This window comes from Acidobacteriota bacterium, from assembly GCA_039028635.1.
In the GTDB taxonomy this organism is placed as follows: Bacteria; Acidobacteriota; Thermoanaerobaculia; order Multivoradales; family JBCCEF01; genus JBCCEF01.
The window spans coordinates 1-57,671 of record JBCCHV010000012.1 but is presented as its reverse complement, the minus strand read 5'-3'; the positions used below and the strand labels follow the sequence as shown (position 1 = coordinate 57,671).

The following is a 57,671-nucleotide window of genomic DNA, read 5'->3' as shown; positions in this document are numbered from 1 at the left end:
CGGACCCCGCGCCTGCTCGACGGTGATCGCCTGGCTTTGCAGATAGTTGTCGCGCAGGACGAGGTCGGCCACCTCCTCGGTCATGGCTTCGAGCAGGGCGTTGCGCTGCTCGCCGTCGAGGTCGCCGCGGGTGGCCACGTCGGCGAGTAGGATCTTGATGTTGACCTCGTGATCGGAGGTCCCGACGCCGGCGGAGTTGTCGATGGCGTCGGTGTTGAGGCGCACCCCGGCGGCACCGAGCTCGATGCGGGCGCGCTGCGTCAAGCCGAGGTTGGCACCCTCGCCGACCACCTGACAGCGAACCTCGGAAGCGTTGATTCGAAGGCCATCGTTGACCCGGTCGTCGGCCGCGCCGTGGGTCTCTCCCTGGGCCTTGACGTAGGTGCCGATCCCACCGAACCAGAGCAGGTCGGCGGCACAGCGGAGCAAGGCCTGGATGAGCTCGTCGGGAGTCACCGACGAACGTTCGAGTCCCACCAGGGAACGAATTTCCGGCGTCAGCTCGACGCTCTTGGCGGAGCGCTCGTAGATGGCGCCGCCGGGCGACAGCAAGGCCCGATCGTAGTCGCCCCAGGAGCTCCGCGGGAGGGCGAAGAGACGCTGACGCTCAGCAAACGAAGTCGCCGCATCGGGGGACGGGTCGACGAAGATGTGAAGGTGGTTGAAGGCTCCCTGAAGGCGGATGTGGCGCGACAGCAACATGCCGTTGCCGAAGACGTCGCCGGACATGTCCCCGACCCCGACGACGGTGAAGTCCTCGCTCTGAATATCCCGGCCGAGCTCGCGGAAATGGCGCTTGACGGACTCCCAAGCGCCGCGCGCGGTGATCCCCATCGCCTTGTGGTCGTAGCCTGCCGAGCCGCCCGAGGCGAAGGCATCGCCGAGCCAGAAGCCGCGCTCCAGGGCGATGCCGTTGGCGACGTCCGAAAAGCGCGCCGTGCCCTTGTCCGCCGCCACCACCAGGTAGGGATCATCGCCGTCGTGGCGCACCACCTGGGACGGCGGCACCACCTCTCCCTGGACCAAGTTGTCGGTGACGTCGAGCAGCGCCCGGATCATGGTGCGGTAGGCCTCGACACCGTCCTCCGGGGTCGGCTCGTTGGATCCCTTGACCACGAATCCACCCTTGGCGCCCACCGGCACGATCACCGCGTTCTTGACCAGCTGAGCCTTCACCAGGCCGAGGATCTCGGTGCGGAAGTCTTCCCGCCGATCGGACCAGCGCACGCCGCCGCGGGCCACCCGGCCACCACGCAGGTGCACCGCCTCGACGGACGGCGAGTAGACGAAGATCTCAAAGGCCGGCCGCGGCTCCTGGAGCTTGAGAACCGACCGCGAATCGAGCTTGAGGGCGAGGTAGTCCTTGGCCTCGCCGTCGTCGCCGAGCTGGAAGAAGTTGGTGCGCAGAGTCGACCGGATGAGGTTGACGAAGCGCCGCAGGATGCGATCTTGGTCGAGCACCGTCACCCGACCGAGGGCGCGCCGCAAGCGACCCCGCAGCTCCACCGCCTGCTCCTTGCCGAGGGCACCGCGAGCAGGATCGAAGCGGGCATGGAAGAGGTCCACCAGAAGCCGGGTGGGCTCCGGGTTGCGAACCAGCGTCTCCTCCATGTACTGCTGCGAGAAAGGAATGCGAATCTGTCGCAGGTACTTGCAATAGGCGCGCAACACGATGATGTCGCGCCAGCCGAGGCCGGCAGCGAGCACCAGGCGGTTGAAACCGTCGTTCTCGACCTCGCCGTTCCACAGGCGAGCGAAGGCTTCGCGGAAACGTCCGCCATCGGCCTCGAGGTCGACTTCGAAGCCATCGGCGGTGACGAGCTCGAAGTCGAGCAGCCAGACGGAGCTCTCTTCGCCGCTGAGGCGTATTTCGTAGGGTTCCTCGGCGACCACCTTGAGGCCCATGTTCTCGAACATCGGCAGGATGTCCGAGAGCAACCAGCGGCCGGCGGCGTAGATCTTGAACCGCATCTCGTTGGCCGCCATCGCGGGCAGGCGATAGAGGCTCATGCGCAACTCGCCGGAAGCCAGCACTTGCTCCAGGTGATCGAGGTCCTGGCGCGCCGTGTCGGCGTCGAAGCGATCGCGGTAGGCGGCCGGGAAGGAGCTTCCGCAGCGTGCGAAGAGGGTCAGGCCTTCCTCTTCGCCGTGGGTTTCGACGAGGTGGCTGCGCAGGCGGTCTTGCCATGTCAGAGAGGCCCCTTCGAGCTCCTTCTGCAGGGCCTCGACGTCGCATTCCGGCACCTTGCCGGGCTGGGTGCGAATGGTGAACAGCACGCGCGCCAGGGGCAGATCGCCACTGCGCACGTCGAAGGCCCGCAGACGGCCGTTGAAGGCACCCGCAAGGCACTGCGCCATCTCTTCCCGCAGCTCCGTGTTGTAGCGATCCCGCGGCACATAGACCAGGCACGACACGAAGCGCTCGAAGGGATCGCGGCGCACGAACAGGGCGAGGCGCTGGCGCTCCTGGAGATGGAGAATGCCGACGCTCAGCTCGTAGAGCTCGTCGTCGGTCATCTGGAACATCTCGTCCCGCGGCAAGGCCTCGAAGATGTGGTGCAGAACCCGCGAGTCGTGGCTCCCGGGACTGAAGCCGGCGCGCTCCGCCACCCGCGCCACGCGATGGCTCACCAGCGGGATGCGTCGCACCCCTTCGTCATAGACCTCGGAGGTGAACAGGCCGATGAAGCGGCGCTCGCGATAGACCCTTCCGGCCTCGTCGAAGCGCCGTACGCCGATGTAGTCCATGTGCACCTGGCGATGGACCTTCGAACGATTGTAGGTCTTGGTGAGGAACAGCGGCACGGGCTCGCGGGCATGTGCCGCAGCGTCCGGCGACAGGGGCCGTCGCGAGCGCTCGAGGGAGGCTTCGCTCACCGTCTTCAGGATGCCCAATCCACTTTCCAGGTCGAGCCGCTGGTAGGTCTCGCCGTCCTCCTCCACGAGGTCGTACTCGCGATAGCCGAGGAACAGGAAGTGCTGCTTCAACCAAGTGAGGAAACTGGTCGCCTCCTCGGCCTCCGAAGGGGAGAAGATCTGCGAGCTCTGCGCCAGCTCGATCAGGGCCTCGTCGACCTTGCCCGCCATGGCATCGAAATCGTCGACCGCCGAGCGCACATCGGCCAGCACGCGCTCGAGCTCACGGGCGATCTGGTCGAGGGTGGCGGCGTTGGTGAGCTGATCGAACTCGACGTGAATGTACGACTCGGCGAGCCCCTCCTCGGCATCGTCGTCGAACCACTCGATGCGCCGCCCCTGGTCATCCCGGCGGGTGCGAACGATCGGGTGGCCGACCAGGTGCAGGGCCCTCCCGCGCCGGTTGAGGGCGCCGGTCACCGACGACACCAGGAAGGGCATGTCGTCGTTGACGATCTCGACCACCGTGTGCTCGCTCTGCCAGCCGTGCTCGGCGAGCTCGGGATTGAAGACCCGGATCTTGGCCTCGCCGACCTGCCGCACCTTGCCGAAGCGCCAGAGTGAGGTGACCGAGGCGAGCTGGGCGTCCACCGCCACCGCCAGCACATCCTCCGGCGCCACGGACGCGAAGTAGCGCTCCACGAAGTGAGCCGCCTTGGTGGCCTCCGAGGCCGGCAAGCGTTGCTGCAAGAGCTCGATCAGCTCGCGAATTCGTTGTCCTTTACGATCCTTGGCTGGACTCATGGGGGACCCTCGGGAGGCGGGGAGGAAGCCTCGTGGTGGGAGGTGAGGTGGTAGGAAACGCCAGGAATTTCGCCGATTTCGATACCCGCGGCAAAGCGCCGCGCCAATCGGGACTGGATTCTAGACGAGGCCAGCGCGGGAGAGAACCCCCACGCCAGCAAACACCGACCGCGGCACCGGCTTGCCGTCCGGATCGAGGAGACCGCGACGGTTGAGCCACTGACGAGCGTCGTCGGCGTCACCCGCGAACCAGGCCGCCGTCGAACCCTCGCGGAAGCTGTAGCCCCAGGCGTCCATGTCGGCCATCAGGCGCTCCTCACCAACCTCCGGCAACCGGCCTGCGAGCAGCACCTGAAGCAGGCAGACGGCATCTTCCTCGGCATAGTCGCCCCCGGCATCGGTGTCGATCGGACCGCGGCCTTCGAGGGTGGCGAGCACCAGATGACAAGCCTCGTGAAGGGCCGAATGGACCGGCGTGTCGGCGCGCACGAAGACCTGCTCACCCCGAATACCCGCCTCCGGCGCGCCCCAAAAGCTGCCGGGAAGATCCGCACCCGCGGGCAATGTCACCAGCTCGAGCCCCCAAGGCGCGAGCACGGCGGCCAGCGAACCGGGGGCGAGATCACCGCACAGGAAGACACTCGAGGCACGGGTCGTCATGGACGGAGTTTTTCACAGAAGTAGTGGTCGGAGATGCCGCCGCCCCCACCTCTGCGACCGCTCCTCCGAGACAACGCCTCGGAGTCCCCAAACCCGACGATAGAGTAGTCATAGTTGCCGCCAGCACCGCCATGACCCAGTCCGCCCTCCGCCTCGCCGCCGTCGCCATCCTCGGCGTCCTGCTCGCCACTTGCGCTTCGAGCCGGGACCGCTGGGGACCGCCGCCGAACATCGTCTTGGTGCTGCTCGACGACCTTGGCTACGGCGACCTCGACGGCACCGCCATCGACACACCGCGGCTCCGCCGCTTCGCCGGCCAGGGCATGGCATTGAGCTCGTACTACGCCAACGCCGCCGTCTGCTCGCCGACCCGCGCCGCCCTGCTCACCGGTCGCTATCCCCAGCGCTACGGCTTGCTGCGGGTGATCGGCGCTCGCTCCCAGCGCGGCCTGCCGACCAGCCCTTCCTTGCCGCGGCTGCTCCGCCAGCGCGGCTACCGAACCGGCCATGTCGGCAAGTGGCATCTTGGCGACAGCCGACCGGAGTATCTGCCGGCGGCCTGGGGCTATGAGCGCAGCGCGCGGCTGCCGACCAACCCCGACGGTCACTTCGATCTGCCCCTGACCTGGGACGGCGCCGCCGAGGCGACTTCCCAGCGCGGCCACTCGAGCCAGGTGCTCACCGACGCCGCCACCGCGATGATCAACCGCTGGGTGGCGACCGACGAACGCTTCTTCCTCACTTTGTGGCACTACGCTCCCCACGAGCCCTGGGAGGCCGACGAGCCCTGGCTGGCGGCCTATCCCGACGATGCCGCCGGCCGCTACGGCGCCATGGTGAGCCAGCTCGACCACCAGCTCGGCCGCCTGCTCGACCATCTCGAGCGAGCCGGAATCGCCGACGACACGCTGGTGATGATCGCCAGCGACAACGGCGGCGCCGGCGGCGGCGCCCACCCGCAAGGCAACGGTCCGTTGACCGGCTTCAAAGGCCAGCTCTACGAAGGCGGCATCCGAGTCCCGTTCCTGGCCCGCTGGCCGGGGCGCATTCCCGCCGGCCGGGTCAACGACTCGGTGGTGCTGGCCTTCGACCTCCTGCCCACCCTCGACGACCTCACGGAGCCTGCCTCGGTGGCGACCGCTACCGGCGCTCCCACCAGCCCGGGGGACGGCCGGAGCTTCCTCGAGGTGCTGACCCGCGACCGCCACCGGGAGCGCCCCGAGGCCTTGTTCTGGACCGCCAAAGGACAGGGCAAACGCTGGCGGCCGGCAAGCGGCATCGAGGACCAGTTCGCGGTCCGCCAAGGCCGCTCGAAGCTGCTCTTCTTTGGTGATCGGGTGCAGTTCTTCGACCTCCGCCCGGACGCCCCCCAAGAGCGAACCGAGAACGATCTCGGCACCAGCGCCAAGGCCCGCGAGCTGTGGGATCGCTATTGGGCCTGGCATCGCCAGGTGGGGCGGATTCCCTGGCAGGTCGACTCGCTGACCGGTGACAGCGAGGCCACAGCGGGCGGTTTCGAGCTCACCGGCGGTGCCGTGGCGATCGCCGACCATCCGCAGCTCGACATCGCCGATGGCAGCTTCACTGCCCTGGTCACGGTGACGCCAGAGATCCTCGGCGAGGACCGGGTGCTGATGCAGCGTGGCGACGGTTGGGAGCTGACCCTCGAGGCCGATGGCCGCCTGCGCCTGCGGGTGAGGGACGAGCAGGACCGAGTCAGCGAGCTGTCCAGTCGACGGTCCTTGCAACCCGGGATCGCCGCGCGAGTGGCGGTGACCTTTCACGGCTGGTCGCAGTCGCCGACCAGCTACCGTCTCTACCTCGATGGTGAGTTGCAGGTGGAGAGCCACGACGGCGCCCGGCGAGTGCGCGCCAGCCGGTCCCGCCTCTACCTCGGCAACGACGCGCAGGGCGACCGGCCTTTCATCGGCCACCTCACCGGCCTCGAGCTTCACGCCCTCAGCCTGACCGCCGAAGAAATCGCCGGCGGCCAGCCGCCCTTCCCGGAGCCCTAGGAGCTGCGGAAGAAGATCCGTGCTCGAGCTAACGCCGAGAGCGACGGGCGCGGTGAGGACGGAGGAGAACCAGAGTGGCACCGGCCCCGCCGGCGGACGGCGGCGCCGAGCAGAAACAGACCACCCAGCGGCCGGCCGGAGCGGAGGTCAGCCACTCGACGACGGCCGATTTGAGCACTGGCTGGCCGTCCGAGTGACGGCCTCGCCCGTGAATGATCAAGGCGGTGCGCTCTTCGTGGTCGCGGGCGCGCTCGAGGGCCGCCAGCGTGGCCTGCCGCGCCGGCGCCTCGGACATGCCATGGAGGTCGACCCGCACCGACCCGGAGGAGGACCGCAGAATCCGCAAGCGACGGGAATCGACCCCCGGGGCGAGGCCTTCGACCTGTTCGCCGAAGGTGCGGACGTCGAACCGCGGCACCGGCCTCCGGTCACCCTCGGGCGAACGCTTGGGCTTCGCCGGTGTCACCCGATCTACCCCTTGCGGCAGCTTCTCGACACCGCGCATGGCGCGCAGGAAATCGTCATCCTTGGTCATGACGCCTCCTCGAGGGTCCGGGTTCTCCACCCAGACTGGCTCAAGGTCTCAGGCTAGCAGGTCGAGCTGAGGGCTTCACTTCAGCCGAACAGCAGCACCACTCCGGCCACGGCCACCACGGCGCCGAGCCAGCCGCCCAGGCGCACCCGCTCTCGACCGAGGAGCACCACCACCGGGATGATCAGAATCGGGGTGGTCGCCATCAGGCTGGCGGCGACGCCGGTGGTGGTGTAGCGAATCGCCACCAGGGAGAGGGAAACGCCGAGGAAGGGCCCGAAGAAGGCGCCGACGGAGGTGAAGGCGAGAGCTCGGCGATCACCCAGGGATCGACCGACCTGGCGCCAGCGACGCAGCAGGGTGAACAGCACGACATAACCGACGGTGCCTGCCAGCACCCGGATCTGGGTGGCGGCAAAAGGGTCGTAGTCGCCCATCCCGAGCTTGCTGAGCACCAAGCCGACGGCCTGGCCCAAGGCTCCGCCGAAGCCCAGGGCAACTCCCCAGAGGGTCGTTCTCGGAGCTTCCTTCGCCGCCGGGGTCGCGGCGCCGCGATCGAGAATCGCCCAGGCGACGCCGACCACCGTCAGGGTCATGCCGAGCAGATCCCGTCCCGACATGGTCTCGCCCAAAACCGACCAACCGACCACCACCGTCAAGGGCGGCGCGAGAGCCATCATCAGCGTCGACAGGCGCGGCCCCAGCACCACGAAGGCGCGAAACAGACAGAGGTCGCCGAAGGTGAAACCCACCAGCCCCGAGAGGGCAAGCCACCCCCAGGCGTGGGCGGTGGCGTCGAGGGGCAGCACCTGCCCGCGCAGCCACCAGGCGGCCAGCGCTCCCAGGGCGATGGCGATCAGCAAACGCAGCAGGTTGACCGTCAGAGAGCCGATCCGCCGCCCGGCGGCCTCGAAGGCCAGGGCCGTCGCCACCCAGCAAGAGGCGGTGGCGAGGGCGGCGAGCTCGCCGGCGTGGGCAATAGGCATCGGCGGAGTGTATCCGCCCGGCAGAGGGCACAGAACCCACCGGTGAGAGGCCGCCGCCAGCCATGGTGCGCGGTCTCACCGAAGCCCGCTCCTACTCCTTCGAGCTCGAGCAACCCTTCAACGTTCTGGAGATACGATCTTCATCCTTCTCAGAAATCGTCAGCGCATCGAGGAACAAGTGGGCCGACGGTCCGACTTCGCCATGGTTGTCCCTGGCGAATCGCTCGAGAGCCCGCCAGGAATTCCTCCGGCTTTTCTTGATGCAATCACTGCTGATCTGGGTACCCCAATAGAGCCACTCTGCACACTTCTTGAACCACTTCCTGTTGACATAGGAAACCGCACGGTTCATGTCACCTTGCTTGGTTTCATGCCAGCGCCTGGAACAAAGCGTCTCGCACGCTTTGGTTTCGGCATAGATCGGCGACCAAGATTCGCCCCGGCCCAAGTGAATGCCATCGGGCGGGCGGCCCGAAGCCGCCATGAAGGTCGTACACGCGAGGCACGAGGCCAACTTCGTCGTCTCATCTCCGACGGCGACCTCGATGGTGTCACCCTTGAAGCCATCGCAAGCGGCACTGTAGATGGCCTGGATCATTCCGTGGGTGTAACCCACCAGATCTTCGCTCTCTCCATCCGGCGCCAGCTCCTTCATTCCCGGAAGTGATCTCTGGCCACCGATAAGCCCCCAAGGCCTGGCCTCGGGATCACGGGGAATCCATCGATCAACCCGCGCAGGATCGATGTAGTGGCGGAAGGTACTGCCAACGTATCGGACGTCGAAGCCGTCGTCGGACCGATCACTTTCCAATGCATGGACACCCGTGTAGGCGCCTCGGCCTTTGTAGCCATCGGGAGATCCAGAGGTTTCGGGAGCATCCGCGACCTCGCTCCTGGTTTCACTCGCGATCGATCCGGACTTCCGGAGCAGGGAGAAGGGGAGCCCAGCGCCTCGATTTCGACCGGTGATGTATTCCTCTTTCTGCCAAGCGCGCAGGCTCTTGACCTTGATTGGAGGAATATTGCGCACTCCCGAGACTGCAAGCGTCGCATTGAGACCCTCGACGACACCCTTGAGGCCCTTGGGCCGCATGAGTTTCTCCAAGGCCCGGCGGCCCTTCTCCCCGTTCTTCCTGTGCTTCTCTCGCGTCTCCTTGTCAACCGGCTCGGCCTTGGCCGGATCGTAGCCGAGAATCAGCTCTCTCCGGCGCCCCACGTACTCCTGCCGGAACAATCCCAAAGCCATCGCCGTCACGATGCAATCGGAGTCCTTCTTGGGATCGGTCTTATCAGACAGAATTCCTTTCGTTCGCCGGAACATCAGTGCGTCCTCCTTTCGCCTTGTCAACTGGAATCGACCACTCGCGCTGGAAGGCAAAGATAGGAGGGTTGAACCTCACTGCCTATGGCGGGACCTCTTGAGATTGGCTGATCGAAACCGGACCCGGTGAAAAGCGACGATTCGGACGCCCCGCAAGCCTCCACCGGACTCGCAGTCTCAGGCCTCCAGGCCGTCGCTCCTCGAGCCATAGGCGGCGGTAGAATGAAGCCGATGGGGAGCCAAACACCGTCCGCAGCCGGGCTCTACGTCCACGTGCCCTTCTGCTCGGCCGTCTGCCCCTACTGCGATTTCGCCGTCACCACCGGCGGTGCGCCGAGCTATCGGCGCTTCGTCGACGCCCTCGAACGGGAGATTGCGCGGTACGCCGACGACGGCTGGCGCTTCGACACCGTCTACTTCGGCGGCGGCACTCCATCGGCCCTCGCCGCCGACGATCTGGCGCACCTCTTCGCCACCCTCCGTCGCAGCTTCGACCTGGCACCGAACGCCCGCTGGCACTTCGAGGCCAATCCTGAAGACGTCAACTCGCAGAGCCTGGCCGCCTGGCGCGACCTCGGGGTGGACTTCCTGAGCCTCGGCGTTCAGACCTTCGACAACGAGTACCTGACCTTCCTCGGCCGCAGGCATTCCCGCCAGGATGCCCGCCGGGCCCTCGCCCTCGCCCTCGGCAGCGGTTTCGATACGGTCTCCGCCGACCTCATCTTCGGCCTACCGGAGCAGACCCCAGAGCGCTTCGCGAGGGATCTCGACGAAATCGTGGCGCTGGCTCCGAGCCACGTCTCCTGCTATCAGCTCACCATCCACGAAGGCACTCCCTTCGCCCACCGCCAGCAGCGCGGCGAGCTCGAGGAGATGCCGGAGCCGGCCCAAGGAGAGCTCTTTCTGCTCACCCACCGGCGCCTGGCGGAGGCCGGCCTCGAAGCCTACGAGGTGTCGAACTTCGCCCGCGGCGAGGCCAGCCGGTCGGCCCACAACCAGAAGTACTGGAATCACACGCCCTACCTCGGCCTGGGGCCGTCGGCCCACTCCTTCGACGGTCGTCGCCGCTGGTGGAACCAACGCCGCCTCGGCCCCTGGAGGGCCCGCCTCGATCGCGGCGAGTCGCCGGTCGCCGAGCACGAAGACCTCGAACCGCGAGACCTCGCCCTTGAGGCCTTGATGCTCGGCCTACGGACCGTCGATGGAATGAGCTACGAGGCCTTTCGGCAGCGCTACGGCTTCGACTTCGAGCAGCCCAACACAGCCCGCATCGCCGCCTGGCAGGACCGCGGCTTGGTACAGCGCCGACCGGATGCCTTCTGCGCCACCCTCGAGGGTCTGGCGGTGGCCGACAGCTTGGTGCGCGAGCTCGATCTCACAGCACTGGAAGGCTGAGGTCGAGCTCGCCGTCCAGCGCCCTTCACTGGCGCGGATTGCGGGTCCAGCTGCCGTACATCGGATTGGGCATGATGAAGAAGCGATCCCCGAAGGCGGCAAAGGCCTCGTCGCCGGCGAAGCGGGATTCCTGGTCGAGGTCCGGGAAGTCGGTGATCGCATCCCCCACCCACACCAGGATCTCCGCCGGCGCCAGGCCGGGAGTGGCCGTTCCGGCCACCACCTGCTCCCAGCGCGGCTCCTTCTCGCCGGAATCGACGCGACACAAAATGACGTCGAAGGGAATCTGTTGCGCCACGAAGTTGGCGCGGGTGTCGGGGCAGTGCACCTCCCGCCGATTGGTGACGATGGCGATGCGCCCGCCGAGGCGCCGCACCGTCTGCAGAAACTCGAGGGCTCCCGGCAGCGGCGTGGCCTCCCGCCGGCGAACCCAGGCATCCCAAGCAGCGGGGCCATGGCCATCTGCGCCGATCTCTTTCTCGTACTGCGCGTTGCTGATCACCGACTCGTCGCCATCGAGCGCAACGGCCCAGGTGCCGGCATCCCGGCCGGCGGCGAGCTCTTCGACGCGCTCGAGGGCGAGGCGAAAGGTCTGCAGCACGAGGGCCCGGTACTCGGCCGAGTTGCGCACCCAGTGCACCGAGTCCTCGAGCGGCGGAAAGGGCTCGGCGGCCTCCTCGGATGCGGCTGGCTGAGACGCGGCCGGATCAGGCGCGGCCGGCTGAGGCGTGGCCGGATCAGGCGTGGCCGGCTGAGGCGCCGGCTCCTCGCCGGATTCCCCGGACACCGGTGCCGGCAAGGGCTCTGCAGGCGCCGTCTTGCCGCCCCCCAAGCCTGGAATGCTGGCACAACCCACCGAGAGAACGGTCAGAATCGCAGGAATCAAAAAGCGCATGCGTCGGAGTCTCCGGAGTGTTCGCGGGCGGGCTCGCGGCGGTTTCGAAATTCGCCGAAGGTGAATATCACAACCATCCCGCGGGATCCACCGCCAACGGCCGGCGCCCGACCTTAGAATCGCCCCATGGAAAGCTTCAACTCCGCCCTCGGACTACGCCCAGGGGACGACGGAACGTCGGTCGTCCTCGCCACCCGCCCGGAGCACCAGGTCGCTCCCGGCACCATCCACTTCGCCGTCCTCGCCACCCTCGCCGAAGTCTCGGCAGCCCAGGCCGTTGCCGCCGGCGTGGTGCCGGTCAACGTCAACCTCAGCCTGATGCGGCGCGCCGCTCCAGGCACCCTGGTGGGCCGCGGCAAGGTCCTCAAGCGAGGCCGCACCATGGCCTTCACCGAAGGCGAGGTCTATCAGGACGACAAGCTGGTCGCCAAGGCTGCGGTGACCTTCGCGGTGTTGAGCTGACGCACCCCGCTACGGGGTTCGAAGGCGGACCCGGCAAGCGCGCTCAGGGGGCTTTGATTCGCCTGGTCTTGCGCGCCATCTCGGCCTCGCGCCTGAGCCGCGTCGCCGGCGACTACCGGGCGCTGGTCGAGGCCATGCCGGCGGATCGGCTCGAGCGCATCGAGGCGACCTTTCTCCAGTCCGGTGAGACCCTCGGCAAGGCCAAGTACCTCACCAAACGGAATGCCTACCTGCGCCGCAGCCTGAGCCGCGCCATCGGCCTCGGCCTGCATCGCGGGCCACGGCGCCGCATTCTCGACCTCGGCAGCGGCGCCGGCTACTTCCTGAGGGTTTGCGAGCACTTCGGCCATCATGCCGTCGGCCTCGACCTGCCGCCGACGGCCGACGAGCCGGCCGAGGATCAGCGCACTCATCGCCTGTACGCGGAGCTCATCGCCGCCTTCGAGCTCGAGCGGGTATTCCACCGCATCCTGCCGCGCCAACCGCTCCCGGCAACCCTTGCCGGCCCCTACGACCTGATCACCGCCAACCAGGCCTCGTTCCACTACTTCCGCCTCGAGACCCCTTGGGGCTTTCGCGGCCTGGCGCGACTTCTTCGAGGATCTGCGGCCACGCTTGGCCGTCGGCGGCAGGCTGTCGATCCTGCTCAATCGCACTCCCGGTGAGGACCGGATTCTGCCGCCCCAGGTGATCCATCTGGTACGACGCCTCGGCGGCCGGGTGCGCTGGCAGTACGTCGACGTCCCGGCGCGGCGCAGCGACTGAGGCGCTTCAGCGCCGGCGCTTGGCCGGCAGCCTGGCGTGCTCTTCGGCCTTGCGCTTCTTGGTCGCCGCCCAGGAGCAAATCAAGCAGCCGTCGAGATCGTGAAAGCGCGCCGGGCAGTGCTCGCGGCCGAAGTAGATGATCTGCAGGTGAGCCCGGTTCCAGCTCTGCCGCGGGAAGGCTTTCTTGAGGTCTTCCTCGGTCTTGACGACGTTCTTGCCGTTGGACAACCCCCAGCGGGCCGCCAGACGATGGATGTGAGTGTCCACCGGAAAGGCGGGAACGCCGAAGGCCTGGGACATCACCACCGAGGCGGTCTTGTGGCCGACCCCGGGAAGAGCCTCCAGGGCCTCGAAGCTCTCGGGCACCTCGCCATCGTGCTCGGCGACCAGGATCTCGCTCAGTCGCCGAATATTCTTGGCCTTGTTGTTGGCCAGACCGATCTGCCGGATGAGGTGGTGGATCTCCTCCACCGGGACCGCCGCCATCACCGCCGGTGTCGCCGCCCGGGCGAAGAGATCGGGGGTCACCTCGTTGACCTTCTTGTCGGTGGTCTGGGCCGACAAAAGCACCGCGATCAGCAGCGTGTAGGAGTCCGTATGGTCGAGGGGAATCGGCACCTCGGGGTAGAGGTGATCGAGAATCGCGAGGATCTTGGCAGCTTTCTCTACGCGTCCCATGGCTGGTTTTCCCGGCGCTCAGTAGAGCCCTTTCGTCACCACCTCTTCACATCCGTCCTTGCGCCTGCCGGTGATATCATCTTTTCTCAATCGCAGTCCGCACGATTTCCTGGATCGCGCCTCCCGAGGCTCGATCCTCGCCTATCGTTACATACCGGTTACCGGATCTTGACCCCGAGTTGAGCCGCGCTCGGCATCCTCTCTCGGCATCCGCTCACCGCGGTAGAGATCCCGCAAACCATCGCTCGGAGGGAATGAAATGTTGCCAAGGACCCTGACTCACCGGGCCGGCCGGCTCTTCGCCGTCCTCGCCCTCGCCCTGCTGCTGCCATCGCTCGCCCTGGCGCAGCCGGTGATCAACGAAGTCGACGCCGATCAGGCGGGCACTGACATGGGTGAATTCGTCGAGCTCTTCGGCGATCCCAACGCGGTGCTCGATGGCTATGTGGTCGTTTTCTACAATGGCTCGAACGACACTTCCTACGCCGCCTACGACCTCGACGGCTTTACCCTCGACGGCGACGGCTTCTTCGTCCTCGGCAACGCCGCGGTGCCGAATGTCAGCATCGTCTTCGCCAGCAATGGCCTGCAGAACGGCGCCGATGCCGTCGCTCTCTACACCGGCGACGCCAGCGACTTCCCCAATGGCACCGCGGTGACCGCCACCAACCTGGTGGACGCCGTCGTCTACGACACCAACGATTCCGACGACACCGGCCTGCTGACCGTGCTCACCCCGGGCCAGGCGCAGCTCAACGAGGGCGGCAACGGCAACCAGACCGGCGACTCCAACTCGCGCTTGCCGGACGGTGGCACGCCCCTCGACACCTCGACCTACGTGCATCAAGCGCCGACCCCCGGCGTGAGCAACGTGCCGGGCCCGACAGCGGTGGTGATCAACGAGGTCGACGCCGACCAGGTGAGCACCGACATGGGTGAGTTCGTCGAGCTCTTCGGCGCCGGCGGGGCGCCCCTCGACGGCCTGGTGGTCGTGTTCTACAACGGCTCGAGCGACACCTCCTACGCCGCCTTCGACCTCGACGGCTTCTCCTTGAGCGCCGGCGGCTACTTCGTACTCGGCAACGCCGCCGTCGCCAACGTCGGCCTGGTGTTCGCGGACAACTCGCTGCAGAACGGCGCCGACGCCGTCGCCGTCTATGAAGGCGACGCCACTGACTTCCCGAACGGCACCGCGGTGACCGCCGCCAACCTGGTGGACGCCCTGGTTTACGACACCAACGACTCCGACGACGCCGGCCTATTGGCGGTGCTCACCCCCGGCCAGGCGCAGCTCAACGAGGGCGGCAACGGCGACCAGACCGGCGAGTCCAACTCGCGGGTGCCGGACGGCGGCGCACCCCTCGACACCTCCACCTACGTCCAGCAGGCGCCGACCCCGGGAGCCACCAACAACGGCCCGGTGGTGGCACCGGACGTGGTGATCAACGAAGTCGACGCCGACCAGTCGGGCACCGACATGGGTGAGTTCGTCGAGCTCTTCGGCACCGGCGGAGCCGCCCTCGACGGCCTGGTGGTGGTGTTCTACAACGGCTCCGGCGACGCCTCCTACAGCGCCTTCGACCTCGATGGCTTCAGCCTCGACGCCGACGGCTTCTTCGTCCTCGGCAACGCCGCCGTGCCCAACGTCGACATCGTCTTCGGCAGCAATGGACTGCAGAACGGCGCCGACGCGGTGGCGATCTACGTCGGCAATGCCAGCGACTTCCCCAACGGCACCGCGGTGACCGCCAGCAACTTGATCGACGCCGTGGTCTACGGTACCGGCGACGCCGACGATGCTGGCCTGCTGGCGGTACTCACGCCGGGCCAGGCACAGGTCGACGAGGGCGGCAACGGCAACCAGACCGGCGACTCCAACTCGCGCTTCCCGGATGGCGGCACGGCGCTCGACACTTCGACCTACGTGCAACAGGCACCGACCCCGGGAATCAGCAACGTGCCGGGCCCGACGGCAGTGGTGATCAACGAGGTCGATGCCGACCAGGTGAGCACCGACACGGGTGAGTTCGTCGAGCTCCTCGGACCGCCGAACGCGCCCCTCGATGGCCTGGTGGTGGTGTTCTTCAACGGTTCGAGCGACACCTCCTACAACGCCTTCGACCTCGACGGCCTGAGCACCAACGGCGCGGGCTTCTTCGTGCTCGGCAACGCCGCCGTCGCCAACGTCGGCCTGGTGTTCGCGAACAACTCGCTGCAGAACGGTGCCGACGCCGTCGCCGTCTACGAAGGCGACGCCAGCGACTTCCCGAATGGCACCGCGGTGACCGCCGCCAACTTGGTGGACGCCGTCGTCTACGACACCAACGACTCCGACGATACCGGCCTGCTGGCCGCGCTCACGCCGGGTCAGGCGCAGGTCAACGAAGGTGCCAACGGCAACCAGACCGGCGACTCCAACTCGCGGGTGCCGGACGGCGGAACGCCCTTCGACACCTCCACCTACGTCGCCCAGGCACCGACCCCGGGAGCCAGCAACGTGCCGCCCCAGATCCTCGAGATCTTCGAGATCCAGGGCAACGGCCTGGCCTCGCCCTTCGCCACCCAAACGGTGACGACGGTCGACAACGTGGTCACCGCCCTCGGCCTCGACGGCTTCTTCATCCAAACGCCGGAAGCGCGCGCCGATGCCGACGTCGAGACCTCGAACGGCATCTTCGTCTTCACTTCGGTGGCTCCGACGGTCGCCGTCGGCGATCTCGTCGACGTCACCGGCGAGGTGGTCGAGTTCTTCGACCTGACGGAGATCCGCCTACCGGTGGTCACCGTCACCAGCTCCGGCAACCCGCTGCCGGCCACGGTGGTACTCGACGGCGCGACGCCGTCGCCGGTGCCGCCGCAGGCGGTCACCGAGCTCGAGCGCTTCGAGGGCATGCTGGTGGAGGTCACCGGCGGTAGCGTCACCGGCCCGAACCAGAGCTTCGGCTCCGATCCGCTGGCGGAGGTCAATATCGTCGCCGGCCCGAACCGCGCCTTCCGCGAGCCGGGCATCACCTTCCCGGGTCTGCCGGGGCTGCCGGTGTTCGACGGCAACCCGGAGATCTTCGAGCTCGATCCGGACAAGCTCGGCCTGCCCAACCTGGCGATTCCCGCCGGCTCGACCTTCGATGCGGTCGGCGTGCTGGGCTTCGAGTTCGGCGGTTACGAGATCTGGCCGACTCAGCTCACCGTCAACGAAGCGATCGTTCCGCGCGCCGTCAGCCCGCGTCAGCCCGGCGAGATGACCATCGGCGCCCTCAACATGTTCCGGTTGTTCGACGACATCGACGATCCGGGCAGTGAGGACGACGGTACGGTGCTCGCCACCGTCGACTATGACCGCCGCCTCGGCAAGCTCGCCCTCTACATCGTGGACGTGCTCGACGCGCCGGACATCCTGGCCACCTCCGAGGTCGAGAAGCTCGGCGCTCTCGAGGATCTGGCGGCGGTGATCGCGACCAACGACCCGACGGTCAACTACACCTCGTTCCTGGTCGAAGGCAACGACGTCGGCGGTATCGACGTCGGCTTCATGGTGCGTGACTCGGTGACCGTCGATGCCATCATCCAGATGGGCGCCAGCGAAACCCTGTCGGTGGACGGCTCGCCGCTCCACGACCGGCCGCCGCTGCTCCTCGAGGGCAGCTATGTCGGCAGTGGCAGCCCGCTGCCGATCTCGGTGCTGGCGGTCCACTCGCGCTCCCTGTCGGGCATCGACGACACCGGCGCCAACGGCAACCGGGTGCGTCAGAAGCGCCTCGAGCAGGCCCAGTCCATCGCCCAGATGGTGCAGGACCTGCAGACCACCGATCCGGCCATCAACCTGGCGGTGGTGGGTGACTTCAACGCCTACGAGTTCACCGACGGCTACGTCGACGTGGTCGGCCAGATGGCCGGCGACTTCAACCCCGCCGACAATGAGCGTTCCGGTCCCGACCTGGTGAATCCGAACCTGGTCAAGGAGACCTTCACGGTGCCGGCGATGGATCGCTACTCCTTCATCTTCCGGGGGAGCGCCCAGGCCATCGACCACGCCTTGACCTCGCAGTCCCTGGCGGCGCGGGTGACCGGCATGGAATTCGGTCGCGGCAACGCCGATGCGGCGCGCATCTTGATCGACGACGGCACCACGGCACTGCGCTCGTCGGATCACGACGGCCTGGTGCTGTATGTCATGGCCGAGCTCGACTCCGACTTCGATGGCATCGAGGACGGCGCCGACCTCTGCCCGGGGACGGTGATTCCCGAGGACGTGCCAACACGCCGCCTGCTGCCTTGGCGCTTTGCCCTGGTCGACGGCGACGGCACCTTCGACACCTATCGCCCCGGCCACGGCATCGGACCCAGCCCGTGGCACAACTTCACCCTCGCCGAGACCGGCGGCTGCTCCTGCGAGCAGATCATCGAGTCGATCCAGGTGCCGAGTTGGTTCGAGCGCCTGCAGCGCCGTTATGGCTGCTCGCTCTTCCTGATGAAGTACTGGGTCTACTACGTCGCCCAGTAGTCGTCGCCAGCCCCGCGGGCCGGGAATCCCGGCTCGATCTCAGGGAGCCCTCCGGGGCTCCCTTTTTTCATCTGCAGGGGAGACCGACCGCGAGATTTCCGCGACAGCGTCGCCTGCTCGCAAGGAAAAGTACATCCTCAACCGTCGATAAGGAGCACGGACCCCACGCCGTGCTCCTCCTTTCGAGGGCTCGTTTCCGGAGGGCGGAGCGGGCCCTATTTTTTTGCCCCTACCCCAGAAGGTAGCCCGGGGGTCGCCTTCCCCATCCCGCCGGGTATCGCCGCCAGGCACCGACGAGCGGCATGATGGGCGAAAGCACTTTCCAAGGAGCGCCATGGGCCAGCACAAGGTCGAAGAGACCCTCGACGAACGCCGCATCCAGAGCTTCACCGGTGAGCTCTTGAAAGATCTCGAAGCGCTGGACGAGCTGATCCGACAAGGGGCCATCGAGTCCGGGGTCGAGCGCATGGGGCTGGAACAGGAGCTCTTCCTGATCGACCGGAACGGCCGCCCGGCACCTTGCGGCCCCGAGCTCCTCGCAGCGGTCGATGACCCACGCCTGACCACCGAGCTGGCGCGCTTCAACCTCGAAGCCAATCTGCCTCCCAAGGCTCTCGGCGGCAGCTTCTTGCGCGAGCTCGAGGACGAGCTGACGGCGATCCTGGCGATGATCGCGACGGCGGGCGAAGCGCAGGGAGTACGCCCGCTGTTGACCGGCATCCTGCCCAGCCTTCGGCTCGACGATCTCGGTCTCCACAACATGACGCCGCTGCCGCGCTACCGCCAGCTCAACGACGCCCTCGCGGCCAGCCGAGGAGGCGACTTCTCGGTCTACATCCGGGGTCGTGATCTGCTCGAGCTGCGCGTCGAGCACGTCATGTTCGAGGCCGCCAACACCAGCCTCCAGCTCCACCTGCAGTCGTCGGCCGACGAGATTCCACACCAGTACAACCTGGCACAGGCGATCACCGCACCGCTACTGGCCGCCGCCGTCAACTCACCGGTCCTCTTCGGGCGCCGCCTGTGGCACGAGTCCCGCGTCGCCCTCTTCGAGAGCGCCGTCGACGCCCGCAGCCGGGCGGAAAGGAAACGCGGCAAACACCCGCGGGTGACCTTCGGCAGCGACTGGCTCCACCAATCGGCCCTCGAGCTGTTCCGCGACACGGTGGCCCGCTTCCCGGTGATCCTGGCCTGTGATCCCAAACAGTCGGACGGGCCGCCGGCGCTGGCGGCCCTCAATTTGCACAACGGCACCGTCTGGCGCTGGAACCGCATCTGCTACGGCGTTGCCGACGGGGTGGCTCATCTGCGAATCGAAAACCGCGTCCTGCCGGCCGGACCGACGGTCCTCGACGAGGTCGCCAACGCCGCCCTCTTCTACGGCCTGATGAAGGCTTTTCAAGGCACCGCCCGGGAGATTCCGTCCCGCCTCGCCTTCGACGACGCTCGCGGCAACTTCATCAAGGCGGCTCGCCTCGGGCCAACCGCCGAGCTGGTCTGGCTCGATGGCCAACGATGTTCGGCCCGCGAGCTGTTGCTCGACGAGCTCTTGCCGGCAGCCGATGCCGGCCTCGAAGAGATCGGCGTACCGGCTGAGGAGCGCCAGCGCTACCTTGGAACGATCGAGCAGCGGCTACTCCAGGACCGCACCGGCGCTCGCTGGTTGATGGAAGCCTTTTCGCAGCCGGGGGCTTCGGCTCCGGCCCTCTGTCGGCGGCTCGAGCAGCATCAATCGTCGGGCGAACCGATCCATCGCTGGCCGGCACCGACAGCGGAGCAGCCACCGCGGCGGTCGCTCTGCATCGCCGACGTGATGACCCAGGACGTCTTCACCGTCAAGCCGAAGGACATCGCCGATCTCGCCACCTCGATGATGACCTGGAAGCACTTCCGCCACGTTCCGGTGGAAGCGTCCGATGGCCGGCTGGTGGGCCTGCTCTCCCATCGCGCCCTGCTCGAGCTAGGCCGCAAGGGGCGGACCGATGGTGCCATCGCCGCCGAGGAGATCATGGACCCGGAGCCGCTCCGCGTGCCGCCGGACCTGGCCTTGCTCGAGGCCATCCGCCTGCTGCTCGACCAGCGTCGCGGCTGCCTCCTGGTGGTCGATGACAACCAGCACCTGATCGGAATCGCCACCGAGCACGACCTGCTGAAAGCCCTCCTCGGCTGGGTCGCCTAGAAGGGCTTGAAGGGCAGCGAGCCGTAGCGTTCGAGGGCGAGCAGGTGGGTGATCGGCTGGTAGTAGCCCACCACCACCAACACCACCGCCACGGCGGACCACAGCAGGAAGCGATCCCACAGTCCGCGGCGGGTGGCCGGTGGAGCCAGCGGACGGGCGAACTCCATCGCCAGCGGCGCCTGACGGCGGGACTGCAGGAAGGTGGCCACCACCACAACCAGAAAGATCAACGAGCTGACGAACAGCAGCACACCGCCAACGGCGGAAGCGAGCGTCCAGGACTGCCAGCGGGCCGCCTGCTCGGCACCGAAGTACTCGGCACTGTAGACCCGACGCGGCATCCCCAGGATGCCGGTGATGTGGTTGACGACCCCGAACAGGATCATGCCGACAAACCACAGGTAGGCCTGCGCCAACGCCCAGCCCGGCAACGCCAGGGGGCGGTCCGTCAAGCGCGGTAGCAGCCAGTAGGTGGCGCCCATGAAGGTGAGGGCGACGGCGGTTCCGACGGTGAGGTGAAAGTGACCCATGATCCAGGCGGTGTTGTGGACCATGTTGTTCATCGCGTAGGCGGCGTTGACGGCGCCGCCGAAGCCGCCGAGGGCGAAGGTCAACATCGCCAAGACGACGCTCACCAGCAAAGGGTCCTTCCAAGGCAGGTCTTTCAGCCAGTCGAGCCAGCCCTTGCGACCGCGCAGACGGCCGGCGGTCTCGAGAGAGGCGATGACCGTGAAGGCGGTCACCAGGCTGGGGAACAGGATGACGTAGGTGCTGAAGGTGTGGACCAGCTTCCAGTCGCTCGAGATCCCCGGATCGGAGAGCTGGTGATGCAAGCCGACCGGGGTCGAGAACAGCACGAAGAGCATGAAGACCAGGCGCGTCAAGGGCTCGCTGAAGAGTCGCCCGCCGGCCACCCGCGGCAGCACCGTGTACCAGACGACATAGGCCGGCAGCAGCCAAAAATAGGTCAGCGGATGACCAAACCACCAGGTATAGGTCCGGGCGAGGATGGGGTCGATGGTCTCGACCCAACCGAGGGACCAGGGGATCAGCATGCCGAGAGCTTCGATCGCCAGGCCGCTGGTGGCCAATAGCCAGACGATCACCGTCGCCAGTAAACCGTGCACCGGCAAGGGCAGCGGCTTGCCGCGGTGCTGCCGCTGCCAGACTCGCACCGAAGCGATCATGCAGCCGCACCAAACCCACGACCCGACCACCAGCAGCGTCGCGCCGATGTAGAAGGTGGGATGGGCCTGCATCGGTGGATAGAAGGTGTAGAGCACCGAGCTGGTGCCGGAGAGGATCGCCGCGGTGGTCATCAGGGTTCCGAAAAGGGCGACACCGAAGGCCACCCAACCCCAACGGTCGTCGACCCAGCGACCCAGGCACTGGCGAACGAACACGATGCCCAGGGCCATGATGAAGAAGGTGGTGAAGACCAATCCCATCAGCACCCCGTGGGCGGTGACCGACAGGTAGTAGACCTTGGGCGAACGGAACACCACGTCCAGATCGGCCCGGGAGAGGGATTGCATCACCGCCATCACGGCGCCGAGAGCGAAGGCCACCAGCGAGACGGCGAGATTCGACAGGGCCAGGCGGTCACGAGCCACCATAGACTGCGCGGTCATGGCTCGACGATCAACCGCGAGGCCATCTGGTGGTGCGCCAAGCCACAGTACTCATTGCACAGCACCAGGTACTCGCCGGGATGGGGAAAGGTGACGGTGAAATCGCTGACGTAGCCCGGTGCCACCATCACGTTGGCATTGGTGCCGACCACCTGGAAGCCGTGCAGCACGTCCGGGCTGGTCATGCGAAAGCGGATCGGCTGTCCCGCCGGCACGCGGATGAGCTGGGGTCGGAAGCGATACATCTCGGCCACCGCCACCACCAGGACCGAACCATCCGGTGCGGTGCGCACGCCCGGCTGGGCGAACTCCGAATCGGTGCGGACCCGCAAGGGATCGATGGTCTCGACGTGACTCGGAGGATGGACCGCATGCAGCCGCGCCCCCACCACGATGGCGGTCAGGAAGGCGGCGATCATCAGGCTCGCTCCCCACAGCCAGAGACGCTCGTAGAGATCGACTTTCATGGCGCTCATGGCTGGGGCGCTCCCCGCGGCAAGAACTCGAGGAAGAACAGCGCCAGCCAGCCAAGGGCGAAGAGGGCGCCGTAGAGACCGACGATCAGTAGCGTTCCCTTGGGATGCCCGACCCGCGCCTCGAGATCGATCTCGAGGTCCTCCCGCAGGCGCGGTACCGACTCAGCTTTCGCCCTGTCCATAGCGTTCCTCCATCGCCTCGCGAATGCGTCGCATGTCGTCTTCGGCACCCTCCTCGAACCAGGCGTGCTCGGGCCGTTCGAGGATGTCGCTGATCAGTCCCTCGACGACGGCGGCACCGGCGCCCTTACCGTGACCGCGTCCCTCCTCGGTGAGCTCCCGCGCCTGAGGGATGAGCTCCATGTAGAAGCGCTCGGCGACCTCGTACATGCCGTGCCAGTGGGTGTAGTCGGGCGCCATCATGGAGGCGCCGTGGCGGGCTCGCCGCCCCTCGTGGTGCCAGAGGTAGAACCAGGTCCACTCGATCTCTTCGTCAAAGGCGGTCTCGGACCTCAACCCCTGGTCGAGCAGCGCCGCCATGATCGCCTGGCCGGGCTTGGCGAACTTCTCGTTGTAGAGGATCACCAGGTCGTCGTACTGCTGGTAGAAGGCATCTATGTAGCTCGGCGTGTGGCAATGGGAGCAAACCGCTTTCATGCGGTTGCGCTTCGATTCCGCCGAGTCGGCGATCAGCGCTTGGCGCTCCACCGGATCGGTGGCCTTGACGACGTGTCCCTCGGCGTCGGTGTCGAGCACCAGGCTGACCGGTGGCCGATTGGTCCAGGAGATGCGCTCGCCGGGGTCATGGGTCACCCGGCCACCGTTGCGCGAATGGCCGGACATGTGGCACGTGGCGCAGGTCGGCGCCTGGCTGTAGTCCTCGCCCAGCACCCAGGACTCGCCCGCCAGGTTCATCTCGTCCTTGAGGTCGCGGTAGGCGACGCCGTGCTTGGACTCTTCGAAGATCTCCTTCTGCGGATGATCCGGACCGAGGTGGCACTTGCCGCAGTTCTCCGGCTGGCGGGCCCGCCGGGGCGAGAAATCGTGACGGCTGTGGCAAGCGGAGCAAGAGCCCCGCGAGCCATCGAGATTGAGCCGGCCGATGCCGGTATTGGGCCAGGTCCCGGCGTCGAAGATCGGCTTGCCACTGGGATCGCGCAGGATTCGCGCCACCGCCTGGGCATTGGTTGGATGGCCGGCCTTGTCCGGCTTCAGGTCATCCACCGTGACGCGACCACCGTCGACGGTCCGGAAGGCCACTTTGCTGCCGTGGCACTGTTGACACCCCAGGAAGGCGCTGGCGTGGCCGTTGACCGACTCCACCATCTTGCCCGGCGTCGGCGAGTGAGGATTGAACAGCGGCGGGCCACCCTCCACCGTCTCGGCGAGGAAGTTGTCGAGGGAAGCCAAAATGTTGCCGGCGGCGGAGTGATGACTGCCCTGAAATTCCTCCGCCACCTCGGCATGGCAGCGACCACAGTCGAGGGGCGTGACCACCGACGCCACCCGCAGGCCGTAGTGATCGAAGCCATCGACGTCGCCCTCTTCGGCGCGGTGACAGTCGTAGCAACCGACGCCGGTGATGGCATGTTTGCTGCCCGCCCAGTGATCGACGATGCCCGGGGTGGTTTCCACATGGCAGTCCATGCACGATTGGGAGGTCGCCGGTACCGCAAAGCTCGGCGCCGTCATGCCGAGCTCCTCGTGACGACGCGCCACCTCGCGCCACTGCACCAGGAGCAGCGACAGCAAGAAGAGGAAAGCCAGTCCGATGATGATCCAGCGTTTCTGTTTCAAATCCACCGGGAACACCTCCATCCCATAGAGAAGGGCCTCGAGCAGTGCCGGGGCGAGCCGATCAGTGGGCTACCAGTCCTTCCCAAACGGTGAGGGTGATGATCGCCAGAGCCGCCGCGATGCCGATCCAGATGCTGGCCTCCTTGAAGCGGCTGCGGCGCCGAATCCAGCCATCGATCCAGGGCCAGGCGAACATGGTGAAAACGATGAACCCGATCGACAGCAAGGCGAAGGTGCCGGAGAACAGCTTGAGCCAGCGGAAGGCGACATAGAAGAACCACTCCGGCTTGATCACCTCGGGGGTGGTGAGGGGATCGGCGGGCGGTCCCAGGCTGGCCGGCAGAAGGGTCGCCAAGGCCGACAGAACGATCATCAGACCGAGGCCGATGATGAGCTCCGTCAGGATGTGATCGGGGAAGAAGTCGAAGGTGCGGCCGGGCTTGCCGCCCTCGGGCTCGAGGGGGGCGATGCCGTGCAGCCGAATGATCACGATGTGGAGAGCGATCAGCAGCACCAGGAACATCGGCAGTACCGCCGCGTGCAGCACATAGAAGCGGGACAGCGTATGGGCGTTGTAGGCCTCGCCGCCGAGGAGCATTTGTTGCAGCAGATCTCCGACCACCGGAACGCCGGCCGCCATGTTGGCTCCGACGGTGGCACCCCAATAGGAGAGCTGTTCGTAGACCAGGCTGTAGCCGGTGAAACCCAGCATCAGGGTGGCGACCAGAATGGTCATGCCGACCACCCAGTTGAGCTCCCGCGGACGGCGATAGGCGCCGGTGAAGAAGACCCGCATCTGGTGCAACACGACGGCCGCGATCATCAGCGTCGCGCCCCACTTGTGGAGACCGCGGATGTACCACCCGAAGGCCGCCTCCTCGGTGATGTAGCGCACCGACTCGTAGGCTCCCAGGGTGGTCGGCTGGTAGTAGAAAGCGAGCCCGATTCCGGTGACGATCTGAATTACGAAGAGGTAGGCGGGAGTGCCTCCGAGGGCGAACCACCAGCGCTTGAGATGCTCCGGGACGGGCTCGTTGGTTAGCGTCCGCAGATCGTCGGCGGAAACCGGAAAACGCTCCGTCCACCACTGCGTCAAAGCCCTCATGCGCGGTTCGTCGACCGGCCCTTGGCAGCCACCTGGTCGAGAGAAACCTGGATGAAGAGCAAGCCGTCCCGCACCTCCAGGGGGTAGGGCTCCAAGGACTGACCGGCATCTGCCGGCGGTCCGGCGATGGCGCGACCGTCAGGACTGAAGACGCCGTTGTGGCAAGGACAGAAGTAGCGCTGGTTGTGGGACTCCCAATGGACCCGGCAACCGAGGTGAGGGCAAGTACTGGAGAAGGCCACGAAATCCTTCGCCTGGCCGGAATCACCCCGGCGCGTGATGCTGATCGGCAAGCCGTTGGGCAAGCGATAGGCCACCGAGTCCCCAACCCCTACGCCGCTGATCTGGCGCACGAACATCCAGCTCCCGCGATCGCCCCGGGCGGGGTAGAGGAAGCGCGCGAAGAATCCCGCCAGGGTGCCGTAGGCAGCCACCAGACCGCCGCCGACCAGCAGCGAGGCCAGTCGCTTCAGAAAGGTGCGCCGCTCCGGCGTTGTCGTCGGATCGTCGGGACGATCCGTCGGTTCTGCGGACATGGTGGGACTCCTCCTCGGTGGAACCCTGAGATCATGCCGGTCCGAGGCGCGGCGAACCACGTCCATGAGGGCGGTTTTGTGGAGCCACCCGAGCGGGTGGGCGCGCTTCGCCGCAGAGCAGGCGGCGGGGCCGGTTCATGCCGCCGGGAGCGGCCGATCGTCGCAGGTCCAGAGCGCGCGGGCCTTGACGCCTGCTGGATGCCGAGGTCGCGGTCGGACCGGTCGCCGCCGAGCCGGGCGGGCTCGGGCAGCGCGGGATGGAGGAGCTCTTCGGCGGCAGCCTACTTGGCTTCGTCGACGCCTTCGACCAGGCCGTGCCGCAAGGCGTATCCAACCGCCTGGGCACGGTTGTTGAGGTGGAGCTTGTCGAGGATGTTGCGGACGTGGAACTTGACCGTGTTCTCGCTCACTCCCAGCGCTTCCGCCAGGCCGCGATTGGTGGTCACTCCCTCGACCATGATCTCGAGGACTTCTTGCTCGCGGGCAGTGAGGGCATCGGGGTCGTGGTCCTTGCTGGGCGTCGCCTGTGGGCGCGCGAACTCCTGCAGCACCTTGCGAGCCAATCCAGGCGTCAAAGCCGGCTCGCCTCGCGCCACTCCTGCGAGCAGGGCGAAGAAGGACTCCGCCTCGAGATCCTTGAGCAAGTAGCCCTCCGCCCCCGCTTTGATCGCCTCGAAGAGGTTGCCGTCGTCGCTCGACGCCGTCAGGACGACGATCTTGGAGGGTAGATCTGCGTGGGCCAACGCACGGGTGGCCGCGAGGCCGTCGATCTCGGGCATTGCGAGATCCATCAGCACGATGTCGGGCTGCAAGGTGCGGGTGAGCTCGATCGCTTCACGGCCGTTGGCCGCCTCGCCCACCACCTCGAGACCGTGGCCGCGGAGGAGGCTCTTGAGACCATCGCGGAACAGGGCATGATCGTCGGCTATCAGGATTCTCAAGCGGATTCTCCTTCGCGGTCGCTGGAATCGAGGCCCGCCAAGAGCAGACCGTCATTGGAGGTGGTCGGATCCGGTTCGTACTGCAGGCGAACCCGCGTCCCCCGGCCGGGCTCGGAGGTCACATCGAGCTGGGCGGAGATCGCCTGGGCGCGCTCGCGCATGGTGGCGAGGCCGAAGCGGGGGATGCCGACAGGGCCGCTGGCGCCGGCGGTGAAGCCGCGACCCCGGTCATCGATCTCGAGGCGCAGCCCGCGTCCCCAGGGCTCGAGGGCGACCCGCACCCGGTCCGTGCCGGCGTGCTTGCGTACGTTGGTCAGCGCTTCCTGCAGAATTCTGAGAATCTGCAGCTCGACCCCGGGCGGAAGCTCCGGGATCGGCTCGAGGCGCGCCTCGACCTCGATACGAGCCTGTTCTTGCCAGAGCTCGAGGTACTGGCGCAGGTTGTCCAAAAGGGGTCCCGAGGCGCCGACCGAACGCAGGCCGAGAATGCCCTCGCGGACGTCGGCCAGGATGCCGCGGGCGGCTTCGGCGAGCTGATCGAGCTGACGCCTCGCCTCCTGGTAGCTCTCGCTGCGCAGAAACTCCCGCACCGCCTGAGCCTTGGCATTGACGAAGGCGAGCACCTGGGCTTGGCCATCATGCAGCTCATGAGCCAAGCGCAGCCGCTCTTCGGCCACCGCCACCGAACCCACCTGCGAGTGCAGATGGGCGTTGTCCACCGCCATGGCGGCCTGGGCGGCGAAGCGGATGAGAGTCTCTTCGTCTTCCCGATCGAAGCTCCTGCCGTCGATCTTCTCGCTCAGGTAGAGATTGCCGCGATAGGGCGACTGACAGGCCAGCGGCACCGCCAGTAGGGTGGACATCCGCGGATGATGGTCGGGAAAGCCGCAGGCTCGCGGGTCGAGCGTCAGGTCGCCCAAACGCAGCGTTTCCCCGCGGTGGAGTGAAATTCCCAGCAGGCCTCGGCCGACCGGCGGCGAGCCGATCTGATCGGCCGCCGCCCGACCGATTCCCACGGTGACGAAGGTCTTGATGGCATCGTCCTCGCCGAGCACCGAGAGGGCCCCGTAGCGGGTTCCAAGAAGCTGCGTCGCCTGTTCGACCAAACGCTCCAGAACCACTTCGAGGCTGAGCTCCGAACCGACGTTCAAGGCCGCACGACGCAACAGCTCGAGCTCTTGATTGCGGCGCTCGAGGCGCCGTCGGTAGCCCTCGAGGCGAGAGAAGACGACGGCGTAGAAAATCACCGCCACCAAGGCGATGGCAGCGAGCGCCCAGGGCGCCCAGGGCGCCGGTTCGGCGAAAGCCCAGAGGAGGGCCATCAGCACGGCGGTCAGCAGGAGGGGCGCAGCGATCGCGGCCCAGCGCCAACGCTGGAGGGGGAACTCCGGACTCTCCCAGGACTCGGGATCGCGGCTGCGGTTCATGACGATCGCGGCAGGCTAGCACGCCGCTGCAGTCGGCCCACCCGACAGGGTGGGAGGCCGTCGAATGTTCGCAGCCATTGGCGGCGGCGAATCCCGACTCACTCGGTGACCAGCAACTCCGCCCGCAGCACGGTCACCGCCTCACCTCGCAGGAAGACCCGCTCACCTGCCAAGCGGAGCTCGAGCTCGCCGCCGCGCTCCGACGCCTGATGGGCACGCAGCTCGGTCTTCCCGAGGCGAGCGCTCCAGTAGGGAGCCAGTCCGCAGTGAGCGGACCCCGTCACGGCATCCTCCGGCACGCCGACCCGGGGACCGAAGAAGCGAGACACGCAGTCGAAGTCCTGGTCTCCGGGAGCGGTCACGGTCACCCCGCGGAAGGGCAGCGCGGCGATCGCCGCGAGATTCGGTGAGAGCTGGCGCACCGCCGCGGCGTCGGCGAGTACCGCCAGGCCGTCGCTGCCGTACTCGGCGACCTCCACCGCGGCGGTTCCCAAGGCCTCCTGGAGCGCGACTCCGTGGCGCGTCGGTCGCGGGGGATTGCTCGGGAAATCCATCTCGATCCCGACCTCCAGGCAACGGGCCGTCAGCCAACCGCTACGGGTATGGAAGCGCGCCGGCGACGACCGCGCAAGACGCTCCGTCTGCCAGAGAACGTGGGCCGAGGCGAGGGTGGCGTGACCGCAGAGCTCGACCTCCACCCGCGGCGTGAACCAGCGCAGATCGAAGGCGTCATCGGCTCGCGGCACCAGAAAGGCCGTTTCGGCGAGGTTCATCTCGCGCGCCACGGCCTGCATCCAGGGCTCCGGCGCGGCAGTTTCCAGCACGCACACGGCCGCCGGATTGCCGGCGAAGGGACGGCGAGTGAATGCGTCGACCTGGTAGAGAGTCTCGCCCATGGAGGGACGTACGACGGCGGCCGACCGCCACCCAACGGGCGGCGGCCGGGAGTCTAGCGACTACTCTGGCTCAGAGGGCTGGTCGCTGGCCGCGACGGCGAAGTCGCCCGGCTGCGGACTGAGGGCGAGGGAGATGTCACCGCTGGCGGAGATCACCTGGACCGTCGAGGCCGCCTGGTGATCGAGGCCATACTCACCGTGGAGGTGCTTGACCGGCCCCCAGCGCGAGTCGTCGGAGATCACTCCGTCGACCTGGTTGGAGACATCGCCGGAAAGGGTGCGCCCGACGATCGTGTAATGGGCCTCGCGGTGATGCTCGATCTCGATCGGACCGCTGGCGGTGGTGAAAGAGTAGCGACCATCCGTCAGCGATCCACCGCGGTAGCGGACCGCGCCGCTATCGGTGGTGGCGCGGACGACCGATTGACCGAGATCGATCAGGTCGATGCTGCCACTGCCGGTCTGCAGCAGCAGGGTGCCGGAAGAGCCTTCCAGCACGAGACTGCCGCGATCCGAGCGCATATCGATCTCGCCGTCGATGTCATAGACCTCGAAGTCCCCGAGATGGCTGCGCAGGTCGAGCTCGCCGCGAGCCGGAAACTCGACCTCGAGGTCGATCTCCGCCTGCGAACCGCTCTCACCGCCGACCGCTCTCTTGCGGGGAAGGATCATCAGGGTGTCGCCGTGACGCTCGATCTTCACCGTCGAGCCGAGCACCGTCTCTCCCAAGGGAGCATTGGCGCGCACCACCACCCGACCGGTCTCGCCGCGCTCGACCCGCACCACACCTTGGTCGAGGCGCACCTCGAGTCGGGGCGTCGCATCGGCCGAGAACTCGAAGACTTCGGTCTCGGTGGCCCGCGGCGCGAAGTCGACGATCGACGCTTCCATTCCGTGCGCGACCGAAGCCAGCATCAGTCCGGCAACCAGGGCCAGAAAAATCAGACAATAGGGGTTACGAACGCGATTCACACTACGAGCGCGAGTCATACCGCTGGTCCTCCGTAAATTAACCGACGGCCCTATGATACCGCGCCAAACCGGCACCGCCAAGGCTGCGGCGGCCTTCAGGAGGAAGTAAGCAACGTGGGAGAAATTCGGCGGCAGAGCGCCGCGGACCGGAAACTCCTAGCAGCAGGTTGCTGAAAAACTCGTCGGCAACCTGCTTCCGGGCCCGGAAGGGCCCGGCGGCGGTAAACCGCCGCGACAGGAGAGGAGGCCCAAGAACCAAGCTTCTTGGGCCGGAGCGGGACGCGCAGTCAGGGGCGCTCAGCCCGGGACGCGCAGTCAGGGGCGCGTAGCCCCTCTCGAAATAAACAGGTAGCAGCGCTGGAAAAGTCGCGAAGCGGACTTTTCAGCAGCCTGCTAGCCGGTGGAGCCGAATCCGCCGCGGCCGCGATCGCTGTTCTCGAGCTCGTCGACCACTCGCCAGTCGACCTCCGGCACCGCCGCGAAGACCAGTTGAGCAATGCGATCGCCGGCTTTCAAGGTGACGACGGACGCACCGAGGTGGATCAGGATCACCCCGACCTCACCCCGAAAGTCACTATCGATCGTCCCCGGCCCATTGAGCACCGTCAGCCCTTGCTTCCAGGCCAGGCCGCTGCGCGGTCGCACCTGCGCCTCCCAGCCCGGAGGAATCTCGAGGCGAATGCCGGTGGGTACGAGCCGGCGCTCTCCTGGCGCGAGGGTGACGTCCTCGGCAGCCCGCAGATCGAATCCGGCGGCGCCGGCGGAGGCTCGCTCCGGCACCGGCTGACCGCCGAGGGTGACGACGCGAACTGTCAGCGGCGCGGTCACGATGTCGGTGGTGGCCGGAAGACGGAGCGCGACAGGTTCTGCGGCACCGTCGGGTCGAAACCCGGGCCGGACGGGTTGCCGCCCGGCTGACCGCCGGGATTGCCGCCGGTGTTGGGATTGCCGGTTTCAGGGTTGCCCGGCGTGGGGTTGCCCGGCCGCGGCTGAATCGGACGCGGCCCCGAAGGATTGCCGCCGGGATTGAACCCGGGTCGCGGACCACCGGGATTGCCACCGGGAACGAAGCCGGGATTGCCGCCGGGATTACCGCCGACGTTACCGCCGGGATTGAGGCCCGGACGAGGGTTACCGGCATTGCCTCCGGGAAGGATCCCCTGGCCCGGCTGACCGGGTTGCCCCGGCTGGCCCGGTTGGCCGCCGACATTTGGCGCGATATTCATCGGCGGCAGCATCATCTGGCTCTGCAGCTCCGGGATGAAGGGACGGCCGAGGGTCCGAATCTCGAGTCGCGGTAGGGTCTGGCCGGCGTTGCCGCCGGCGGTATTTCCGGCCAACCCTTGTCGCTGCATCAGGTCGGCGGTGAACTGCCATTCCTTGTAGCGGGTCTTGCCGAAGAAGCTCGACAGAGCTTCGTCCTCACTCAGGCTGTAGACCCCCAGAATCGGGCCCACGGTGACCTGCTTCGTCCGCGGATCGTTGCTCTCGCTGCCGAAACCCGCCGTCGGGCTGGTCTGCCCAGGGACGGAAGGATTGGGCACCAAGGCGGGAGCGTTGCCCTCGCCGGCGACCACCTGGCCACCACCGCCGCGGGAGAAGATCAATCCCCACTCGCCCCCTTCGGTCATCGGATCCTTCCATAGCTGGCGGATCGAGCGCGGCTTGATCTCGACCAGCTCCTTGAGGGCCGTGGGCTCGCGCGAGTAGCGCATGCGGAAGATTCGAATCGCCTCGGCATACTGCAAGCCGCGGCTGCGCAGCTCCTCTTCCTTGTCCTTCTTGATGCGGTAGCTCCACTGCGGCAGCGCCGCCGCCAGCAGGATGTTGAGCACCGTCACGGCGACCACCAGCAGGGCCAGGTTGTAGCCCCTCTGGCCGCGCCAGCGGCGGTCGAGGCCGGTTCCCCGGCGGCGGGCCAGGCGGCCGCGCATCACCATTCGTTGTAGGGCGTCCCATCGAGGGCGATCTCGGTGGAGCCCGAGCGCACGTCGTAGATTCCCGGGCCGCCGTCCTCACCGACCTCCGTTTCGGCCGGCTCGAAGTCGGGATCGGCCTCTTCGTAGAGCAGCTCCCAGGTCTCGACGCTCTTGGTGATCGGATCGGTCGGCACTTCCCGGAAGTAGCCGTCTTCGACCAGCACTTCGAGGGTCGAAGGAAAGTAGCCCTTGTCGCCGCGGTACTGGTCGAGCACATCCCGAATGCTGTGCAGATTGGTGCGCAACACCGCCTCGTTGGCCTTGCGCGGCGTGTCGCGCAGAGCGGGCATGGCGATCGCCGCCAGAATCCCGATGATCGCCACCACGATGATCAACTCGAGCAGGGTGAAGCCCCGCTGTGAGCGGCTTCCCGCCGCCACCGTGCGAACTCGTCCGTGTGCCCGTCTCATGATGCCTTCTCTCCTCGCCGACGCCCTACCACTCGCTGTAGGGAATGCCGTTCAAGCCGACCCCTTCGGACAAGGAGTAGACGTCGTAGACGTTCTCGCCGCCCCACGAAGAGGCGTCGACGTCGTCCTGATAGCTGCGTAGGCCCCACTCCTCTTCGCCGGTCATGGGGTCGATCGGAATGCGGCGCAGGAAGCGGATCTGGGTGTCGATCTGGCCGACGATCTCGATGCCCTCGATGAGCACCTCGAGCTCCTTGGGATAGCCGTCCGTCCCCAGGTCGATGGGAATGAAGCCGCTGTCGCTGTAGCGCTTGTACTCGTCGATGGCACCCCGCATCTCGCGCAGGTGACCGCGCAGCTCCATCTCCTTGAGGCGCTTTTCGGTGAACTTGACCGTCGGCAGGGTGACGCTGGCGAGAATCGCCATCAGCGCTACCACGATGATCAGCTCCACGAAGGAGAAACCGCTCGCCTGCCGCCGCTGTCGCATCGTCCTACCTCATTCTCAAGGGCGCGGCCGTTCGCGAAATTCCGGATCGCGGCGCGGCGGTACCTCGGCCTCGGCGTCGACATCGATACGCGCCTTGCCGGTCACCCGGGTCGCCAGCGGAGCGAGCTGCGGGTCCATCGCCTCGGCATCGAGAAAGTCCACCCAGGCGGGACCCTCGCCGAGCGCGCGGAAGGTCAGGCGAGCCACCGTGCCCTGGCCTTCGACGCCCGGAACGGCGCCCAGCCGACTGGCCCCGATCACCACCCGACCGGCCTGCGAGGAGTCGGCCAGCACCTCCGCCTCGCTGGCTCCGCCGAGGAAGTCACCGGCCTCGATCTTCTCGAGGGCGAGCACTTCCGAGTCGAAGGACAGGGCGAGGGGCAGGTGTGAGATCGGGCGCGCCGCCTCGGCCTGCACCCGCACCTCGAAGACGTCGCCCGGCAACACCGTCAGCCAGCGCGGCGCCAGCCAGAGGCGGACCTCCGACGCACCGCTGGCGGCGTTGCCGCTAGCGCTGTCGGAGGCCTCCGCCAGCATCGACGTCGTCACCACCTCGGCGGAGCCGTCGAGCAGGTTGGCCTGACCGCGGAAGGGATCGATCTCCGGCCGGAAGGGCACCGGGCCGTCCTCTTCCTCTTCGTCGTCCACCGGGTTCTGGCCCGGGAAGCCCGGCGACGGCACCAGGTCGATGCCCTGCGGCAGCGGCTCCTTGGTCTCCGGCTGCTGGCCCTCGCGCAGACCGCGCGGCAGACGCTGAATGCGGCGCCGCATCATCTCCTGGAGCTCCTCCGGCGTGCTGCCGTCGTCGAAGGGTCCATCGACGTTCGACTCGACCCGCGGACTGCCGCCGCGGAAGGTGATGTTGGACTCGGTTCCGACCCAGATCGGCAGCAGGTCGTCCTCGGTGATCTCGGCGTTGCGCACGATGTGCGGCGTCAAGGTCAAGATGACGTCGGTGCGATTGCGGTCGGCACGGCGACTCTTGAATAGCTGGCCGAGCACCGGGATGTCCGACAGCCCCGGCACGCCGGACTCGTTCGAGCTCTCGTCGGTGCGCAGCAGCCCGGCGAGGAAGTTGGTTTCGCCGTCCTGCAAGCGAATCACCGAATCGATGGTACGGGTCCCGATACGCGGCTGCTGCTGGCCGCCGGAGCCCTCGATGAAGCCGTTGATGTTGCTCACCTCGACCCGCACCTTGAGGGTGACCTCCTTGTTGTGGTGCACCCGCGGCTCGATCTCGATGGTGATGCCGACCTCCTGGTACTGGAAGGAGGTGATCGGCACGATGTTGCCACCCACCGTGTTGGCGGTATTGAAGGTCGTCACCGGCACCGGCACCCGATCACCGATCACCAGCCGAGCCTTCTCCCCTTCGGTGATGCGGAGCTGGGGCCGGGCGAGAAGCTGGGCGCTCGAGCTCTGCTTGATGAAGCGGTAGATGATGCTCGGGATGTTGAGGGTCCAGTTGTTCTGGTTGAGGAACTCGATGTCCGAGAAGCGCAGCACGTTGTTCTCGGTGCCGGTATCGAGACTCTGGGTGATCGAGTAGGGATCGAGGGAGACTCCGAGATCGCGCAGCGAGGTGGTGTCGAGCTGCATCAGCTCGACATCGATCACCACTTCCGCCTTGGCCTTGTCATTGGCCTCGATGATGCGCTCGGCGACCTTCACCTTGTCCGCCGTGTCGCGCAGGATGATGGCGTTGAGCTGTTCGTTGGTGGCGATCTTCTTGGCGTCCACCAGGCTACGCAGGATGGTCATCATGTCCTTCACCTCGGAGTTCGAGAGGAAGAAGGTCTGGATGACGAGATCCTCGTAGGTGCGCCGGTTCTGCGGCGTGTCGGCGGCGATGATGATGGTGTGCTCGTCCTGCACCTTGTAGAAGTGACCGGCGGCCCGCATCAGAGTTTCGAGGGCGCTCTGGGCGGTTACCTCCTCGAGCTCGATGGGGATCTCCGTGTCCTTGAGGTTGGGGTCGAACAGCACGTTGATGCCGAAGGCCTTGCCGAGGGCGCGATAGATCTTGAAGATCGACGTCGGGTCCGGGAAGTTGAGGGAGATCGGCTCGTCGGAGCGTGGATCGAGCACCGGCGGCTGAGGCCGGCTGCCGCTGTTCTTGCGCTTCAGGGCGGCCAACGACTGCGGCCCGCGGCCGGCCGCCGCGGCCTCCAAGATCTCGCGCACGTTGAGCAGCTCGGCCTCGGCGTACTGATTGGTGGGATCGAGGGCCACCGCCTCCTGCAGCTCCACCAGGGCGCGCTCCCAGACCTCCGCGTCCTGGTACTTCTTGGCGCGCTCGAAGTGCATCTGGGAGGCCTTGATCTTGGCGCGCAGCAGCGCCGAGCGGTGGCGGATGTTGCCGGGGTCTTCCTCGACGGCCCGCATGTACTGCACCACGGCCTCGTCCCAGTCGCCGACCTCGGAGGCGATCTCCGCCGACCGCGAGCTGCGGTGGCTGGTGCAGCCGCCCAGGGTGAGAGCCAATAACAGCCCCATGGAAATCAAACAGCGGGAACGGTTCATGCTCATCTCCCGAAGGTGGTCTCAGCGCCCGCCGCCAGCCGCTTGGCCGGTTCGTCGGGGAAGTCAATGTACTTGATGTCTACGGATTCCAGGCCGATCGCGTCGATGACGAACTGTTGCTCGAGCACGTCGCCCTCGAGGGCATTGATGATCTCGTCGCCCTCGGCGAGCACCGCGATCTTGCGCCCCGAAGGCCCGAAGCTACCCAAGAACTGATAGGGGATGGCCGGCGGTCGCGGGCTGGTGTCGACGACCCGCGGCTCCGGCCGGCGCACCGGCGTCGTCGGCCGCTCGATCGCCGGCCGCGGCGGCGGGGGCGGAGGCGGCGGATCGTAATAGCGGAACGGGTCACGCCCGGGCGAATAGTCGCGCGCCTCGGCGGTGAGCTCCTCGATGGAGAGGGTGGCGATGCGATCGGCGCCGGTGATCTCCTCCAGTCCGCTCGAGAAATCGAGCGGACGCGGGCCTCCGGAGCCACTCAACCAACCGCCACCGTAGCGCCAGGCGACGACCAGGACGAGGAAAACCAGCAGGCCGACCAGGACCTTTCGTTGCTGTTCTTCCCTCATCCCTCCACCTCCTCCGGATTCTCCACCGGAGCGTTTTCGGCCACCGGCACCGGATCGACCGGCTCGATCTCGAGAGTCGAAAACAGGGTCGAGATCTTGAGGTCGATATTGAGCAGCGCTTGATCCGAACCCTGCAAGGTGACCTGCTCGAGGGTGAGGAACGAGTCCGATAGCTCGAGCAGATTGATCAACCGCCGCAGGCTGGCGTAGGAGCCCTGAACGCTGAACACGAAGGAACGCTTGCGCAGTCCGAAGTCCTCGATCACCTGATTGGGGTAGCTGATCGATCGCGGATCCAAGCCACAGGTCTCGGCGAGATCCTTGACCTCGGCGATCAGCTTGGTGAGGCGCAGGTTCTCGGTCGACAGGCGGTCGCCGTGGAACTCGTCGAGGTTGTGCCGCGCGGTGCGGATCTGGCGAACGCTGCGGTCGAGGGTGGAGCTCTGCCGCTGCACCTCGCTGAGGACCTGCGTGGCGCGGTCGAGGGAGCGCGCACCACCCTCCGCCTGGTCGGCATAGCGGCCGCGATAGATGCCCAGCGCCACCAGCGCCACCAGCAGCAGGATCAGGGGCGGCAGCCAGAGCAGCAGCCGCGATCGCCAGAGATCTCTCGAGGCGCTCACGAGCTACTCTCCGCGACCTGCTCGAGCTGTTCCGCCGCCACCCGCGGCAGGTAGACGACGTCGAGCGAGAAGTAGGACTGGCCGGCGTCGCGCGACTCCGAGTAGGGATTCGGGTTCTCGAAGGCGAGATCGCTGAACAGGCGGTCGATGAGCTGCTCCATGGCACCGTCGGAGCGACCGATGGCCTGGATTCGGAGCACCACCTTCTCGCTGTCCCGCGCCGGCTGGCGACGCCGGTTGGAACGCCGCTGTTGGCGCTCGACGGCCGGGTTGAGGCTGAGCAGTCGAACGTCCGCCGGCAAGATATCCGACAGGCGATCGAACAGCAGGCTCCAGCCGAAGGTACGCTCGGAAATTCGCTCGTTGAGGTAATCGATGGACTCGTTCTGGTTCTCGAGGTCGACCAGTCCGAGCTCTTCCTGCAGGGCGGCGATGCGCTCCTTCTCCTGATCGATCTGAGCTTCGAGCTCGATCAACCGTTCGCGCTGATCCTCGCGGCCCGAGAAATAGCTCCAGTAGAGCCCCGCAGCGAGCAGCGCCAGGGACACTCCGAGGACCCACAGAATCGAGGTGATGCGCACCACCGGACGAGCGTTGACGAACGGCTCGCGGGCCAGATTGGGCATCATGCCACCGCCTCCTGGGCGGCACCGTAGAGGGCCGCGATGTCATGACCGGAGAGCTCCGGTGAGAGGCCGACGGAGGCCGGCAGATGACGCGCCGAAAAGGCTTCGGCAGGATGATCGAAGCCCTCCGAGAGCCAATCGACCCAGGATCCCTCGAGGCTCGCCGGCGCACACAACACCAGGCGATCGATCGGAAAGCCCGGCACGCTGCGGTCCAGGTAGTCCCGGGTCAGGCGCAGGTCGCGGACCACGAATCGGGCATCGGAGGTGCCGGCCTTGAAGCGATGCAACACCGGCTCACCGTCATGGGCGAAGACCAGCGAGTAGCCTTCTTCCTCGACGAAGGCGAGCACCGTGCCGCCACCCTGGCCACCGGGCCCGAGGGCCGACAGGGCCGGCAGGCTCGAGTTGGTGATGCGACCGAGCTTGACGCCGGCCTTGGTGAAAGCCAGCTCGAGCTGCGACAGGACCGAGTCGAGGGCGAAGGCGACCAGTACCCGGAAAGCCTCCGATTGGCCCGGCAAAGGGGAGACGGAGACGCCATCGAGGCGCAGGTCATCGGGCGAGAAGGGCACCTGCTGCTTGAGCTTCCAGCGCAGCACCTCGTCGCGCTCGCGGGCGCCCCGGGGCAGGTCGTCGAGCTCCGCGAAGGCGACCCGCAACCAGGCGTCGGGCACCGTCAAGGAAGCCTCCTTGACCGCCCCCGAAACCCGCCCGACGAGCCGCCGCACGATGCCGTCGAAGGCCCCGACATCGGTCAGAGAACCGCCCAGCAGGCCGTCTTGGAAGGTCTCCGCCGGCAGCTCTTCGCTGTGGTACTCGCGAAACTGCAGGGCCTTGCCGGAGCGCACGAATCCGCCGTACACCAGCCGCGTGCGATCGACGGCGAAGGCGTGGGGCGGAGCCGGGACCGGGTCGAAGCCCAGCAGGCTCCTAGTCCACGAAGGTAACTTTATTGATTTCACGGAGAGTGGTGACTCCCTGCAGGGCCTTTTCGAGCGCCGACTCGCGCAGGAAGGTCATGCCTTCTTCTTTGGCCGTACGTTTGATTTCGGAGGCGGGCCGCCGCTCGAGGATGAGCTCGCGAATGTGATCCGACAGGTTGAGGAGCTCGGAAACGGCCAACCGGCCCAGGAAGCCGGTGCCGTTGCACTCCAGGCAGCCATTGCCCTCGTAGAAGGTGAAGTCGCCGTAGACGTGCGGGTCGAGGCCGCTCTGCTCGAGCAGCTCGCGGGTAGCTTTGGTCGCCCGTCGACAGTGGGGACAGATCTTGCGCACCAACCGCTGAGCCAGCACACAGTTGAGCGCCGACACGAAGTTGTAGAGGTCGACGTTCATGTTGAGGAACCGCCCCAGGACATCGACCACGTTGTTGGCGTGCACGGTGGTGAACACCAAGTGGCCGGTGAGGGCCGACTGGATGGCGATCTGGGCCGTCTCTTCGTCCCGGATCTCGCCAACCATGATCTTGTCCGGGTCGTGGCGCAGGATGGAGCGCAGCCCGCGGGCGAAGGTCAGCCCCTTCTTCTCGTTCACCGGAATCTGGGTGATGCCCTTGAGCTGATACTCGACCGGATCCTCGATGGTGATGATCTTGTCTTCCGCCGACTGGATCTCGGAGAGACAGGCATAGAGGGTGGTGGTCTTACCGGAGCCGGTGGGACCGGTGACCAACACCATGCCGTAGGGCTCGAGGATGAACTTGCGCAGCTTCGCCATGGTCTCGTCGTCGAAACCCAGGATGTCGAGGCGCAGGTTCTTGAACTCCTCGTTCATGGACTCCTTGTCGAGGATACGGATGACGCAATCCTCGCCATGAACGGAGGGCATGATCGAGACTCGGAAGTCGATGGTCCGGCCGCGCAGACGCAGCTTGAAGCGGCCGTCTTGCGGAATCCGCTTCTCGGCGATGTCGAGCTCCGCCATCACCTTGATGCGGCTGATGATGGTCTGGTGATGGCGCTTGTCGATCGGCTCCATCGCCTGGTAGAGGACGCCGTCGATGCGGTACTTGATCACCACCTCGGAGTCCCGCGTCTCGATGTGGATATCGCTGGCGCGGCGCTGGATGGCGTTGAACAGAGTCGAGTCGACGAGCTTGATGATCGGACTGGTGTCGGAGGTGATGCTGTCGATGGACAGCACTTCCTCGCCCTGCTCGTCCTCCTGCACCAACTGCATGCGGAAGCCTTCGGTGGCTTCGTCGAGCACCCGCTGGGCGCTTTCCGACTTCTGGAGGATCTCCTCCACCGCCGAGCGCACCCCGACCTTGACGTCCACCGGCTGACCGAGCTGCATCTCGAGCTGATCGAGCTTGAAGACGTTCGAGGGGTCCGCCATGATCACCGACAGACGGCCGTCGAGCTGCTCCTCGGGCAGGAAGCTGAAGCGCAGCATCAAGTCGAAAGGGATCCGCCGGAAGAGCTCCGTGTCGATCCGGAAGGAGCCCATGTCGACGAACTCGAGGCCGTAGCGCTCGGCGAACTCGATGGCGGTACGGCGCTCCTCCGCCAGCCGCGCACGGCCTCCCTGGCCTTCCAGGGCCAGGGCCGGGTTCTGGTCGATCTCGAGAGTCATGGGCTCGACAATCCTCTAAGTAACCGATCCCATCGCTCCGAAGAGCGGCAGGTAGATCGAGATGAGCAAGATGGCGATGATGACTCCCAAGAAGACCAACATCAAGGGCTCGATGAGGGTCAGGATGCGCTGCAGCCGCGTCTCCACCCGCTGATCGAACAGATCCGATACGTTGGTCAACATCTCGTCCAGGGAGCCGGTCGATTCTCCCACCTTGATCATGTCGATGGCCATCGCAGGAAAGACCCCGCTGGCTTCGAGGGCGGCATAGAAAGGCTCACCCTCGCGCACCTTTTGAATGTTGGGCTCGAGACCGGACCGCACGCTGGCATTGCCGACCGCCGAGACGGAGATCTCGAGGGCCGGAACCAGCGGCATGCCGCCGCTCAGCAAGGTGGCCAGGGAACGGCAGAACTCGGAGAGGGAGAACAGACGCAGGACCTGGCCGACGAGCGGTAATCGAAGCTTCCAGCGATCGATCGCCTCGGCCCCGGAGGGCAGCCGCGACCAGCGCCGGATGGCCCAGAAGCCGGCGACCACCGCCAGCACCATCCAGGTGCCGTTGGGGAGCAGGAACGGTTTCTCGGCGGCAAAGCCAGAAGCGCCGAGCAGCGCCCGGGTGACCCACGGCAGCTCCGTGTCCATGCTCTCGAAGAAGGTCGAGAACTTCGGCACGACGTAGAACGTCACCACCAGGATCATGACGATCGACAGGCCGACCAGCACCGCCGGATAGACCAGCGCCGAAACGGTGCGCCGGCGCGCCTCGAGCACCAGGGTCTGGTAGCGAATGAACCGCCGGATGACGGCTTCGAGCTCGCCGCTACGCTCGCCGGCTTTCAGGGTCGGGGCATAGAGACGCGGAAAACGGTCGCCGTAGCCGGCGAAGATCTCCGAGAGATCCTCGCCCGAGCGCACCCGCTCGCGAACCTCCGCCAGCACCGGACGAAAAGCCGCATCCTCCATTCGCTCGAGCATCAGGTCGAGGGCCTGGAGGAGCGGCAAACCGGCCTTCAGCAGGGCCGCGAGCTCCTGGTTGAAGATCAGGAACTTGTTGGCCGGGATCTTCTTCGGCCCCTTGCCGATGAAGGGCAGGTTGAGCTCCAGACCCTTGCGCCGCACCTCGAAGACGTGAAAGCCGCGGCGCTCGAGATCCTGCCGCAGAGCCGTCTCGTCGGTGGCTTCGAAAGGACGCTCGAGGATCTTGCCCTCGGCCGTTCCGACGCGGCAGACGAACTCCACCGTCTACTCCTTCTCCAGCGGCGCCAAAGGCGTGCGCATGCGGCCGGTGACGGCCACCATCAGGGCGCTCTCGCTGGTCTCCGTGGCGGCCAGACCGAGGATCGTGGTCTTGCCCAGGAAGAGATTGAGATTGGTGTGGATGAGGGGCTTGCCATCGGCCGTCTTCTCGACCTTGAAGTCGCGCAGCTTGAGGCGTTGGTTGCCGAGCACGGTGCCGAGGTGGAAGACCACCGAGAAGCCGCGGCCGAGGTCATAGGTGACCTCTTCCCCTTCGAAGGTCTGCAAGCGCGAGCGCGCCACCAGCTGAAAAGTCTCGTAGCGCAGTAGCTGGCGCAGACGCCCTTCGAGGGCCGCCGGCACCTCGCGCTGCTTGGTGCCTTCGGGCCGCGTCTTGGTGAAGGCTCGCAGCACCACCACCTCGACTTCGAGGGGCATCGCCGGATGGTCGAAGTTGCGCAGGCGCGGGATGATCTGGCCGAGGGCCGCCAGGCTGTCGCGCACCACCAGGGTGTTGCCGCCGGGCTGAATCTCCACCGAGCCGCGCGGCGACAACAGCGGTTTCACCAACTCGAGGGCCTCGCTCGCCAGCTTGTGCTCGAGGGTGAAGGCGTGAAGCCGCAACGCATCGCCCACCGGCAGCCCTTCGTCCGGCGCCGGACTGATGCGCGATGGGCGCTGCTGCTGTGCGCTGCTCGCCGTCGCCAGCAGACACACGGCCAGAATCACGAGGAAAGTGCGTCGAACCAACATAGAGCTCGTCGGAAGGAAACCAGGCCCGGTCTAGACGTCCAGCGTCTCGTGAACGACCATCACGACGTGCAGGTCGTCCCCGGCGAGCTGGTAGACGCTGGCCGCTTGCGGGCTCTGCAGCTCGTCGAACACGGGCATCTCGTCCAGCGCTTCAGCGGCCGGTCCGTTACCCGGCACGGCGAGCCAATGTTCGGTCGGCAAGATCGGCGGCTCCCAGATCACCGGCGCGGTCTCGCTCACCCAGGGGCCGGTCTCGCTGGCCACCATCTCGCCGGCCGGGGAGATACCCGAGGGGGTCCCGGAGCCGAGCGTCACCAAAGCAACCGCCAGACCGGCGGCGGCGGCGAAGCGCGGCCAACCGGCGGCCGACGCTTCCGGACGCACCCGCTCGCCACGCCGCATGGCGGTGACCGCTCGGCGCATGTCATAGGCGTCTGCGAGATCCGTCAGATCGTCGCTCAACGGAGCGAGAATCGCCAGAGGATCGGCGGCGGCCGCCCGGCCATCGCAGTCGGCACAGCTCGCCGCGTGCTCGAGGGCTTCCTGCCAAGCCGCCTCGGAGGCCTCCGTTTCGACCATCTCGAAACGCTGTTCCGTCAGCTCCGTCCAGTTCGGACAGCTCATGCGCGCTCCTCCTGATAGCCCTTCACCGGGGCATATTCGGGATAACGCCGCACCAACTCGCGGCGCAGGATCTTGCGGGCATTGAAGAGGTGATTGCGCACCGTCGACTCACGGCACTCGGCGATGCGCGCCACCTCCTGCGACGACAGACCCTCGACCTCGCGGAGGACGAAGACCAGCCGTTGTTTTTCGGTCAGCGAACCGGAGAGGTTGCGGAAGATGTCCATCACCTCGTCCTGGCGCAGCTCGCGAGCGGCGCTCGGTCGTTGGCCGTCGGCCACCTGACGCAAGTGCTGCTGCATCGGCTCGGCGGTGCGTTCGCGGCTGCGCCGGGAGCGCAGGTGATCGATCGCCAAGTTGCTCGCGATGCGGTAGATCCAGGTGTTCGGGCTCCACTTGTCGTCGAACTTGAGGCGGTTCTCCCAGACCTTGAAGAAGGTCACCTGAACCACGTCGCGGGCTTCTTCTCGGTCCCCGAGAATGCGGTAAACAAGCTGGACCAAGGGCTTGGTCTTGCGCCCGATGAGCTCGTCGAGGGCCGTCTCGTCGTCCTGCCGGAGGGCGTGCAAGAGGTCACGGTCGGAGGCTTCCACGAGGGAAGCGCGGTGGCGAGTGGCGGAATAGACGAGTTGCGGCATGGTCATCGAGGCTCCTGTGCCTATATACGACGGCTTCGGCCAGATCGTCCAAGCACCTCAGCCGGCTACCGGCCGAGGACCTCGGCCGGCCCCAGGAAGCGCCCGCATTATACTGCCCGCGCCTTCCGAGACGCCGTCATGTGGATCCTCTACCAGGTCGCCCTCGCCCTCCTGCTGTTGCTGGCATTTCCCTTCCTCTACCTGCGCCGCGGACGCCACTATGGGCCGACCCTGGCGGGGCGCCTCGGTCGGTCTCTGCCGGATCTCGCCGACAAGCATCGCGACCCCCTCTGGATCCACGCCGTCTCGGTCGGAGAAGTGGGGGTGGCGAAGACCTTCATCGACGCCCTCGACGACGACCTCCCGCTGGTCCTCACCACCATCACTCCCACCGGCCAAGGGCAAGCCCGCAAGCAGCTCGCCGGGCGCGCCGCCATCGGCTATCTGCCCTTCGATCTCGCCTTTGCCGTCGAGCCCTTTCTGCGCCACGTCGAGCCGCGGGCACTGATCCTCACGGAGGGCGACTACTGGCCCCTGGTGCTGCGTGCCGTGGCGCGACGCCGCCGTCCGATCGCGGTGATCAACGGTCGCGTCGGCGACCGCAGCTACGCCCGCATGCGACGCCTGCGCCCGCTCCTCGGACCGCTCCTCGGTCGCGTCGAGCGCTTCGCCGTCCAAAGCGCCGGCGACCGGCAGAAGCTGCTCGACCTCGGCGTCCCGGCGGAGCGCCTTCGGGTGACCGGCAACCTCAAGTTCGAAACCGCCATCCCACCGGCCCTCCCGGAGCTCGAGGAAGCGCTCCTCGGGCTCGCCCAGGCACGTCCCATTCTGATCGCCGGCTCGACCATGGAGGGGGAGGACGAGCTGGTGCTCGACGCCTTCGAGGCTGCCGGCGACGCCCTGCTGATCATCGCGCCGCGCCACCCGGAACGCTGGGACGAGGTCGAGCGGCTACTGACTCGGCGGGGCCGCCCCTTCGTGCGGCGCAGTCGCCTCGGAACCGCCGACGGCGACATCGTCCTGCTCGACAGCCTCGGCGAGCTCGCCGCTCTCTATCGGCTGGCCCTCGGCGCCTTCATCGGTGGCACCCTGGTGCCCACCGGCGGCCACAACCCCATCGAGCCGGCGCGCTTCGGCACCGCCACGGTGGTGGGGCCCTCGATGGAGAACTTCCGCCAGATGGCCCAGGACTTCGATCGCGCCGATGCCTGGCAGCGCGCCGCCGACGCCGCCCACCTGGGCGAGATCTGGCGCCACTGGGTCGCCGACCGGGCGAGCGCCCGAGCCCTGGGAGAGCGCGCCGCCGCGCTGGTGGAGTCGAACCGCGGAGCCCTCACCAAGACCCTCGAGTGGATCGCGCCGGTGCTGGCGCCGACGCCCGGCAAGGGACAGCCCTCGGACCGTCCATCATGAGCCGGGACTCCCTGACTCCGACGCCGCCGACCTCGCCGTGGCAGCGTCTCTACGGTACCGCCCACCGCTGGCGCGAGGCCTGGTACCGCCGGCGCGCCGATCGCCTGCCACGACCGGTGATCAGCCTCGGCAACCTGCACTGGGGGGGTACCGGCAAGACGCCTCTCACCGCCAGCCTCGCCGCCTGGCTGAGAGACCAGGGGCAGCGAGTCTGCATTCTGTCGCGCGGCTACGGTGGCGGCGGCGAGGGAGTACGCGTCGTAAGCCGAGGCGAGGGCCCGCTGCTGGGTCCGTCCGTCGCCGGTGACGAGCCGGTGCTGCTCGCCGACGCCCTACCCGGTGTCGCCGTGGTGGTCGAGGCGCAGCGCTACCGCGCCGGCCTCTATGCCCTCGAGCGCCTCGAACCGACGCCGGACCTGTTCCTCCTCGACGACGGTTTTTCCCATCTCGCCCTGGCTCGCGACCTCGATCTGCTGGTGCTGCCCGCGGCGGATCCCTTCGCCGGCGGTCGTCTGCCGCCCAGTGGTCGCTTGCGGGAACCGCTGGCTTCAGCGCGCCGCGCCCATGGCGGGTTGGTCACCGGCGCCGCCGACAACGTCGCCGAGGTGGCGGCGGGACTCGCGCCCTTCGGCTTCACCGGACCGGTGTTCGCGGCCCCGACCCGTCTCGACGCGGTGCGCCGCGACGACGGCACGCCCCTCGACCCGCAGTCGACGGTCGTCGCCGTCGCCGCCATCGCCGGTCCGGGACGTTTCTACGAAGCCGCCGAAGGCCAAGGCTTCCACCTCGCCGAACGCCTCACCTTCGGGGATCACCACCCCTATCCCGAAGTCAGTCTGCGGAAGATCCGAGCCGCCGCCCAGAAGCACCGAGCCGACGTCGTCCTGACCACCGAGAAGGACGCCGTCAAGCTGCGCGGCCGCCTCGAACTGCCCCTCGCCTACCTGCCGATTCGAGCCGAACCGGAAGCGGCCTTTTGGGAATGGTTGGGATCCCGGCTGGCGGAGTGGAAGGCGCCGCCGGGCTGATTACTCGAGGGCGAAGAGGGGGTCGCCGCCATCGACGGCATCGCCGGCGGCGACGTGGAGCTTCTTGACCACCCCGGCGGCTTCGGCCTGGATCTCGTTCTCCATCTTCATCGCCTCGAGCACCACGATGCCTTGACCGGCTTCGACCTCGGCCCCCTCCTCGACCAGCACCGCCACCACCCGGCCGGGCATGTAGGCCTCGACCACCCCCTTGCCCTGCCCTCCACCGGCCCCGAAGCCGTCGCCGGCGAGGGCCGAGAGAGGATCGAGCACGTCGACGGCGTCGGAGCCGTGGCGGGTGTGAACCCGGTAGCGGCTGCCGCCCTCGCGATGCACCGCGACCTCGTACTGGCCGGCATCGGTGCGCAGGCTGGAGAGGCCGTTGGCACCCGCCACCACCGCATCGATGCGGTAGGTGCGCTCGCCGAGGCGCACTTCGAAGACATCGCCCTGGCGCTCGATGGTGACCGACTCCTCGCGCTCACCGCTGCGCACGATCAACTCCATAGGGACCTCCCCAAGGCCTCGCGGCGACTCTGCTGGCGCCAGCGATCACGTTGGCCGCCCTCCCCCGACGACAGCTTCTGGACGCGTCCGTAGTGGGTCAGGGCCGCCGCCACCAGCGGCAGGTCTTCGAGACCTTCCGGCGCCGGCGGGGCGAGCTCGCCGGCCGCCAGCTTGCGATCGAGCATGCCGATATCGAGATTGCCGGTCACGAAGTCCTCGTCTTCGAGCAGGGCCGAGAACAGCGGCGCGGTGGTCTCGATGCCCTCGATGCGCAGCTCACCGAGGGCGCGCCGCAAGCGCGCCAGGGCGCGCGGTCGGTCCGCCGCCCAGACGATCATCTTGGCGAGCATCGGATCGTAGTGGATGGAGACTTCGGAGCCCTCGTAGACGCCGCAGTCGTTGCGCACGCCGAGCCCTTCCGGCCAGCGCAGCAGCCGGATCTTCCCCGGCGAGGGGGCGAAGTTGCGGAACGGCGCCTCGGCATAGAGACGCACCTCGATGGCGTGGCCGCGAATCCGGATGTCGTCGAGCTCCGGCGGCAGCGGGTCGCCCTCGGCGATGCGGATCTGGGCCTCGACGAGATCGACCCCGGTGACCATCTCGGTCACCGGGTGCTCCACCTGCAGGCGGGTGTTCATCTCCAGAAAGAAGAAGTCACCCTGGCGGTCGAGCAGGAACTCGACGGTGCCGGCGTTGGTGTAGTCGACCGCCTTGGCGGCAAGCACCGCCGCCTCTCCCATGCGCCGTCGCAGATCTTCGTCGACCACCAGCGACGGCGCCTCCTCGACCACCTTCTGGTGGCGCCGCTGCAGCGAGCACTCGCGCTCGCCGAGGGACACCACCTTGCCGTGGCCATCGGCCAGCACCTGGATCTCGATATGACGCGGCTCGAGGATGAGCTTTTCGATGTAGACCGAGTCGTCGCCGAAGCTGGCCGCGGCCTCGGAGCGGGCAGCGCGGTAGGCGGCCGGGAGATCCTCCGCCGCATGCACCTGGCGCATGCCCTTGCCACCGCCCCCGGCGGCCGCCTTGAGCATCACCGGGTAGCCGATCTGGTCGGCGAAGGCGAGAGCGCTGTCGAGGTCCGGCAGGGCTTCGTCGCCCCCCGGCACTACCGGCACGCCGGCGGCGATCATCCGCCGCCGGCTCTCGGTCTTCGAGCCCATCGACGCAATCGCTTCCGGCGGCGGACCGATGAAGGTCACCCCGTGCTGGCGACAGAGCTCGGCGAGCTCGACCCGCTCGGACAGAAAGCCGTAGCCGGGGTGGATGGCGTCGGCACCGATCTCGACCGCCAGCTCGACGATCGCCTCGGCCCGCAGGTAGCTCTCGCGCGACGGCGCCGGGCCGATCGGATAGGCCTCGTCGGCCAGCAGCACCGGCAGGCCGGCACGATCCGGCTCGGAATAGATGACGGCGCTGCGGATTCCCATCTCGGCGAGGCCGCGCAGGATGCGCACCGCGATCTCACCGCGATTGGCGATCAGGACTTTACGAAAGCGGCGAATTTCAGGACTCATGGGCGGGCGGATCTTAGCAGGACGAGTTCGGCCCTCAGCGCCGCCTTTCCGCTCTCCATTCACCGACTCGCCGCGAGGCGGCGTAGAAACCCGGCGGCCTAACCGCCGCCGGCATGCCGTTGGGCGGCGAGGGCACGCGCGAGGGTGCGCGCCAGCTCGGCGGCCGGTCCTTTACCCCAGTAGTGGACGAAGTAGAACGGCGGCGTGTCGCCGATCATGTGGTTGTGCAGGGCGACGACGTGGATGCCGCCCTGGCGCAGGGCCCGCAGGACCGGCTGGACTTCCTCGGCGGTCATGATGAAGTCGCCGTCCACCGAGGCCAGCGCGTCGCTGCCGGTGAACGCCGCCCAGGTCGCCAGGCCCATCGATCCCCCCACCGTGACGCCGTGCATCTCGCCCTGCCGGCCGATCACGATCTTGACCACGCCGTCGCGAGTGCGGCTGCCGTGGCCGATGATCTTCTCGAGTGCCTGGGCATCGATCTCGCCGTGTTGGGGAGTGCCGCCGCCAAAGCCCTGCGCCGGCCGCGGACGCTCGGCACGCACCCGTTTCACCGCATCCCAGACCGACCTCACCCCGGCGGCCAGGCGCTCCGCATCGCCCATCCCACCGATGTGCATGAAGTAGACCTTGGGCTCGTCGAAGAAGAAGTGGTTGTGAAGGGCCGTCACCTCGAGGCCGGCCGCGAAGGCGGCATCCATCGCGGGCGAAACCTCGTCCTGGAACACCACCTCGTCGCCCATCATCATGACGCCCGCGGGAGTCTCCTTGAAGGCCGCCCAGGAACCGAGTCCGGCGAAGGGCGGCAGCGGGCTGCCGTCGACCTGCACCACCACATCGGTGCGCGCCCAGCCAATGCGAACCACGCCATCGGCGGCGACCGTCGCCGGCACCCCGGCGGCCCGCGAGATCTTGTCGGCATCCAAGGGGGCCGGCGGAGCAGGTGCATCGGAGGCGGCGACCGCAACCGCCAGGAAGGCTCCGAGGAGGAGAGAAAGGGCGCTTCGCAGACTCACGGCATGGCCTCCTTGCCAGTCGGTTCGGAACGTTCTTCGCGGCAGCGGTGATCGATTCTACGCCCCGGGCCGGCGCGATCGATGCAACGAGATGGAACGCCCTAAAAAACGAATTTCATGTATTGTCGATTCGTACTTCCATCATGGTCACCCAAGAAATCCCCGTCCAGCGCTACGACGGCACGGCCCTGATCAACGTTCGCCTGCTCGAGAAGTCCGGCGAGCTGCTGCTCGCTGAAAAGCCCGGGCAGCCGATGGGCCTCGACGATCTGGCGCGCGTCCTGCGGCTGGTCGAGCTTCACGCCCTGTCCAACCAGGTCCTCTTCGACCGCACGGCGAAGAACTCGACGGTCGAGCACGCGCAGGAGATTCGCGGCCGGATGGCCGACCATCTCGGCAAGGGCGTGCTGCGAATCCACCGCTCCTCCGAGAAGGACGCCGTCGAGATCCTCGATCGCGGCATCGAGGCGATGCGCTCGTCGCGGCTCTTGATCCAGGAGTTCTCCTTCGATCGCGACATCGACCGCCAGGTCTCGGAGGAAGCGGCGACGGTCTTCCGCCGCTGGCTGGAGAGGGCCTGCAAAGAGCCCGAGGAGCGCCTCGCCGAAGTCGCCCAGGAGGCCGTCGAGGTGAACTTCCGCGGCGGCAAGTGCTTCGCCGCCATCGCCGCTTCGGGGCCGACCTTGGTGGGCCAGGCGATGGAGCTGTTCCGCCGTCCGGATCACGACGACCGCCTGCTGGTCAGCGCCCTGATCAACCGCTTTCGCCTCAACTACCTCAACCAGCTCGCCATCGACGACTGCGCCGCCTACTGTCCGGATCTGCCCTTCGAAAACCTCACTCGCGAGCACATGAAGCTGTTCGTCGACTACCTGGTGCGCGAGATGGTGGGCGATCTCGAGCAGCCGCAGCCGGATCGTCACCTGCTGGTTCGCAACCTCGCCGAGGACCTCCGGCTGCCGCCGGTCGGCCTCCTCCTCTTGATGAGCTGTCGCGAGAAGGGCGAGCCCCTCGAGCTGTTTCGGCGCGGCGAGCAGAAGCTCGGCGCCACCCAGGAGCTCAAAAAGCACCTGTGGGGCGTTTCGGCGAAGTCCCTGACCCATGGCGAAGTCGACGAAGAGGTGCAGGACATCTTCGCTCGCGAGTACGAGAAACTGGAGTACGAGTCGGTGCCCAGCGAGCCTCCGGGGCTGGTTCGACGCTACCTCCTGCCGACCCTTTCTTCGGCCATCGGAGGCGCCGGGACCTCCCTGGGGGACGATCTGGTGGGTCTCGTCACCGCCCTCTTCGCGAGCGGTTCGACGGCCCTGGTCAGCAACCTGCTGCAGCGCAAGGGGACCCCGTCCTACCTCACCCAGTACAACCGCTTGAAGCACGAGATCGCCAAGGGGCGCCACCTCCGCAAGCGCGGCGTCACCGCCCTGTCGGATCAGGTCGAGCGCGTCTTCAATCGCCCCCTGGCTTTGGCTTGAGCTCGGCCGGCAACGGCCGCCGCCGAGCGCGCAGCCACAGCAGAACCAGGCCCAGCGCCCCGAGGGCGGACCCTCCGAGGGCCCGGAAGAAGGGGGCTTTGTCGAGGGCCAGGCGGACGACGTGCTCGCCGGCCGGTACCTCGACCGCCAGGCGATGCAGATTCGCCACCTCGGTGGGAACCGGCGCGCCGTCGATGGTGGCCTCGAAAAGCGGCAGGTAGGCGCGCTGCCAGACCAACATGCCACCGGCCGGCGAGGTCACCTGCGCCACCAACTCGGTGGCCTGCTCCGAGATCACCGTCACCGCTCCCGACCCCGCTCGACGATCACTACCGCCGTCCCCCGCCACCACCGCCTGCTCAGCGGCATCGAAGCCCTCCCGGCGTAGCGCCCAAAGGGCCGCGTTCATGTGCGGAGCGCGCTCGACGGTGGTCGCCAGCACGACCGAAGGCGCGGCGCGATCGAGGGCGTAGACGAAGATCTCGCGGCCGTAGCTCGGCCGGTGATAGATCAGCCGGGCCAGATCGTCGTGAGGCCCTTCGAGGGGTCGGTGCAGGAGCAAGCGATCGACCCCCCAGGCGGTCAATAGCAGAAGCCGCTCGCGGTCCGACCCGGCTTGCTCGACAGCCCCCTGGGCCAGGCGGGTGTAGATCGAGTCGAGCCCTTCCGGTGACACGTTGAGGGCGAAGCGCCGCCCCCACAGGGCACCGGTGAAGGGGTAGAGCTCGTCGAAAGCGCGGCGCTCCCACCACAGGGAGCGGCTGTCCGGATAGTCGCCGTCGATCAAGGAAGCGGGCCCAAAGAGGTTGTCGTAGGCGCCGTGCACGGACAAGGCGTCGGGCGGCACCGCCGCCAGGATCGCCGGCGGCGTGCGGTAGGGGGCCGGGTCGTCGGTGGGGACCGCCGGCGCCAGGAAGAACAGCTGGGAGGTGCCGTGAAGGGCGAGCAGAAGGAGTGCCGCCGAGGGCCGTCGCCGGGTGAGCCAGGCGGCGGCGAGGAGCGCCCCGGCCACCGCCAAGGACAGCAGGCTGAGGCCGGACCAGCGATCTCGCTCGTTGGCGACGAAGACCTCCGGAAAGTCGGCCGGAATGAGCTCCCGGAGGAAGCCGAGGGCAGCCCCGGGGGCGAGGTTGAGCCACAGCAGCAGTGCCCCGGCCAGTAAACCGAAGAGGCCCAAAGGCCACACCACCCGACGCCACCGTCCGGCCTCGCCGAAGGCACGCTCGAAGCCGAATCCGGTGAGGACGGACGCCCCCAAAGCAACCGCCAGCCAGAGCTTGATCGGATAGCGCAAGGCGTTCGAGGGCCCCAGCGAGAGCAACCCGTCGGCGATCGGATTGAAGCGGCCGAGGGCGAAGAAGACTCCGCCCGCCACCACCCCCCAGGCCCACAGCTCGGCGCGCCAAGTGGGCCTGGCGCGGCGCGGCCGTCCGGCGGCCCACAGCAGAGCCCAGGCGAGCGCCCCGGGATAGAGGGTGAAGAAGAAGGCCGGCGTGTCGGTATAGAAGGCGTGGCCCCAGAAGGTGCCGCCACCGACCACGTCCGGGCGTCCGAAGGCGAAGGGCAAGAACCACTCGAAGACCTGCCGCGGGTCGAGGCTCGCCACCGAGCGCAGAAGCTCCTGATAGCCGAAGTAGCCGCGGTAGGAAAGCGGCAGGATGCGCAGCAGCTCGGTGATCTGGGGAAGCGCCAGCAACGTGCCGCAGGTACAGGCGGCGAGCAGCCGGAGGGCGGGCTGCCAAGGCGACCGGGGCAGCGCCGTGGCCGCCGCCGTCAAGGCCAGGGCGGCGGTCAGGAGCGAGGTCACGGGATCCCCCGCCACCACCGTCAGGGCCCACAGCAGCGCGGTGGCGACGAGCGCCCCACGGCTGCCCCGGACGGTCCGCAGGGCGGCCGAAGCCAACGCCGGCGCCAACGCCGCATAGGCCACCAGGTTGTAGAAGTTGAGGAGAGAAAAGGTCCAGCCGGAGAAGCCATAGCAGGCCGCCGCCACCCAGGCGCCGCGGCGCGACAGCCCGACGGCTCGCCCGAGGCTGGCCATCGCCCAGGGGGCGAGCAGCAGGTGAAGCCAGAAGTGCGCATTGTGGGCCCACAGCAACGGGGTCCAGCGAAGCAGCAGGTTGTCCGGATAGAGGGCGACGGCGTTGGGGTTGGCGAGCAGCGGCTGGCCACCGGCGCGATAGGGATCGAGCCACGGCAATCGCCCCTCGGAGAGCGCCTCCGCCTGGGCCTGCTTCATCTCCAGGTGGGTGTTGAAGACGTCGCGCAGGAAGAGCGTCTCGCTACCCAAGATCAGCGGCAGAGCCCAGAGGAAGAGCAAGCCGACCACCGGCCAGGCGAACAGGTGGCGCTTCACCCGGCAGCCCTCCGATGACCGAGGGGCCAGGCGAGGGTCAGAATGCCCAGCAGCGTCGCGACGGAGGCGCCGGCGGCGAGCATCTCCGGCCGCGACGACACCGTGACCTCGACGCGATGGCGCCCGGCAGGCACCTCGACACCGAGGAGCAGCAGGTCGACCGGCACGGTGGCCAGGGGACGGTCGGCGATGCGGGCTCGGTAAAGGGGCTGGAAGGCGCGCCGCAGTACCACCAGGCCGCCCTCTCCCTCGACCTCGAAGACCAACCGATCTTCCGCCTGGGAGACCAGCTCGACCCGCCCGGAGCCGTGCGCCACCGGCCGTGGAGCGGTCACGACGGCGAGCGGATCGAGGCGCTGGCTGGCGGCGATCAGGGCCTGGGGCCCGGCCGCCACCGCGACCCGCTGCGGCCACCACAGCGCCGGTGCCGGCCTCTCGACCCGGTAGAGGCTGACCTCCCCCGACCGCTCGACCGCCGTCAAGCCCGAGGCCGGCGGCGGACCGCCGGCGATCACCGCCTCCACCCCGAGGCGCCGCAACCAGGCCTCCCGGGCGGTCGCCGGAAGCTGCGGCAGGTTGATCAAGAGGCGCGTCGAGTCCGGCGAGACCAAGCCATCGAAGTCCACCGCCAGGGGATAGCGGAAACCGCGCTCGACCCCCGGCACGCGATCCAGGTCGCGCGCACCGAGCCGTAGCCGAGCCGCCACCGCGCTGTCTTCCGGGCGATAGCCGAAGCCACTGCGGAACGGATCCTCGGCCGCCGCGCTGACCAGCGCGGCGCCGGCCGGGAGGGTCGCCTGCCACGGCGAAGGCTGGCGATAGGGGGCGGCCTCGTCGGTCATCACCAAGGGCGAAAGCAACAGCACCGACACCAGCTGACAGAGAGTCCAGGACGCCGCCATGCGCCGGCTCGCCAGCTCCCCCAGGAGCAGCGCGATGGCGGCCGCGAAGAGCAGGCTCCAGGCCCACAGCTCGGCCTGCACGGCGGCCGTCTCCGGCGGCAGGCCGGGGCGGATCCAGGGCGCCAGGAAGGCAGTACCCCGCAGCATGAAGAAGGCCGCCGCGAGCAAACCGCCGAGACCGGCGAAGCGCAGCACCAGGCGCAGCCGGGCGGCATGGCGAAGGGCCGCTTCGAGGCCGAACCCGGCGAGCAGCGGCAGCGCCAAGGCCGGCCAGAAGAGCAGCTTCTCGGGATAGCGGAAGAGCCCCCCGGAGATCGCCGCCAGCAGCGGTCCACCCCAGCAGGCCGCGACCAGGCCGGCACCGGCGAGCAGTCCCCAGCCCCAGGCCCGACGCAGGCCGCAGAGGGCCGCCACCAAGGCCGGCAAACCGACGTAGAGGCTGAGGATCAACGGCACCCGCGGCATCGCCGCCGCCGACCAGAAGCCGTGATCGCCGAGGTCTCCGGGCCAGCCGAAGGGCAGCGGCAGAACGAGCTCGAGGAAGCGCAGGGGCGCCAGGCGGTAGAGGCCTGCGGCGGCGCCTTCGGCACCGGCGACGGCGCGGAAGGTGTCCGGCAGAATGCGCCCGAAGGCGACCAGCTGAGGCAAGGCGATCAAGCTCCCGAGGGCGAGGATCGCCGCCACCGAAAGCAGTGCCCGGCGCCGCCCGCGGTGCGCTGACAGCGTGACGCCGACGAGGGGCACGAGACCGAGGGCGACCACCTCCGGAGCCCCGGCGAGGAGCGCGAAGCCGAGGGCGAGGCCGGCGATCCCGAGGCCGCGACGGTCGCCGACCACGGCCCCCCACAGCACCAGGGGCCACCAGGCGGTGACGGCGATGATGTGATGGAAGCCGAGGGCGGTGAGGGTCCAACCGCCACCGCCGTAGGCGAGGGCGGCCAGCAGCACGGCGGGTGGAGCAAGGCCGAGGCGCCGGGCTAGGAGCGCCATCGCCGCGAAGGCCAGCAGCCAGTGGAGCGCATAGTGGAGGTTGAAGGCACTCCAAAAAGGCAGCAAACCGTAGAGCACGTTGCCGGGATAGAAGGCCGCCGCTTGCGGGTTGCCGCGGAACGGTTGGCCGAGGGCCCGGCCGCTCTCGAAGGCCGGTATGCGGCCCTCGGCGAGCTGGGCGGCGCCAAAGGCCTTGAGGGGCATGTGGACGGTGAAGACGTCGCGGTAGTAGAAGGTGCGCTCGCCGGTCGCCAACGGCACCGTCACCCACAGCCAGGCGGCCAAGGCCAGCACCGCCACCGCCAGCAGGAGCCGAGGGGACTCGGCCGGCCGACTCACGGCCGCCGCCGCCACAGGAGCAACCCCAGACAGGCGGCGAGGGTCGCCACCGCCGGCACGGCGGCGACCTTCTCCGGCCCGGAAGACACTGCGAGAACCACCCGGTGATCGCCGGCGGGAACGCGCACCCCGGTCAAGGTGAGGTCGACGGGCAGGGTGTCGAGGCGCTGCTCCCCGGAACGGGCCTGCCAAAGCGGATGGAAGGAACGCTGCACCACCACCAGACCGCCTTCGCCGCTGACCTCGAGCTCGAGGCGGTCGGGCCCGGAGGCCACCAGCCACACGCGACCGGCCCCCTGGTCGATGGCTTGCGGCGCCAAGGCCACGCTCAGCGGGTCGGCCCGCTCGGCGACCCGGCGCAGGGAGTCGAGCGGACCGTCGGTGGCCACCACCCGCCGCGGCCACCAGGCCACCGGGGCCGGGTTGTCGACCGCCGCCAGGATCGTCGGCACGCCGCCGCGCACCGCTGAGTCGAGGGTGCGCAAACCGGTGGTCGCAGGGGGCTCGAAGACCACCGCCGCTTCGACGCCCAGCGTCCGCATCCAGTTCACCCGCTGCTGCCAGTCCATGCGCGCCAGGTTGAAGAGCAGGAACGAGTAGTACTGCGAGCTCAGCCCCTCGATGTCGGGATAGAGCGGAAAGCGCAGTCCGAAGAGCAGGTTGGGCGCCGGCGCCAGATCGGCGGCCTCGAAGCGCTCGAGCAAGGCCTTCGAGCGGCCCTCGATGCGATACACCGGCGAGGGATGCCAGGGCGGGAAGATCAGATGCGAGCTGAACACGGAGGCGCCCGCGCCGACCCGCTGCGCCCACTCTCCGGGCTGTCCGTAGGGTGCCGTGTCTTCGGTGCGCAAGAGGGGCGTGAGCTGGAGCAGGGCGACGAGCTGCAGGGCCACCAGCGCCGTGAACCAACGGCGCCGGAGAGCGACCACGGCGGCCAGCAGCAGCGCGCCGCCGAGACCCAGGGCCAGCAACCAGAGACCGATCTGGGTCGACACCAGTTGCGGATTGATCACCGCCCCGTCCTCCACCAACCCGACCAGCGAGGCGCGCACCGACCACAGGACTCCGGCGAGGGCGAGGGCACCGGCACCGGCAACCGCCGCCAGGCGCCAACGCGGCCTCTCCTCGGCCATCACCCGCTCCAATCCCCAGCCGGCGAGCAGCGGCAAGGCGAGCGCATAGAGGAAGAGGAACTTCTCGGGAAAGCGGAACATCCCGAAGGTCAACGTCACCAGCAGCTCGCCGTCGAGGCCGGCGAGCCAGGAGAGCAGCAAACCGAGGCCCGCCAGCAGCGCCCAAGGGCGGTGACGGGGTGCCCCCTCGAGGGCTAACCAGAGCCCGACGATGCCGGCATACAGGGTGAGGTAGAAGGGCAGCTGAGGAGCCACCCCGGCGGCCCAGAAACCACTGGGACCGAAATCGATCGGCCGGCCGAAGGGGAAGGGAATCAACAGCTCGAGGTAGCGCCGCGGATCGAGGGTGTAGGTGACCGCCTGGCTGGCGAGCAGCCCGTGCCCACTGCGAAAGGTGAAGCCTCCGATGCGCAGGCTCGCCACCAGTTGGGGCAAGGCGATCAGGCCGCCGATCGCGGCCACCATCGAGGAAGCGAGCAGACCGCGGCGCACGCCGTGCCGCTCGATGGCGGCGACCAGCGCCACCAGCCCGCCGAGCAGAGCGGTCACCGGCTCACCACCGAGCAGGGCCATGCCGACCGCCAGACCACCCAAGGCCAAACCCCGCCGGCCCCCGCGCAGGACCCCCACGATCACCAACGGCCACCAGGCCGCCACGGTGACGATGTTGTAGAACGAAAGACCCGACAGAACCCAGCCCGAGCCACCATAGGTCAGCGACGCCAAGGTCGCCGCCCGCCACCCCTGTCCGAGCTCCCGGGCCAACGCGAAGAGGGTCAGCGCGGCGAGCAGCCAGTGCAGAGCGAAGTGCAGATTGAAGGCACTCCAGAAGGGCAGCAGGCGGTAGAGCAGGTTGTCGGGATAGAACGCCAGGGCGCTGGGATTGCCGCGAAACGGCTGACCCAGGCCCCAGGAATCGTTGAAGGCCGGAATCTCCCCCGCCGCCAGTCGTTCGGCACCGTAGGCCTTGAGCACGAAGTGATTCGAGAAGACGTCGCGGAAGAACAGCGTGCGCTGACCCAGGGCAAGGGGCAGGGTCCAGAACAGCCACAGCCCCAAGAGCAGAGCCCAGAGCACGATCAGGCGGCGCATGGCCGTGGACGGCGGGGTCATTTCGGCGGTTCCTCGATCTCCTTCGAGTGAAGGTCATGTCTACCACGGCCAGGCATGGGCGACGAAGCAGCCGCCAGGTGGCCGGCCATGGTGCACCGGGCCTTGACATTCCGTAAGCTTCAACTTACGGTAAGTCATGGCTTACGCACAGGTGCTGACCGCCCTCGCCGATCCGACCCGTCGCCGCGTCTTCGAAGCCCTGCGCGAACGGCCGCGGTCGGTCGGTGAGCTGGCACGCGATCAACCGGTGAGCCGACCCGCCGTGTCGCAACATCTCAAGGTGCTGGAAGCAGCTCGGCTGGTCGAGGTCGAGCCGCGCGGGAATCGCCGCCTCTACTCCTTGCGCCGTCGAGGTCTGGAGGAGCTTCGTGACTATCTGGACGGGTTCTGGAGCGACGTTCTCTCGGCCTACGGCAGTGAGGTCGCTCGCCGAACCCGACGAACCGAGGAGTGAAAGATGATCGAGCCGCTGATCAAGACCATCGAGGTGCCCTGCAACCAGGAAACGGCCTTCCGCATTTTCGTCGAGGACATGGGCCAATGGTGGCCCCTGGACAAGCGCTCGATGTCGATGAAGGACGGCCAGCCCTCCAAAGCCCTCGAGGTCGAGGCCAAACTCGGCGGCCGCATCGTCGAGATCGGCCATGACGAGCGCGAGCACCACTGGGGCACCTTTCGTACCTTCGAGCCCTTCTCCTACGTCGCAATGGACTTCCACATGGGCCTACCGCCGACCTCCGCCAGTCTGGTCGAGGTGCGCTTCACCGCCCAGGGGACCGGACAAACCGAAGTCGTACTGACCCAGAGCAACTGGGAAGGCTTCGGCGACCTCGCCGAGATGATGCTCCAGGGCTACGGTTCCGGTTGGGTGCAGATCTTCGAGCAGGGCTACAAGAACGCCTGCGTCGACTTTCAGCAGGACTCGCCCAACCAGCCGGGATAAAGCTCACAGTCGCTCGTGCGGCTCAGCCAGCGGATCCACCGCCGGCCTCCGCGAGCCG

Annotated in this window: 49 protein-coding genes (1 of these 49 running past the window's edge); 12 read left to right on the top strand and 37 right to left on the bottom strand. The window is 67.6% G+C overall.

Annotation, left to right across the window (positions count from 1 at the left end; genetic code table 11):
- Together AAF604_07290 and AAF604_07285 are read right to left on the bottom strand one after the other, a co-directional pair.
- Positions 1-3,660, bottom strand: the 5' portion of a protein-coding gene (locus AAF604_07290) for an NAD-glutamate dehydrogenase (protein ID MEM7049446.1). It extends 1,128 nt beyond the left edge of the window; only the first 3,660 of its 4,788 coding nucleotides appear in the window; it begins with the start codon at positions 3,658-3,660; the stop codon falls past the left edge of the window.
- 120 nt (positions 3,661-3,780) lie between these two features.
- A complete protein-coding gene (locus AAF604_07285; GenBank protein MEM7049445.1) occupies positions 3,781-4,320 on the bottom strand; it encodes a hypothetical protein in 540 nt (179 codons plus the stop codon).
- Between the two features lie 131 nt (positions 4,321-4,451).
- Between AAF604_07285 and AAF604_07280 the strand changes: the two genes are divergently transcribed.
- Positions 4,452-6,335 carry a sulfatase-like hydrolase/transferase gene (locus tag AAF604_07280; protein MEM7049444.1) on the top strand — a complete coding sequence of 628 codons (1,884 nt, stop codon included), beginning with the start codon at positions 4,452-4,454 and terminating at the stop codon, positions 6,333-6,335.
- 28 nt (positions 6,336-6,363) lie between these two features.
- Here AAF604_07280 and AAF604_07275 read toward each other — a convergent pair whose 3' ends face one another.
- The 3 genes from AAF604_07275 to AAF604_07265 form a co-directional block, all read right to left on the bottom strand.
- On the bottom strand, positions 6,364-6,870 hold the full coding sequence (locus tag AAF604_07275; GenBank protein ID MEM7049443.1) for a Smr/MutS family protein: 507 nt from the start codon (positions 6,868-6,870) through the stop codon (positions 6,364-6,366).
- Between the two features lie 80 nt (positions 6,871-6,950).
- Positions 6,951-7,853 (bottom strand): DMT family transporter, encoded by a 903-nt coding sequence (locus AAF604_07270; protein ID MEM7049442.1) that lies wholly within the window; start codon positions 7,851-7,853, stop codon positions 6,951-6,953.
- Between the two features lie 91 nt (positions 7,854-7,944).
- A complete protein-coding gene (locus tag AAF604_07265; GenBank protein MEM7049441.1) occupies positions 7,945-9,174 on the bottom strand; it encodes a hypothetical protein in 1,230 nt (409 codons plus the stop codon).
- Positions 9,175-9,396: 222 nt separating this feature from the next.
- On the opposite strand from AAF604_07265, the gene hemW reads away from it, so the two are divergent.
- Positions 9,397-10,569, top strand: a complete 1,173-nt coding sequence (gene hemW / locus AAF604_07260) for a radical SAM family heme chaperone HemW (protein MEM7049440.1) — start codon at positions 9,397-9,399, stop codon at positions 10,567-10,569.
- A 25-nt stretch (positions 10,570-10,594) separates the two neighbouring features.
- On the opposite strand, the gene AAF604_07255 is transcribed toward hemW, so the two are convergent.
- Entirely contained in the window at positions 10,595-11,464 is an 870-nt protein-coding gene (locus AAF604_07255) for an HAD family acid phosphatase (protein MEM7049439.1), read from the bottom strand.
- A gap of 126 nt (positions 11,465-11,590) precedes the next feature.
- Here AAF604_07255 and AAF604_07250 point away from each other — a divergent pair, with 126 nt between their 5' ends.
- The 3 genes from AAF604_07250 to AAF604_07240 are packed head-to-tail and all read left to right on the top strand — an operon-like array spanning position 11,591 to position 12,691.
- A complete protein-coding gene (locus AAF604_07250) occupies positions 11,591-11,926 on the top strand; it encodes a PaaI family thioesterase (protein MEM7049438.1) in 336 nt (111 codons plus the stop codon).
- A 53-nt stretch (positions 11,927-11,979) separates the two neighbouring features.
- Positions 11,980-12,591, top strand: coding sequence for a methyltransferase domain-containing protein (locus AAF604_07245; GenBank protein MEM7049437.1), 612 nt, complete (start codon positions 11,980-11,982; stop codon positions 12,589-12,591).
- Complete coding sequence (locus AAF604_07240; protein MEM7049436.1) at positions 12,542-12,691, top strand: hypothetical protein; 150 nt, start codon at positions 12,542-12,544, stop codon at positions 12,689-12,691. Before AAF604_07245 ends, AAF604_07240 begins: the two co-directional genes overlap by 50 nt.
- Positions 12,692-12,697: 6 nt before the next feature.
- Here AAF604_07240 and nth read toward each other — a convergent pair whose 3' ends face one another.
- The gene (gene nth / locus AAF604_07235; protein ID MEM7049435.1) at positions 12,698-13,369 is read right to left on the bottom strand and encodes an endonuclease III; all 672 of its coding nucleotides are present in this window, start codon (positions 13,367-13,369) and stop codon (positions 12,698-12,700) included.
- Positions 13,370-13,628: 259 nt separating this feature from the next.
- On the opposite strand from nth, the gene AAF604_07230 reads away from it, so the two are divergent.
- Positions 13,629-17,870, top strand: coding sequence for a hypothetical protein (locus AAF604_07230; GenBank protein MEM7049434.1), 4,242 nt, complete (start codon positions 13,629-13,631; stop codon positions 17,868-17,870).
- A 334-nt stretch (positions 17,871-18,204) separates the two neighbouring features.
- Positions 18,205-20,049 carry a CBS domain-containing protein gene (locus AAF604_07225; protein ID MEM7049433.1) on the top strand — a complete coding sequence of 615 codons (1,845 nt, stop codon included), beginning with the start codon at positions 18,205-18,207 and terminating at the stop codon, positions 20,047-20,049.
- Here the strand turns inward: AAF604_07225 and AAF604_07220 are convergent.
- From AAF604_07220 to AAF604_07105, 24 genes are all read right to left on the bottom strand, one after another.
- Positions 20,046-21,680, bottom strand: a complete 1,635-nt coding sequence (locus tag AAF604_07220; protein ID MEM7049432.1) for a cbb3-type cytochrome c oxidase subunit I — start codon at positions 21,678-21,680, stop codon at positions 20,046-20,048. The genes AAF604_07225 and AAF604_07220 overlap by 4 nt on opposite strands.
- The gene (locus AAF604_07215; GenBank protein MEM7049431.1) at positions 21,677-22,156 is read right to left on the bottom strand and encodes a cytochrome c oxidase subunit II; all 480 of its coding nucleotides are present in this window, start codon (positions 22,154-22,156) and stop codon (positions 21,677-21,679) included. The genes AAF604_07220 and AAF604_07215 overlap by 4 nt, the downstream gene beginning before the upstream one ends.
- Complete coding sequence (locus tag AAF604_07210) at positions 22,153-22,338, bottom strand: hypothetical protein (protein MEM7049430.1); 186 nt, start codon at positions 22,336-22,338, stop codon at positions 22,153-22,155. Before AAF604_07210 ends, AAF604_07215 begins: the two co-directional genes overlap by 4 nt.
- Complete coding sequence (locus tag AAF604_07205; GenBank protein MEM7049429.1) at positions 22,319-23,959, bottom strand: multiheme c-type cytochrome; 1,641 nt, start codon at positions 23,957-23,959, stop codon at positions 22,319-22,321. Before AAF604_07205 ends, AAF604_07210 begins: the two co-directional genes overlap by 20 nt.
- Before the next feature lie 55 nt (positions 23,960-24,014).
- Positions 24,015-25,058 (bottom strand): cytochrome bc complex cytochrome b subunit, encoded by a 1,044-nt coding sequence (locus tag AAF604_07200; protein MEM7049428.1) that lies wholly within the window; start codon positions 25,056-25,058, stop codon positions 24,015-24,017.
- The gene (locus AAF604_07195) at positions 25,055-25,594 is read right to left on the bottom strand and encodes a Rieske 2Fe-2S domain-containing protein (protein MEM7049427.1); all 540 of its coding nucleotides are present in this window, start codon (positions 25,592-25,594) and stop codon (positions 25,055-25,057) included. Before AAF604_07195 ends, AAF604_07200 begins: the two co-directional genes overlap by 4 nt.
- 281 nt (positions 25,595-25,875) lie before the next feature.
- Positions 25,876-26,535, bottom strand: a complete 660-nt coding sequence (locus AAF604_07190; GenBank protein ID MEM7049426.1) for a response regulator transcription factor — start codon at positions 26,533-26,535, stop codon at positions 25,876-25,878.
- Positions 26,532-27,962 carry a GAF domain-containing sensor histidine kinase gene (locus AAF604_07185; GenBank protein ID MEM7049425.1) on the bottom strand — a complete coding sequence of 477 codons (1,431 nt, stop codon included), beginning with the start codon at positions 27,960-27,962 and terminating at the stop codon, positions 26,532-26,534. Before AAF604_07185 ends, AAF604_07190 begins: the two co-directional genes overlap by 4 nt.
- Before the next feature lie 98 nt (positions 27,963-28,060).
- Positions 28,061-28,858 carry a PhzF family phenazine biosynthesis protein gene (locus AAF604_07180; protein ID MEM7049424.1) on the bottom strand — a complete coding sequence of 266 codons (798 nt, stop codon included), beginning with the start codon at positions 28,856-28,858 and terminating at the stop codon, positions 28,061-28,063.
- Between the two features lie 60 nt (positions 28,859-28,918).
- Positions 28,919-29,749 carry a DUF4097 family beta strand repeat-containing protein gene (locus AAF604_07175; protein MEM7049423.1) on the bottom strand — a complete coding sequence of 277 codons (831 nt, stop codon included), beginning with the start codon at positions 29,747-29,749 and terminating at the stop codon, positions 28,919-28,921.
- A 474-nt stretch (positions 29,750-30,223) separates the two neighbouring features.
- Positions 30,224-30,658, bottom strand: a complete 435-nt coding sequence (dut, locus tag AAF604_07170; protein ID MEM7049422.1) for a dUTP diphosphatase — start codon at positions 30,656-30,658, stop codon at positions 30,224-30,226.
- Positions 30,655-31,764 carry a type II secretion system protein gene (locus tag AAF604_07165; protein MEM7049421.1) on the bottom strand — a complete coding sequence of 370 codons (1,110 nt, stop codon included), beginning with the start codon at positions 31,762-31,764 and terminating at the stop codon, positions 30,655-30,657. The genes dut and AAF604_07165 overlap by 4 nt, the downstream gene beginning before the upstream one ends.
- Entirely contained in the window at positions 31,764-32,219 is a 456-nt protein-coding gene (locus tag AAF604_07160) for a prepilin-type N-terminal cleavage/methylation domain-containing protein (GenBank protein ID MEM7049420.1), read from the bottom strand. Before AAF604_07160 ends, AAF604_07165 begins: the two co-directional genes overlap by 1 nt.
- A gap of 25 nt (positions 32,220-32,244) precedes the next feature.
- The gene (locus AAF604_07155; protein ID MEM7049419.1) at positions 32,245-32,709 is read right to left on the bottom strand and encodes a type II secretion system protein; all 465 of its coding nucleotides are present in this window, start codon (positions 32,707-32,709) and stop codon (positions 32,245-32,247) included.
- 15 nt (positions 32,710-32,724) lie between these two features.
- Complete coding sequence (locus AAF604_07150; protein MEM7049418.1) at positions 32,725-35,232, bottom strand: secretin N-terminal domain-containing protein; 2,508 nt, start codon at positions 35,230-35,232, stop codon at positions 32,725-32,727.
- A gap of 2 nt (positions 35,233-35,234) precedes the next feature.
- Positions 35,235-35,801, bottom strand: a complete 567-nt coding sequence (locus tag AAF604_07145) for a hypothetical protein (protein MEM7049417.1) — start codon at positions 35,799-35,801, stop codon at positions 35,235-35,237.
- Positions 35,798-36,424 (bottom strand): hypothetical protein, encoded by a 627-nt coding sequence (locus tag AAF604_07140; GenBank protein ID MEM7049416.1) that lies wholly within the window; start codon positions 36,422-36,424, stop codon positions 35,798-35,800. Before AAF604_07140 ends, AAF604_07145 begins: the two co-directional genes overlap by 4 nt.
- Complete coding sequence (locus AAF604_07135; protein ID MEM7049415.1) at positions 36,421-37,053, bottom strand: hypothetical protein; 633 nt, start codon at positions 37,051-37,053, stop codon at positions 36,421-36,423. The genes AAF604_07140 and AAF604_07135 overlap by 4 nt, the downstream gene beginning before the upstream one ends.
- Positions 37,050-38,015 (bottom strand): hypothetical protein, encoded by a 966-nt coding sequence (locus tag AAF604_07130; GenBank protein MEM7049414.1) that lies wholly within the window; start codon positions 38,013-38,015, stop codon positions 37,050-37,052. The genes AAF604_07135 and AAF604_07130 overlap by 4 nt, the downstream gene beginning before the upstream one ends.
- On the bottom strand, positions 37,984-39,627 hold the full coding sequence (locus AAF604_07125) for a GspE/PulE family protein (protein MEM7049413.1): 1,644 nt from the start codon (positions 39,625-39,627) through the stop codon (positions 37,984-37,986). The genes AAF604_07130 and AAF604_07125 overlap by 32 nt, the downstream gene beginning before the upstream one ends.
- A 15-nt stretch (positions 39,628-39,642) precedes the next feature.
- Complete coding sequence (locus AAF604_07120; protein MEM7049412.1) at positions 39,643-40,869, bottom strand: type II secretion system F family protein; 1,227 nt, start codon at positions 40,867-40,869, stop codon at positions 39,643-39,645.
- A gap of 3 nt (positions 40,870-40,872) precedes the next feature.
- Complete coding sequence (locus AAF604_07115) at positions 40,873-41,619, bottom strand: hypothetical protein (protein ID MEM7049411.1); 747 nt, start codon at positions 41,617-41,619, stop codon at positions 40,873-40,875.
- Positions 41,620-41,649: 30 nt separating this feature from the next.
- Positions 41,650-42,243 carry a hypothetical protein gene (locus AAF604_07110; GenBank protein ID MEM7049410.1) on the bottom strand — a complete coding sequence of 198 codons (594 nt, stop codon included), beginning with the start codon at positions 42,241-42,243 and terminating at the stop codon, positions 41,650-41,652.
- Complete coding sequence (locus AAF604_07105; protein MEM7049409.1) at positions 42,240-42,887, bottom strand: RNA polymerase sigma factor; 648 nt, start codon at positions 42,885-42,887, stop codon at positions 42,240-42,242. The genes AAF604_07110 and AAF604_07105 overlap by 4 nt, the downstream gene beginning before the upstream one ends.
- Before the next feature lie 132 nt (positions 42,888-43,019).
- On the opposite strand from AAF604_07105, the gene AAF604_07100 reads away from it, so the two are divergent.
- Together AAF604_07100 and lpxK are read left to right on the top strand one after the other, a co-directional pair.
- Positions 43,020-44,294, top strand: a complete 1,275-nt coding sequence (locus tag AAF604_07100; GenBank protein ID MEM7049408.1) for a 3-deoxy-D-manno-octulosonic acid transferase — start codon at positions 43,020-43,022, stop codon at positions 44,292-44,294.
- On the top strand, positions 44,291-45,322 hold the full coding sequence (gene lpxK / locus AAF604_07095; protein ID MEM7049407.1) for a tetraacyldisaccharide 4'-kinase: 1,032 nt from the start codon (positions 44,291-44,293) through the stop codon (positions 45,320-45,322). Before AAF604_07100 ends, lpxK begins: the two co-directional genes overlap by 4 nt.
- Here lpxK and AAF604_07090 read toward each other — a convergent pair whose 3' ends face one another.
- The 3 genes from AAF604_07090 to AAF604_07080 all read right to left on the bottom strand — a co-directional run bounded on the left by AAF604_07090 (position 45,323) and on the right by AAF604_07080 (position 48,365).
- Complete coding sequence (locus tag AAF604_07090; GenBank protein MEM7049406.1) at positions 45,323-45,829, bottom strand: biotin/lipoyl-containing protein; 507 nt, start codon at positions 45,827-45,829, stop codon at positions 45,323-45,325.
- Positions 45,820-47,349, bottom strand: coding sequence for an acetyl-CoA carboxylase biotin carboxylase subunit (locus AAF604_07085; protein ID MEM7049405.1), 1,530 nt, complete (start codon positions 47,347-47,349; stop codon positions 45,820-45,822). The genes AAF604_07090 and AAF604_07085 overlap by 10 nt, the downstream gene beginning before the upstream one ends.
- A gap of 98 nt (positions 47,350-47,447) precedes the next feature.
- Positions 47,448-48,365: a DUF1259 domain-containing protein gene (locus AAF604_07080; GenBank protein MEM7049404.1), complete on the bottom strand. Its 918-nt coding sequence runs from the start codon at positions 48,363-48,365 to the stop codon at positions 47,448-47,450.
- A 143-nt stretch (positions 48,366-48,508) separates the two neighbouring features.
- Here AAF604_07080 and AAF604_07075 point away from each other — a divergent pair, with 143 nt between their 5' ends.
- Positions 48,509-49,837 (top strand): hypothetical protein, encoded by a 1,329-nt coding sequence (locus AAF604_07075; protein ID MEM7049403.1) that lies wholly within the window; start codon positions 48,509-48,511, stop codon positions 49,835-49,837.
- Here AAF604_07075 and AAF604_07070 read toward each other — a convergent pair.
- From AAF604_07070 to AAF604_07060, 3 genes are read right to left on the bottom strand one after another with little or no spacing between them, the layout of a single operon-like run.
- Positions 49,812-52,193: a hypothetical protein gene (locus AAF604_07070; GenBank protein ID MEM7049402.1), complete on the bottom strand. Its 2,382-nt coding sequence runs from the start codon at positions 52,191-52,193 to the stop codon at positions 49,812-49,814. The two genes, AAF604_07075 and AAF604_07070, sit on opposite strands and share 26 nt — an antisense overlap.
- The gene (locus AAF604_07065) at positions 52,190-54,424 is read right to left on the bottom strand and encodes a hypothetical protein (GenBank protein MEM7049401.1); all 2,235 of its coding nucleotides are present in this window, start codon (positions 54,422-54,424) and stop codon (positions 52,190-52,192) included. Before AAF604_07065 ends, AAF604_07070 begins: the two co-directional genes overlap by 4 nt.
- The gene (locus AAF604_07060) at positions 54,421-56,670 is read right to left on the bottom strand and encodes a hypothetical protein (GenBank protein MEM7049400.1); all 2,250 of its coding nucleotides are present in this window, start codon (positions 56,668-56,670) and stop codon (positions 54,421-54,423) included. The genes AAF604_07065 and AAF604_07060 overlap by 4 nt, the downstream gene beginning before the upstream one ends.
- A 136-nt stretch (positions 56,671-56,806) precedes the next feature.
- Here AAF604_07060 and AAF604_07055 point away from each other — a divergent pair, with 136 nt between their 5' ends.
- Complete coding sequence (locus tag AAF604_07055; GenBank protein MEM7049399.1) at positions 56,807-57,124, top strand: metalloregulator ArsR/SmtB family transcription factor; 318 nt, start codon at positions 56,807-56,809, stop codon at positions 57,122-57,124.
- A gap of 3 nt (positions 57,125-57,127) precedes the next feature.
- On the top strand, positions 57,128-57,613 hold the full coding sequence (locus tag AAF604_07050; protein MEM7049398.1) for an SRPBCC domain-containing protein: 486 nt from the start codon (positions 57,128-57,130) through the stop codon (positions 57,611-57,613).
- Positions 57,614-57,671 lie beyond the last annotated feature (58 nt).

Coding starts and splice junctions, on each gene's coding strand:
- AAF604_07285 (MEM7049445.1), bottom strand. CDS start 4,320: ATGACGACCCGTGCCTCGAGTGTCTTCCTGTGCGGTGATCTCGCCCCC.
- AAF604_07280 (MEM7049444.1), top strand. CDS start 4,452: ATGACCCAGTCCGCCCTCCGCCTCGCCGCCGTCGCCATCCTCGGCGTC.
- AAF604_07275 (MEM7049443.1), bottom strand. CDS start 6,870: ATGACCAAGGATGACGATTTCCTGCGCGCCATGCGCGGTGTCGAGAAG.
- AAF604_07270 (MEM7049442.1), bottom strand. CDS start 7,853: ATGCCTATTGCCCACGCCGGCGAGCTCGCCGCCCTCGCCACCGCCTCT.
- AAF604_07265 (MEM7049441.1), bottom strand. CDS start 9,174: ATGTTCCGGCGAACGAAAGGAATTCTGTCTGATAAGACCGATCCCAAG.
- hemW (MEM7049440.1), top strand. CDS start 9,397: ATGAAGCCGATGGGGAGCCAAACACCGTCCGCAGCCGGGCTCTACGTC.
- AAF604_07255 (MEM7049439.1), bottom strand. CDS start 11,464: ATGCGCTTTTTGATTCCTGCGATTCTGACCGTTCTCTCGGTGGGTTGT.
- AAF604_07250 (MEM7049438.1), top strand. CDS start 11,591: ATGGAAAGCTTCAACTCCGCCCTCGGACTACGCCCAGGGGACGACGGA.
- nth (MEM7049435.1), bottom strand. CDS start 13,369: ATGGGACGCGTAGAGAAAGCTGCCAAGATCCTCGCGATTCTCGATCAC.
- AAF604_07230 (MEM7049434.1), top strand. CDS start 13,629: ATGTTGCCAAGGACCCTGACTCACCGGGCCGGCCGGCTCTTCGCCGTC.
- AAF604_07225 (MEM7049433.1), top strand. CDS start 18,205: ATGGGCCAGCACAAGGTCGAAGAGACCCTCGACGAACGCCGCATCCAG.
- AAF604_07220 (MEM7049432.1), bottom strand. CDS start 21,680: ATGACCGCGCAGTCTATGGTGGCTCGTGACCGCCTGGCCCTGTCGAAT.
- AAF604_07215 (MEM7049431.1), bottom strand. CDS start 22,156: ATGAGCGCCATGAAAGTCGATCTCTACGAGCGTCTCTGGCTGTGGGGA.
- AAF604_07210 (MEM7049430.1), bottom strand. CDS start 22,338: ATGGACAGGGCGAAAGCTGAGTCGGTACCGCGCCTGCGGGAGGACCTC.
- AAF604_07200 (MEM7049428.1), bottom strand. CDS start 25,058: ATGAGGGCTTTGACGCAGTGGTGGACGGAGCGTTTTCCGGTTTCCGCC.
- AAF604_07195 (MEM7049427.1), bottom strand. CDS start 25,594: ATGTCCGCAGAACCGACGGATCGTCCCGACGATCCGACGACAACGCCG.
- AAF604_07185 (MEM7049425.1), bottom strand. CDS start 27,962: ATGAACCGCAGCCGCGATCCCGAGTCCTGGGAGAGTCCGGAGTTCCCC.
- AAF604_07180 (MEM7049424.1), bottom strand. CDS start 28,858: ATGGGCGAGACTCTCTACCAGGTCGACGCATTCACTCGCCGTCCCTTC.
- AAF604_07175 (MEM7049423.1), bottom strand. CDS start 29,749: ATGGAAGCGTCGATCGTCGACTTCGCGCCGCGGGCCACCGAGACCGAA.
- AAF604_07165 (MEM7049421.1), bottom strand. CDS start 31,764: ATGCGCGGCCGCCTGGCCCGCCGCCGGGGAACCGGCCTCGACCGCCGC.
- AAF604_07160 (MEM7049420.1), bottom strand. CDS start 32,219: ATGAGACGGGCACACGGACGAGTTCGCACGGTGGCGGCGGGAAGCCGC.
- AAF604_07155 (MEM7049419.1), bottom strand. CDS start 32,709: ATGCGACAGCGGCGGCAGGCGAGCGGTTTCTCCTTCGTGGAGCTGATC.
- AAF604_07150 (MEM7049418.1), bottom strand. CDS start 35,232: ATGAACCGTTCCCGCTGTTTGATTTCCATGGGGCTGTTATTGGCTCTC.
- AAF604_07145 (MEM7049417.1), bottom strand. CDS start 35,801: ATGAGGGAAGAACAGCAACGAAAGGTCCTGGTCGGCCTGCTGGTTTTC.
- AAF604_07135 (MEM7049415.1), bottom strand. CDS start 37,053: ATGATGCCCAATCTGGCCCGCGAGCCGTTCGTCAACGCTCGTCCGGTG.
- AAF604_07125 (MEM7049413.1), bottom strand. CDS start 39,627: ATGACTCTCGAGATCGACCAGAACCCGGCCCTGGCCCTGGAAGGCCAG.
- AAF604_07115 (MEM7049411.1), bottom strand. CDS start 41,619: ATGTTGGTTCGACGCACTTTCCTCGTGATTCTGGCCGTGTGTCTGCTG.
- AAF604_07110 (MEM7049410.1), bottom strand. CDS start 42,243: ATGAGCTGTCCGAACTGGACGGAGCTGACGGAACAGCGTTTCGAGATG.
- AAF604_07105 (MEM7049409.1), bottom strand. CDS start 42,887: ATGACCATGCCGCAACTCGTCTATTCCGCCACTCGCCACCGCGCTTCC.
- AAF604_07100 (MEM7049408.1), top strand. CDS start 43,020: ATGTGGATCCTCTACCAGGTCGCCCTCGCCCTCCTGCTGTTGCTGGCA.
- lpxK (MEM7049407.1), top strand. CDS start 44,291: ATGAGCCGGGACTCCCTGACTCCGACGCCGCCGACCTCGCCGTGGCAG.
- AAF604_07090 (MEM7049406.1), bottom strand. CDS start 45,829: ATGGAGTTGATCGTGCGCAGCGGTGAGCGCGAGGAGTCGGTCACCATC.
- AAF604_07085 (MEM7049405.1), bottom strand. CDS start 47,349: ATGAGTCCTGAAATTCGCCGCTTTCGTAAAGTCCTGATCGCCAATCGC.
- AAF604_07075 (MEM7049403.1), top strand. CDS start 48,509: ATGGTCACCCAAGAAATCCCCGTCCAGCGCTACGACGGCACGGCCCTG.
- AAF604_07060 (MEM7049400.1), bottom strand. CDS start 56,670: ATGACCCCGCCGTCCACGGCCATGCGCCGCCTGATCGTGCTCTGGGCT.
- AAF604_07055 (MEM7049399.1), top strand. CDS start 56,807: ATGGCTTACGCACAGGTGCTGACCGCCCTCGCCGATCCGACCCGTCGC.
- AAF604_07050 (MEM7049398.1), top strand. CDS start 57,128: ATGATCGAGCCGCTGATCAAGACCATCGAGGTGCCCTGCAACCAGGAA.